General features: G+C 75.7%; 43 protein-coding genes. 21 read left to right on the top strand and 22 right to left on the bottom strand.

Annotation, left to right across the window (positions count from 1 at the left end; genetic code table 11):
- Positions 1–90: 90 nt before the first annotated feature.
- Positions 91–636 carry a DUF6643 family protein gene (locus AB0469_RS34750; protein WP_366455498.1) on the bottom strand — a complete coding sequence of 182 codons (546 nt, stop codon included), beginning with the start codon at positions 634–636 and terminating at the stop codon, positions 91–93.
- 267 nt (positions 637–903) lie between these two features.
- The gene (locus AB0469_RS34745; RefSeq protein ID WP_366455497.1) at positions 904–2,073 is read right to left on the bottom strand and encodes a glycosyltransferase; all 1,170 of its coding nucleotides are present in this window, start codon (positions 2,071–2,073) and stop codon (positions 904–906) included.
- A gap of 221 nt (positions 2,074–2,294) precedes the next feature.
- Here AB0469_RS34745 and AB0469_RS34740 point away from each other — a divergent pair, with 221 nt between their 5' ends.
- Complete coding sequence (locus tag AB0469_RS34740; RefSeq protein ID WP_366455495.1) at positions 2,295–3,095, top strand: aspartate/glutamate racemase family protein; 801 nt, start codon at positions 2,295–2,297, stop codon at positions 3,093–3,095.
- Between the two features lie 141 nt (positions 3,096–3,236).
- Here the strand turns inward: AB0469_RS34740 and AB0469_RS34735 are convergent, their stop codons facing one another.
- Positions 3,237–3,827, bottom strand: a complete 591-nt coding sequence (locus AB0469_RS34735; RefSeq protein ID WP_366455494.1) for a TetR family transcriptional regulator — start codon at positions 3,825–3,827, stop codon at positions 3,237–3,239.
- A gap of 108 nt (positions 3,828–3,935) precedes the next feature.
- Between AB0469_RS34735 and AB0469_RS34730 the strand changes: the two genes are divergently transcribed.
- The 4 genes from AB0469_RS34730 (at position 3,936) to AB0469_RS34715 (ending at position 7,993) form a co-directional block, all read left to right on the top strand.
- Positions 3,936–4,988 (top strand): NAD(P)/FAD-dependent oxidoreductase, encoded by a 1,053-nt coding sequence (locus tag AB0469_RS34730; RefSeq protein WP_366455493.1) that lies wholly within the window; start codon positions 3,936–3,938, stop codon positions 4,986–4,988.
- Positions 4,989–5,056: 68 nt separating this feature from the next.
- On the top strand, positions 5,057–5,572 hold the full coding sequence (locus AB0469_RS34725) for a hypothetical protein (RefSeq protein ID WP_366455490.1): 516 nt from the start codon (positions 5,057–5,059) through the stop codon (positions 5,570–5,572).
- A 285-nt stretch (positions 5,573–5,857) separates the two neighbouring features.
- Complete coding sequence (lnt, locus tag AB0469_RS34720) at positions 5,858–7,501, top strand: apolipoprotein N-acyltransferase (RefSeq protein WP_366455489.1); 1,644 nt, start codon at positions 5,858–5,860, stop codon at positions 7,499–7,501.
- A gap of 9 nt (positions 7,502–7,510) precedes the next feature.
- Positions 7,511–7,993: an NUDIX domain-containing protein gene (locus tag AB0469_RS34715; protein WP_366455488.1), complete on the top strand. Its 483-nt coding sequence runs from the start codon at positions 7,511–7,513 to the stop codon at positions 7,991–7,993.
- Here the strand turns inward: AB0469_RS34715 and AB0469_RS34710 are convergent.
- The gene (locus AB0469_RS34710; RefSeq protein WP_366455487.1) at positions 7,990–8,778 is read right to left on the bottom strand and encodes a trypsin-like serine protease; all 789 of its coding nucleotides are present in this window, start codon (positions 8,776–8,778) and stop codon (positions 7,990–7,992) included. The genes AB0469_RS34715 and AB0469_RS34710 overlap by 4 nt on opposite strands.
- A 257-nt stretch (positions 8,779–9,035) precedes the next feature.
- Here AB0469_RS34710 and AB0469_RS34705 point away from each other — a divergent pair, with 257 nt between their 5' ends.
- On the top strand, positions 9,036–10,322 hold the full coding sequence (locus AB0469_RS34705; RefSeq protein WP_366455486.1) for a bifunctional GNAT family N-acetyltransferase/ATP-binding protein: 1,287 nt from the start codon (positions 9,036–9,038) through the stop codon (positions 10,320–10,322).
- A 381-nt stretch (positions 10,323–10,703) separates the two neighbouring features.
- Here the strand turns inward: AB0469_RS34705 and AB0469_RS34700 are convergent, their stop codons facing one another.
- The 5 genes from AB0469_RS34700 to AB0469_RS34680 form a co-directional block, all read right to left on the bottom strand.
- Entirely contained in the window at positions 10,704–11,306 is a 603-nt protein-coding gene (locus tag AB0469_RS34700) for a hypothetical protein (RefSeq protein ID WP_366455485.1), read from the bottom strand.
- Entirely contained in the window at positions 11,303–12,931 is a 1,629-nt protein-coding gene (locus tag AB0469_RS34695; RefSeq protein ID WP_366455484.1) for a protein kinase, read from the bottom strand. Before AB0469_RS34695 ends, AB0469_RS34700 begins: the two co-directional genes overlap by 4 nt.
- A gap of 202 nt (positions 12,932–13,133) precedes the next feature.
- A complete protein-coding gene (locus AB0469_RS34690; RefSeq protein ID WP_366455483.1) occupies positions 13,134–14,387 on the bottom strand; it encodes a Tm-1-like ATP-binding domain-containing protein in 1,254 nt (417 codons plus the stop codon).
- Between the two features lie 48 nt (positions 14,388–14,435).
- Positions 14,436–14,927 (bottom strand): NUDIX domain-containing protein, encoded by a 492-nt coding sequence (locus tag AB0469_RS34685; RefSeq protein ID WP_366455482.1) that lies wholly within the window; start codon positions 14,925–14,927, stop codon positions 14,436–14,438.
- Between the two features lie 62 nt (positions 14,928–14,989).
- A complete protein-coding gene (locus tag AB0469_RS34680) occupies positions 14,990–16,027 on the bottom strand; it encodes a cation diffusion facilitator family transporter (RefSeq protein ID WP_366455480.1) in 1,038 nt (345 codons plus the stop codon).
- Positions 16,028–16,178: 151 nt separating this feature from the next.
- Here AB0469_RS34680 and AB0469_RS34675 point away from each other — a divergent pair, with 151 nt between their 5' ends.
- Genes AB0469_RS34675 through AB0469_RS34665 form a run of 3 tightly spaced genes read left to right on the top strand, consistent with a single transcriptional unit; the run spans position 16,179 to position 20,211 of the window.
- A complete protein-coding gene (locus tag AB0469_RS34675; protein WP_366455479.1) occupies positions 16,179–18,557 on the top strand; it encodes an FHA domain-containing protein in 2,379 nt (792 codons plus the stop codon).
- Entirely contained in the window at positions 18,554–19,204 is a 651-nt protein-coding gene (locus tag AB0469_RS34670) for a hypothetical protein (protein ID WP_366455478.1), read from the top strand. Before AB0469_RS34675 ends, AB0469_RS34670 begins: the two co-directional genes overlap by 4 nt.
- Complete coding sequence (locus AB0469_RS34665; protein WP_366455476.1) at positions 19,204–20,211, top strand: serine/threonine-protein kinase; 1,008 nt, start codon at positions 19,204–19,206, stop codon at positions 20,209–20,211. Before AB0469_RS34670 ends, AB0469_RS34665 begins: the two co-directional genes overlap by 1 nt.
- 48 nt (positions 20,212–20,259) lie before the next feature.
- On the opposite strand, the gene AB0469_RS34660 is transcribed toward AB0469_RS34665, so the two are convergent.
- Positions 20,260–21,525, bottom strand: coding sequence for a streptophobe family protein (locus AB0469_RS34660; protein ID WP_366455475.1), 1,266 nt, complete (start codon positions 21,523–21,525; stop codon positions 20,260–20,262).
- 333 nt (positions 21,526–21,858) lie between these two features.
- Between AB0469_RS34660 and AB0469_RS34655 the strand changes: the two genes are divergently transcribed.
- Entirely contained in the window at positions 21,859–22,953 is a 1,095-nt protein-coding gene (locus AB0469_RS34655) for a DUF6777 domain-containing protein (RefSeq protein ID WP_366455474.1), read from the top strand.
- Here AB0469_RS34655 and AB0469_RS34650 read toward each other — a convergent pair.
- A complete protein-coding gene (locus tag AB0469_RS34650; RefSeq protein ID WP_366455473.1) occupies positions 22,950–23,420 on the bottom strand; it encodes a hypothetical protein in 471 nt (156 codons plus the stop codon). The genes AB0469_RS34655 and AB0469_RS34650 overlap by 4 nt on opposite strands.
- Before the next feature lie 137 nt (positions 23,421–23,557).
- On the opposite strand from AB0469_RS34650, the gene AB0469_RS34645 reads away from it, so the two are divergent.
- Both AB0469_RS34645 and AB0469_RS34640 read left to right on the top strand, forming a co-directional pair.
- Entirely contained in the window at positions 23,558–25,630 is a 2,073-nt protein-coding gene (locus AB0469_RS34645; protein WP_366455472.1) for a SpoIIE family protein phosphatase, read from the top strand.
- Positions 25,631–25,791: 161 nt separating this feature from the next.
- Complete coding sequence (locus AB0469_RS34640; protein WP_366455471.1) at positions 25,792–28,554, top strand: phosphodiester glycosidase family protein; 2,763 nt, start codon at positions 25,792–25,794, stop codon at positions 28,552–28,554.
- Here the strand turns inward: AB0469_RS34640 and AB0469_RS34635 are convergent.
- The 3 genes from AB0469_RS34635 to AB0469_RS34625 form a co-directional block, all read right to left on the bottom strand.
- Positions 28,535–30,472: an ABC transporter permease gene (locus AB0469_RS34635; protein ID WP_366455470.1), complete on the bottom strand. Its 1,938-nt coding sequence runs from the start codon at positions 30,470–30,472 to the stop codon at positions 28,535–28,537. The two genes, AB0469_RS34640 and AB0469_RS34635, sit on opposite strands and share 20 nt — an antisense overlap.
- 140 nt (positions 30,473–30,612) lie before the next feature.
- Positions 30,613–31,431 carry a molybdate ABC transporter substrate-binding protein gene (modA, locus tag AB0469_RS34630; protein ID WP_366455469.1) on the bottom strand — a complete coding sequence of 273 codons (819 nt, stop codon included), beginning with the start codon at positions 31,429–31,431 and terminating at the stop codon, positions 30,613–30,615.
- A gap of 152 nt (positions 31,432–31,583) precedes the next feature.
- Positions 31,584–31,979, bottom strand: a complete 396-nt coding sequence (locus AB0469_RS34625; protein ID WP_042809951.1) for a molybdopterin-binding protein — start codon at positions 31,977–31,979, stop codon at positions 31,584–31,586.
- A 134-nt stretch (positions 31,980–32,113) separates the two neighbouring features.
- On the opposite strand from AB0469_RS34625, the gene AB0469_RS34620 reads away from it, so the two are divergent.
- Positions 32,114–32,524, top strand: a complete 411-nt coding sequence (locus tag AB0469_RS34620) for a S4 domain-containing protein (RefSeq protein ID WP_366455468.1) — start codon at positions 32,114–32,116, stop codon at positions 32,522–32,524.
- A 138-nt stretch (positions 32,525–32,662) separates the two neighbouring features.
- Here the strand turns inward: AB0469_RS34620 and AB0469_RS34615 are convergent, their stop codons facing one another.
- From AB0469_RS34615 to AB0469_RS34600, 4 genes are all read right to left on the bottom strand, one after another.
- A complete protein-coding gene (locus AB0469_RS34615; RefSeq protein ID WP_366455467.1) occupies positions 32,663–33,061 on the bottom strand; it encodes a PTS fructose transporter subunit IIA in 399 nt (132 codons plus the stop codon).
- On the bottom strand, positions 33,058–33,666 hold the full coding sequence (gene dhaL, locus AB0469_RS34610) for a dihydroxyacetone kinase subunit DhaL (protein WP_366455516.1): 609 nt from the start codon (positions 33,664–33,666) through the stop codon (positions 33,058–33,060). Before dhaL ends, AB0469_RS34615 begins: the two co-directional genes overlap by 4 nt.
- Positions 33,667–33,703: 37 nt before the next feature.
- Positions 33,704–34,711: a dihydroxyacetone kinase subunit DhaK gene (dhaK, locus tag AB0469_RS34605; protein WP_366455466.1), complete on the bottom strand. Its 1,008-nt coding sequence runs from the start codon at positions 34,709–34,711 to the stop codon at positions 33,704–33,706.
- Between the two features lie 108 nt (positions 34,712–34,819).
- Positions 34,820–35,284, bottom strand: coding sequence for a MarR family transcriptional regulator (locus tag AB0469_RS34600; RefSeq protein ID WP_042816696.1), 465 nt, complete (start codon positions 35,282–35,284; stop codon positions 34,820–34,822).
- 131 nt (positions 35,285–35,415) lie between these two features.
- Between AB0469_RS34600 and AB0469_RS34595 the strand changes: the two genes are divergently transcribed.
- On the top strand, positions 35,416–35,982 hold the full coding sequence (locus tag AB0469_RS34595; RefSeq protein WP_366455465.1) for a DoxX family membrane protein: 567 nt from the start codon (positions 35,416–35,418) through the stop codon (positions 35,980–35,982).
- 109 nt (positions 35,983–36,091) lie between these two features.
- Positions 36,092–37,885, top strand: a complete 1,794-nt coding sequence (locus AB0469_RS34590; RefSeq protein ID WP_366455464.1) for a glycoside hydrolase family 15 protein — start codon at positions 36,092–36,094, stop codon at positions 37,883–37,885.
- Between the two features lie 78 nt (positions 37,886–37,963).
- Here the strand turns inward: AB0469_RS34590 and AB0469_RS34585 are convergent, their stop codons facing one another.
- Complete coding sequence (locus AB0469_RS34585; protein ID WP_366455463.1) at positions 37,964–39,370, bottom strand: APC family permease; 1,407 nt, start codon at positions 39,368–39,370, stop codon at positions 37,964–37,966.
- A gap of 440 nt (positions 39,371–39,810) precedes the next feature.
- On the opposite strand from AB0469_RS34585, the gene AB0469_RS34580 reads away from it, so the two are divergent.
- Positions 39,811–41,127, top strand: coding sequence for a serine hydrolase domain-containing protein (locus AB0469_RS34580; protein ID WP_366455462.1), 1,317 nt, complete (start codon positions 39,811–39,813; stop codon positions 41,125–41,127).
- A gap of 17 nt (positions 41,128–41,144) precedes the next feature.
- Here AB0469_RS34580 and AB0469_RS34575 read toward each other — a convergent pair whose 3' ends face one another.
- Positions 41,145–43,280, bottom strand: coding sequence for a SpoIIE family protein phosphatase (locus tag AB0469_RS34575; RefSeq protein WP_366455461.1), 2,136 nt, complete (start codon positions 43,278–43,280; stop codon positions 41,145–41,147).
- Between the two features lie 4 nt (positions 43,281–43,284).
- A complete protein-coding gene (locus AB0469_RS34570) occupies positions 43,285–44,697 on the bottom strand; it encodes an MFS transporter (RefSeq protein ID WP_366455515.1) in 1,413 nt (470 codons plus the stop codon).
- Positions 44,698–44,924: 227 nt separating this feature from the next.
- Here AB0469_RS34570 and AB0469_RS34565 point away from each other — a divergent pair, with 227 nt between their 5' ends.
- Both AB0469_RS34565 and AB0469_RS34560 read left to right on the top strand, forming a co-directional pair.
- Entirely contained in the window at positions 44,925–45,878 is a 954-nt protein-coding gene (locus AB0469_RS34565) for a LysR family transcriptional regulator (protein WP_366455460.1), read from the top strand.
- 79 nt (positions 45,879–45,957) lie between these two features.
- A complete protein-coding gene (locus AB0469_RS34560; protein WP_366455459.1) occupies positions 45,958–46,686 on the top strand; it encodes a class I SAM-dependent methyltransferase in 729 nt (242 codons plus the stop codon).
- A gap of 20 nt (positions 46,687–46,706) precedes the next feature.
- Here AB0469_RS34560 and AB0469_RS34555 read toward each other — a convergent pair whose 3' ends face one another.
- A complete protein-coding gene (locus AB0469_RS34555; RefSeq protein ID WP_366455458.1) occupies positions 46,707–47,618 on the bottom strand; it encodes an alpha/beta hydrolase in 912 nt (303 codons plus the stop codon).
- Positions 47,619–47,847: 229 nt separating this feature from the next.
- On the opposite strand from AB0469_RS34555, the gene tdh reads away from it, so the two are divergent.
- From tdh to AB0469_RS34540, 3 genes are all read left to right on the top strand, one after another.
- The gene (gene tdh, locus AB0469_RS34550; protein WP_366455457.1) at positions 47,848–48,876 is read left to right on the top strand and encodes an L-threonine 3-dehydrogenase; all 1,029 of its coding nucleotides are present in this window, start codon (positions 47,848–47,850) and stop codon (positions 48,874–48,876) included.
- A 269-nt stretch (positions 48,877–49,145) separates the two neighbouring features.
- The gene (locus AB0469_RS34545) at positions 49,146–50,354 is read left to right on the top strand and encodes a glycine C-acetyltransferase (RefSeq protein WP_042809107.1); all 1,209 of its coding nucleotides are present in this window, start codon (positions 49,146–49,148) and stop codon (positions 50,352–50,354) included.
- 12 nt (positions 50,355–50,366) lie between these two features.
- On the top strand, positions 50,367–51,281 hold the full coding sequence (locus AB0469_RS34540; RefSeq protein ID WP_042809106.1) for a LysR family transcriptional regulator: 915 nt from the start codon (positions 50,367–50,369) through the stop codon (positions 51,279–51,281).
- The last annotated feature ends 228 nt before the right edge of the window (positions 51,282–51,509 follow it).

Below are 51,509 nucleotides of genomic sequence, written 5' to 3'. Positions count from 1 at the left end.
CCCGCAGCCCCAGCCGCAGCAGCAGCCGCGCCCGCTCGCGGCGGCAACCGGGTACGAGGCCATGCGTCCGGCCGCCCTGCGCCGGGTCGGTCAGTAGCCGCGGCCCTGGTACTGGCCCCCGTACGGGTCCTGGTACGCGGGGATCGCCGCGGCGGTCGGCGCGGCCGCGGGCACGGGCGCCGCCATCGGGCGCGGTGCGGCCGGGCGCATGGCCTCGTACCCGGTTGCCGCCGCGAGCGGGCGCGGCTGCTGCTGCGGCTGGGGCTGCGGGACGAACCCGGCCCGGGGCGCGAACTGCTGCTGCGGCACGTACGGGGCGGGCGCGTTCTGAAGCGGAACCGGCATGGGGGCCGGCATCGGGGCCGGTGCGGCCGGCTGCTGGTACCCGTAGCCGTACGCGGGGGCCGGCGTCGGCTGCGGCGACGCGGGCGGGAGCGCGGGCATGGAGGAGGCGAGGGCCGGGAGGTATCCACCGCTCGAGTAACCGGCACTGGGGGAATCGTAGGCGGCCGGAACGCGGATCGGGGCGATCTGCGGAGTCCCGCGTTCTGCGACGAGGGAGTCGTAGATGGGGGTGTCCGGGAAGGAGGGCGCGGAGTAGTAACCGCCGCCATAAGTGGAGCGGGGGGAGGTCATGGGAGACAAGTTAAGCCCACGACTTCACGCGGTCTATAGCCAGGTGGCGCCAACACCGCTCTGACCTGCATATTCCCAGGTCAGGGCCACAGCTTTCACTTAAGGTTCACCTGCACGATTCGCCACATGCACCCCGCCTTGTTACCACTCGTACTCGTCGGTTGGTCCATGCACACATATGCAACTGACCGTCCGTCACAACGCGGTGACCTCGGATGACGTCATGGTGACGCTCCGTCAAGGCGGACTTCCGCCGCCCGGGTGGTTTCAGGCGTCGCCGGGCCGGGCGTAGGTCCGGCCCTTCCAGGCGGCCCCGCGCCCCCGGTAGTGCTGCACGGCCGAGTCGACCGTCATGAGCAGGTACAGCAGCGCGGTGAAGGGCAGCAGCGGCGCGAGCGCCGCGGGCTGGCGGTAGTAGCGCAGCATCGGCAGGTAGGTGCCGGCCATCAGCAGCCAGGCCGCCCCGCCGGCCGCGGCGACGGCCGGACGGCCGGCCGCGAGCCCGGCGAGGAGGGCCGCGGGGGGCACCAGGTAGACCAGGACCAGCCCGGCCACCGTCCCGGCCAGCAGCAGCGGCCGGTGGCGGAGTTGGGCGTACGCGCTGCGCGACACCATCCGCCACAGGTCGGCCAGTGCCGGGTACGGCCGCACGCTGTCCACCCGTTCCGCCAGCCCGAGCCAGATCCGGCCGCCGGAGCGCCGGACCGCCCGGGCGAGCGCGACGTCGTCGATCACGGCCTGCCGGATGGAGTCGGGGATCCCGGCGCGGACGGCCGCCTCCGTCCGCAGCAGGACGCAGCCGCCGGCGGCCGCGGCGGTGCGCGAGGCGGGGCGGTTGATCCGGCGGAACGGGTACAGCTGGGCGAAGAAGTACACGAACGCCGGCACCACGAGCCGCTCCCAGACGCTCTCCACGCGCAGGCGGGCCATCTGGGAGACGAGGTCGAGGCCGCCGGTGGTCGCGGCGGCGACCAGCTCGCGGAGGCTGTCGGGCTCGTGCGCGATGTCGGCGTCGGTGAGCAGCAGGTACTCGGGGGTGTCCGCGGCGCTGCGGGTCGCGTGGGTGATGCCGTGGCGCAGGGCCCAGAGCTTGCCGGTCCAGCCGGGCGGGGGGTCGGAGGGCGTCAGCACGGTCAGGGGGAGGCCGGGCTGCTCGGCGGCGAGGCGGCGGGCCAGGGCGGCGGTCCCGTCGGTGCTGCCGTCGTCGACCAGGACGATGCCGGCCTCGCCCGGATAGTCCTGCGCGAGGAGGGACGCCAGGCTGCGCGGCAGCACCTCGGCCTCGTCCCTGGCCGGGACCACGACGGCGACGGAGGGCCAGCGGGCGGGGGCGGTGCGCGGGGGGAGGCGGGTGTCGGTGCGCCAGAACATGCCCTGGGCGAGGGTGAGCCAGAGCCAGACGGTGAGGGAGGCGCAGGCGGCGATGAGGAGGCCCATGGCGGCAGTGTCGCCGAAGGCGGCGGGGTGTGTCCCGCGTCCGGGCCGATCGCGGCCGGCGCCGTCCTGTTTCCTCCGCGGGCTCCCCAGCGGAGGGCCGCGGCCCCTCGCGGGGGAGCCGTCGCCCCTCCCTCGGATTCGGGGGTTGTTCGGGGTGTTTTGGCGTGGTTCGGGAGGTCGGGGTTCGGGTGGTGGACGGGGGCGTCGACTAAGGTGACAAGGTGAAGATCGCGCTCATGGACTCGGGAATCGGCCTCCTCGCTGCGGCCGCCGCGACGCGTCGGCTGCGGCCCGACGCCGATCTGCTGCTCTCCTCCGACCCCGACGGGATGCCCTGGGGCCCCCGTACCCCCGCCGACCTCACCGAGCGGGCCCGCGGCGTCGCCCGGGCCGCCGCCGAGCTGCGGCCCGACGCGCTGATCGTGGCCTGCAACACCGCCTCCGTGCACTCCCTGGCCACCCTGCGGGCCGATCTGGAGCCCGGCATCCCCGTCATCGGCACCGTCCCGGCGATCAAGCCCGCCGCGGCGGCCGGCCGGCGGGTGGCGATCTGGGCCACCCCCGCCACCACCGGCAGCCCCTACCAGCGCGGACTGATCCGCGACTTCGCCGCCGGCGTCGAGGTCACCGAGGTGCCCTGCCCGGGCCTCGCCGACGCCGTCGAGCACGCCGACGAGGAGGCCGTCGCCCGCACGGTGGCCGCCGCCGCCGGACTGACCCCGGCCGACGTGACGGACGTGGTCCTCGGCTGCACGCACTACGAGCTCGTCGAGGACGCCATCCGGGAGGCCCTCGCCGTGCGCACCGGCGGGGCGGACCTGCGCTACCACGGATCTGCCGAAGCCGTCGCCGTACAGGCCCTGCGCCGGATCGGCGCCGAGCCGGCCCCGGGGCTGCCCCGGACCGGCGGGCTGACCGTCCTGCACAGCGGCCGCCCGTCCGCCCTCTCCGCCGCCGCCCTGGGCTACGCCGAGGGCCGGCTCCTCGCCGGGCTCGAACAGGGCGCGGCCGTCACCCGGTAGGGCGAGAGGCCGTTCCGCGCCGGCCCGCGGGGTGCGGGCCCCGGCCGGAGGGGAGCGGCTGCCGAGCCCCCCCCGGGACGGCGGCCCGTGGCCGGGCGCCGAGCCCGGTGCGACCACCCGCCGCCCGGCCCGGAGGGGTGGCTACGGCGTCTCCTCGCCGCATACGCGGTCGAGCAGGTCGCGTGCGAAGCCGTCCAGATCGTCCAGCCCGGACGCGGCCAGGGTCTGGGGGGAGCCGGCCAGCAGGTGGGGGATCACCCCGTGCAGGGCGAGGGTCAGGGTGCGGGCGTACCCGGCGCCGGACGGCAGGCCCGCGCCGGCCAGCAGGCCGCCGTACACGGCGAAGTCGGCGGCGTCGATGGGGTCCAGCAACCCGGCCAGCCACGGCCGCCGGCCCGCCTCGGCCCGGAGCTCCTGATAGGCCAGCATGCGCGGCCGCCCCGGCCCGGCCACGTCCCGCAGCAGTCCGGCCAGCAGCGCCGCGAGGCCCGCCCGGTCCGAGGGGCCCGAACCGGCTGCCGCCAGGGCGCCGGCGAGTTCCCGGTACCGCTCCAGACAGCGTTCCGCCACGGCACGCAGGAGCGTGTCGCGGCTGGGGAAGTAGTTCTTGGCGGTGCCCGGCGGGACGCCGGCGGCGGCGTCGACGGCCCGGTGCGTCAGCCCCCGCCCGCCCGCCCCGGCCAGTACGGCCACGGCGGCGTCGCGCAGCCGGTCCCTGCGGTCCTGGTTCACATGGCCAGCATAACCACAGCCGTGGTACCACAGATGGGGTACCACGGCTGTGGTGGTTCCGCGGTGTGCCGGGTGTTGACCACGTCCGTTCGACGGCTGGAGGACCTGATGAGCAGTGGAGGAAAGGGCACCGCCCTGGTGGCGGGCGCGGGCGTCGGCGGCCTCGCGACCGCCATCGGGCTGCGCCGCGCGGGTTGGACCGTCCGGGTCCTGGAGCGCCGCACCGCACCCGAGCGCTACGGCACCGCCTTCGGGATCCACCCCACGGCCCAGGCCGCCCTCGACCGGCTCGGCCTCGGCGAGGCCCTCCGGGCGCGGGCGGTCCCCTACCGGGGTGCCCGCATCCGCCGCCCCGACGGCAGGGTGCTCGCCGCCCTCCCCCTCGAACGGGTCGAGCGCAAGGCGGGCCGTCCCGAACTCCTGGTGTCCCGCCCCCACCTGCTCGACGCGCTGCTCACGGAACTCGACCGGCTCGGTGGTGCGGACATCGCGTACGGCCGGCCGCTCACCGACCCGCACGCCCCGGACGCCGACCTCCTCGTCGGCGCCGACGGCATCAACAGCACCGTCCGCACCACCCACTTCGGTACCCGCAGCGGCGTGCGCGCCCTCGGCACCACCGCCTGGATCGGCATCGCGGGCTTCGAGACGGGGGTGTACGGGGAGACCTGGGGCGACGGCCGCTTCTTCGGCATGACCCCCGTCGAGCCGGGCCGCACCAACTGGTACGCCGCCGTCCCCGGGGCCGCCACCGCCGAGGAGGTCCGGGCCGCCTTCGCCGGCTGGCACGACCCGGTCCCGCGCGTCCTGGCCGACACCGACCCGGCCGACTGGATCCGCTACGAGATGCGCCACCTGTACCCGGCGCTCCCGGCCTTCACGGCGGGCGGCCGGACCGCGCTCGTCGGGGACGCCGCCCACGCCATGACCCCCAACCTGGGGCAGGGCGCCTGTACCGCCCTCCTCGACGCCGAGGCCCTCACCCGCGCCGTCGCCGCCCACACGGGCCCGGAGGGCCTGCCCGCCGCTCTGCGCGCGTACGACGCCGAGCGCCGGCGCAGCGCGCAGCGCGTGGCCTTCGCCTCCCGGACCCTGCACCGCTTCGTGACCGGCAGCCGCCCCGCCCTGCGCGACGCCCTGGTCCGGATCCTGCCGGGCTGACGGGGGAGTGTGCACCGGGTGGCGCAGGGGCGGTGGCGTACCCGTGGAACGTGGGTACGCTGCTGCTCATGACGGGTCACCCCCCGGGTCCCCTCTGGACGGGCCGGGCCTCCAACCGTGCGCAGTGGCTGCTCGCCGCGGCCGGTGCGGCCTGTCTCGCGCTGGGCGTCGAGCTGGCCGTCGACAACTCCTGGGCCTCCGGGTACGTTCCGCTGCTGATGTCCGTGATCGGCTGCCTGGCCGCCGGGCTGCTGATCCTCTACGGCACCCTCGCCTTCGTGTACGTGGCCGTCACCGTCGACGCCGAGGCCATGGAGGTGCGCTGCGGCCACATCGGGCTGCCGCGCCGCACGATCCGCCTCGCGGAGGTCGCCGCCGCCGAGTTCGTCCCCCGGGTCACCCCGCGGCAGTGGGGCGGCTGGGGGTACCGCTGGCGGCCGGAGAAGGGCACCGCGGTGATCGTCCGGCGCGGGGAGGGCGTGGAGCTGCGGCTCGGCGACGGCAAGCTGTTCACGGTCACCGTCGACGACGCCGAGAACGCGGTCCGCGTCATCCGCACCCACCTGCGCGCCCGCGCCCGCTGACCGGCTCCCGAACCGGAGCCGCGCCCGCCGGCCGGCTCCCGAACCTCGGAGCCGCGCCCGCCGGCCGGCCCTCCCCGAACCGGAGCCGCGTCCGCGCCGGGAACCGGAACCCGCTTCCGGGCCCGAACCGGAGCGGGGCCGGAGCACCCGCCGGGGCCGGAACCGGAGCCCGGCGCCGCACGCGCGGCCCGGCCGGAACCGCAGCCCCGGTCCCGGCCGGAGCCGGGTGCCCGGCGGGGTGCCGCCTTACCAGCCCTTGGCACAAGGCCACGTACACTCCGCCAGATGAGCAGCAGTGTCACCCGGGCCGCCGAGAGCGAGCCCTCGCAGCCCGCCGGAACAGCCGTAGCGGGCGCCCCGCGCGCAGCCGACGCCGACGCCGCCGCGGGCTCCCCGGGCGCGGGCGGCCGCCGGGCCTCCCGGCTGGCCCGCCCCGTCCTGGCCGCGCTCGCCGGGACGCTGCTCTACCTGAGCTTCCCGCCCCGCCCCCTGTGGTGGCTGGCCCCCTTCGCGCTCGCGCTGCTCGCCGGCTGCCTGTACGGCCGGCGCGCCCGGGCCGGCTTCGGGCTCGGGTTCCTCTTCGGACTCGGCTACCTGCTGCCGCTGCTCGTCTGGACCAGCGAGGGCGTCGGCCCGGTGCCGTGGCTGGCCCTCGTCACCCTGGAGTCGCTCCTCATCGGCCTCGCCGGCCTGGGCATCGCCCTCGTCAGCCGGCTGCCCGCCGCGCCCGTGTGGTCGGCCGCCGTCTGGGTGGCGGTCGAGGCACTGCGCGCCCGGGCCCCCTTCGGCGGCTTCTCCTGGGGCCGGCTCGCCTACGGGCAGGCCGACGGGATCCTGGTACCGCTCGCCGCCGCCGGCGGGACCCCGCTGCTCTCCTTCGCCGTCGCCCTGTGCGGATTCGGCCTGTACGGGGCCGCGCGCACCGCCCGCCGGCAGCCGACCCGCACCGCCGCCGCCCTCGCCGCCCTCACGGTCGCCGCCCCCGTCGGTGCGGCCCTCGCGGCCCGCCCGCTGGTCTCCGACGCAGCCGAGGACGGCACCGCCGTCGCCGCCGTCATCCAGGGCAACGTGCCCCGCGCGGGCTTCGACTTCAACGCCCAGCGCCGCCAGGTCCTCGACAACCACGCGAACCGCACCCTCCAGCTCGCCGACGACGTCAAGGCCGGCCGGGTCCCCAAGCCCGACTTCGTGCTGTGGCCGGAGAACTCCTCCGACATCGACCCCTTCACCCAGCCCGACGCCCACGCCGTCATCGACAACGCCGTCCGGACCATCGGCGCGCCCACCGCCATCGGCTCGGTCCTCGCCCCCGAGACCGGCCCGCTGCGCAACACCATGATCCTGTGGGACCCGGTCAAGGGCCCCGTCGACACCTATGACAAGCGCAAGATCCAGCCCTTCGGCGAGCGCATCCCGATGCGCTCCTTCGTGCGGCTCTTCAGCTCCGACGTCGACCGGGTCCGCCGCGACTTCGGCCCCGGCAAGGAACCCGGCGTCTTCGACATGGCCGGCAGCGGCGTCGGCATGGTCACCTGCTACGAGGCCGCCTTCGACGACGCCGTGCGCTCCACCGTCCAGGCCGGTGCCCAGGTCATCGCCGTCCCCAGCAACAACGCCACCTTCGGCCGGACCGAGATGACCTACCAGCAGCTGGCCATGGACCGGATCCGCGCCGTCGAGCACAGCCGCAGCGTCCTCGTCCCCGTCACCAGCGGCGTCAGCGCGGTCATCCGGCCCGACGGCACGGTCGTCTCGCAGACGAAGATGTTCACCGCCGACGCCCTCGTCGCCGAGGTCCCGCTGCGCTCCACCACGACGCCGGCCACCCGCCTGGGCCCGCTGCCCGAGTACGCGCTGGTCCTGGTCGCCGCCGGCGGCCTCGGCACCGTCCTCGCCCGCCGGATCCGGGCCCGCCGCACCACCCCGTAGGGTCGGCGCATGAGCACACCCGAGTTCATCCGCGAGATCCGGGCCGCCGGCGCCGGCCACCTGCTCCTCCTGCTGCCCGGGGTCACCGCCGTCGTCTTCGACGACGAGGGACGGGTGCTGCTCGGGCGGCGGGCCGACACCGGGCGCTGGTCGGTCGTCGGCGGGATCGCCGAGCCCGGGGAACAGCCCGCCGAGACGGCCGTGCGCGAGGTGTACGAGGAGACGGCGGTGCGGTGCGTCCCCGAGCGGGTCGTCCTGGTCCAGATGCTCGAACCGGTCACCTACGCCAACGGCGACGTCTGCCAGTACCAGGACATCACCTTCCGCTGCCGGGCCACCGGCGGCGAGGCCCGCGCGGCCGACGGGGAGCTGCTGGAGGTGGCCTGGTTCGCCCAGGACGCCCTGCCGCCGCTGGAACCCTTCGCCCTCAACCGGATCCGCCGCTCCCTCGGCGAGGAGCCGACCTGGTTCGAGCCCCTGCTGAACGTCTAGCGGGCCACCCCCGCCGCCTCGCAGTACAGGGCCATCGCCGCGTCGCCCACCACCGCGCTGTACGAGACCTCCGGGACATCGCCGCCGGCCAGGTACCCGCCGAGGACCCCGGCCAGCGCGCCGCCCGCCAGCCAGGGGCTGCCGCTGGTGCCGCCGCTCAGGTCGGGGCAGTCGATCCGGCGCTGGGTCGGCGAGAACAGGCTCGTCGCGTTGGAGCAGCGCAGCGGGGCGTCCAGGACGCTCGGGTAGCCCAGCACGGTCACCGTCACGTCGGCGGGCTGCGCGGCCGCCACCGGGAAGGCGCCGACCACGTCCTCCACGGCCCGGGTCTCCCCGGCGCCGGCGGGCACGACCTTCGCGAAGGCGATGTCGGCGTCGGGGTCCTTGCCGTCCGTCCAGCCCGGGGCCGCGTACACGCGGGTCAGCCGCCACAGCCCGTACGGGGCCGCGCCGTCCCGGTAGCCGGGGGCGAAGACGGTGGTGTCCGGGTGGTCCAGGCAGTGCGCGGCGGTGGCGATCAGGTCGTGGCCGAGGCTGCGCACCACCGACGCGGTGCAGAAGTGCCCGCCGTCGAGCCCGCCCGCGAACAGCGCCCCGACCCGCCCCGCCTCCGCGTCCGCCGGCGCCCCCTCGGTCACCCCGAGCGGGGACGCCGCCCCGGCCTGCGGCAGGTCCAGGCCGAGCAGGGCGCCCATGGCGGTCACCGCGAGCAGGATCCGTGACGCCCGCCGGGCACGGGCGCGGGGGCGGCCGGCGGCCTTGCGGGGGAGGATGCGTTGGATCATGCGACAGAGCCTCCCCGGGGAAACTGTGGCCCCGGCACGGAATTCCGTATGAATCAGCTGTGAATGCCTGGGCCCGGCCGGACCTGTCGGAAGCCATGAAAGGACCCCCCGGCCCGGGGCGGGGGTTCGGCGGAACGCACCGGTCTATGGACGCCGCGGAGGGTTTTCGCACCCGCTGTTGTGCACGGCGGTGCGTGAGCGCCGGGCCCGCCCGCCCCTAGCCTCGCCGCAAGAGCACGAACGAGGGGCGGTACCCGGTGAACTGGCTCATCCACGACTACCGCGAGGGCGATCTCGCGGCGGTGGTCCATCTGATCGACACGACGGCCGAACTCGGCCAGGAGTCGGTCTTCTCGCTCGCCGAGTGCATCAGCGCGCTGACCGACCGGCAGCCCTGCGTGGTCGCCGTCCACCAGGGCGTCCCCATCGGCGCGGCCCTGGCCTGCGTGACCGGCGAGCGGGCCTGGGTGATGCGCATCGCGATCGCCGCCGGATGGCGCGGGCGCGGCCTGGCCAGCGCCCTGCTGGTCGAGCTGGAGCGCCGTCTGATCGCCGCCCGCGTCGGACGGATCGCGTACGTGCTGCCCGAGGAGGACCTGCTCGGCGAGGGCCTCCTCAACGCCGGCTACACCCGCCAGCCCGCCGTCGCCTACTTCGAGAAGACCGAGCCGCTGCACGGGCCGGCGGCCGGACTCCTCGACGACCTCGGCGGCCGGTTCCTGCCGAACGACCTGTGGGCCAAGGTCGCCGGCATGGAGAAGGAGAAGGAGCTCATCGAACGCCGCGTGGTGCTCCCGCTGGCCGAACCCGAGCGGGCCGCCGCGCACGGGGTGCGCCCGCCGCGCGCCATCACCCTCTTCGGCCCGCCCGGCACCGGCAAGACCACCTTCGCCCGGGCCATCGCCTCCCGGCTGGGCTGGCCCTTCGTGGAACTGCTGCCCTCCCGGCTGGCCGACGGCGGGAACCTGGCCGCGGCCCTGCGCCACGCCTTCGCCCGGATCGCCGAGCTGGAACGGGTGCTGGTCTTCATCGACGAGGTCGAGGAGATCGCCCCCGTGCGCACCGAGCCCGCGCAGCCCGGCGGCGCCCACGGCGTGACCAACGAGCTGCTCAAGCTGATACCCGGCTTCCGGGAGGGCGACGAGCGGCTGCTGGTCTGCGCGACGAACTCCATCCGCTCGCTCGACCCGGCCTTCCTGCGGCCCGGCCGCTTCGACTACCTGATCCCGATCGGCACCCCGGACGCCGGGGCCCGCGCCGCGATCTGGTCCCGCTACACGGCCGGGCGCACCGACGTGGACGTGACGGCCCTGGTGGCGGCGACCGAGCTGTTCACGCCGGCCGACATCGAGCACGCGGCGCGGATCGCGGCGCAGGTCTCCTTCGAACGGGACCTGGAGGCCGTCGGGGCGCGCGGCGCGGCGGCCCAGCCCGGCGCGACCACGGCCGACTACCTGGCGGCGGCCGCCCAGTGCAGGCCGACGGTGACCCCCGCGATGACCGGGGAGTTCCAGGCCGACATCACCGCCCACGCGCGGTTCTGAGCCTCCCTCCCCCGGTTGCGGCGGGGGAGGGGAACGCGAAACGGCCCGCGGCCGCTCCCCAAAGCGGCCGCGGGCCTTCCGCGCGGACCCGGCATCCGAGCGGAAACGGCCGTGCTCCCCGAGGGTGTCGCCGGCGGGAACACGGCACGCAAGGGTGCCTGGGGCGTCCTGCACGCCCCGGTCGACACCTCCGAGTGAACCAGCGGTCCCGCCGCCCGCGCCTCGGCCGGACGGCCACACCTGCCCCGGCCGCAAGGAGGGGTCGCGGCGGACCCGTCGGCCGTACGGCCACCGTGGGGCACGGTCGGGCCATGGGCTCCGCGGTCTTCACGGCCCCGGGTCGGCCCCGACGGCGGCCGCGCCGTGAATCAGGCTCCCGCGCTAGCGCGGGCAGCTGTAGGTGAACTCCGTCGCCGCCGTCCGCCGGGTGGGGGAGAGCAGCTGGAGTTCCGCCCGCGCCGGGTAGGTGCCCGTGCCCCTGAAGGTCCACATCAGGTGGAGGGTCGCCTCCGTACGGCCGCTGGGCACCCGTTCCGTCAGCTCCTCCGACCGGGTGCCGTCGCTGCGGACCCAGCGGTACGTCAGGGTCCCGGGGCGCCCGTCGGTCCGTACGGAGGCCACCACGTCGGCCGCCGCGTCACAGCCCGGCCCCTGCGGCGCGGTGGTCACCGCCACCTCGCGCACCTGGACGGCCGGCCCGAACCGCTGCCAGCCCAGGTACGCGAGCACCCCGGCCAGCACCACGGCCGCGAGGGTGTACCTCCGCCAGCCGCCGCCCCGCCGCCGGGGCGGCGCGGGCGCCGGCGCGGGCCCCACGGGGAAGGGCGCGGGCAGGGCCGCCGTCACCCCCGGGCCGAAGCGCAGCACGGCGCCCTCGACCCGGTCGGGAGCGGCATCGGCCGGGGGCGGCGGGCCGCTGAACCAGTGGCTGCCGAGGACGGTGGCGCTGTAGTCCTCGTCCTGCGGGGCGTGCGGATCGCTCATCGGGGGGGCTCCAGGTCCGTGCAGCGCACCAGCGGCTGGGAGTCGGAGGCCGCGGCGCCGGCCGCGGCGGGCTTGGTGGTGACCCGGACGCCGGCGTAGCAGCCGCGACCGCGCGGGAAGGTGTGGGACCGGACGACGGTGGTGGGCGCGCCCGCCTGGACCACGACCGTGTCGGTGCCGTCGGGGACCGCGTAGACGCCCCGCGCGTCCCCCAGGAACCACTGCAGTACGACCGTCACCGGCCCACTGCCCCGGGTCGCCAGGGAGACGGTGGCGTCCGCCCGGTACACCCCGGGCTTGAGGGAGACGCCCAGCCCGGTCACCTGGAGCGTGGGCGAGGGCGTGGGGGTGGGCGTCGGCGTGGGCGACCAGCCGGTCGTCGGGGTCGGGCTCCAGGAGGGGCTGTTGCCGGTGGAGGGCCAGGCCGTGGGCGTGGGCGACCACGAGGCCGTCGGCGTCGGACCGCCCGAGGGCGACGGGGAGGCCGTGGGAGGAGCCGTCGGGGAGGCCGTGGGGGAGGGCCCGGGCGCCGACGGGCCGGCCGTCGGGGTGGAACCGGGCTCGGCCGGGCTCGTGGTGGCGAAGTCGCTCAGCGCCGAGGGCGACGGCGGGGTGCCGGCCGCGTCCGTCGTGAACACCAGCACCGCGCCCAGCACCAGGGCCAGCCCGGTCGCGAACCAGCCCCCGCGCCCCGGGGCCCAGCCCGAGCCGATGGAGGTGGTGGCCACCGCGGTGGTGCCCGCCGCCGCGCCGCCCGCCGACGGGAACAGCAGCGGCAGCAGCGCCGCCAGGGCGGCCAGCTTCCGCTGCCCGCGCTCCTCCCACTGCGGTCCGTACGCGGCCACCGCCACGGCCTCCAGCTCCGCGACGAAGGCCTCGGCGTTCTCCGGCCGCTGCTCCGGCCGCTTGGCCAGGCCCCGTCGGATCAGCGGGCGTACGGCTTCGGGGGCCTCGGTCTCCGGAACCGGCGCCTCGATGTGCTGGACGGCGAGTTCGGCGAAGTTCGCGCCGTCGTAGGGCTTGCGGCCGGTCAGGCACTCGAAGAAGGTCGCGGTGGCCGCGTACACGTCGGCCGTCGGCGAGGCCGGCTGCCCCTGCCACTGCTCGGGGGCCATGTAGGCGGGCGTACCCGCCACCCCGGGGGTGGTGCCGCGGTTCGCGGCGATCCCGAAGTCGACCAGCTTGGACGAGCCGTCCGCCGCCACCAGGACGTTCTCCGGCTTGTAGTCGCGGTGGACGACGCCCGCCCGGTGGGCGGCGGCCAGTCCGAGCAGGGAGCCCTTGAGGACCACCAGCGCGGCCTCGGCGTCCGTCCGCCCCGACTCCAGCAGCACGGAGCGCAGGGAGACCCCGTCGATGAGCTCCATGACGAGGGCGGCCCCGTCCGGCGCCTCGACGTACTCGTAGAACTGCGTCACGTACGGGGAGACCAGGCCGCCCAGCAGCCGGGCCTCTGCCCGGAACTCCCGTACGAAGGCCGGGTCCTCGCGCATCCGGTCGCTGAGGTACTTCACGGCGACCGCCGTGCCGGTGCCGTCGTGGACCGCGAGCACGACCCGGCCGCTGCCGCCCGAGCCGAGCTCGCGGACCTCGGTGTACCCGGGTACCGTCCAGCCGTTGCTCATCCCCGCCCCCCTCCGTGGCGTCACCGGCTCCACCCAGAGCCGGACCGGTCGGTTCCGACCGGCCACACGCATGGACACCATTGAGCCACGGCCGGTTCCCGACCTTCCGTCCCGTCCGGTCCTTGGACGGGCATACGGTCAACAGGGGCCGGGAAACGGCCGCGAAGCGGTCACGAACCGGCAGGAAACGGGCCGGTGGGGGTCAGGCCGCGGCCGACACCGCGCCGATCATGGCGTGCAGCCGGTCCGCCGCCGCCCGTCCGAAGGCGGGGTCGTTGATGTGGGTGTCGTAGTCGTAGAGCCGTGCGGCACTGCCCCGCAGGCCCTCGCGCAGCGCCGAGAACAGCGCCCCGTCCGCGGCCGGGTCGTGGTACGGGCCCCCCGGCGCGCCCAGTGTGGACAGCCCGCGCAAGGGTACGCAGACCGCCGTCGGCCCGGTCGCCGCCCGCAGCTTGGAGGCCACCCGCCGCCCGAGCTCCGCGCACTCGGACTCCGTCGTGCGGATCACCGTGATCGAGGGGCTGTGGACCCGCACCCGCCGGTACCGGGCCCGCTCCGGCAGGGTCTCCAGCGGCCCGAACTTCACCAGGTCCAGCGCCCCGAGGCTCACCACCTGGGGGATCCCGGCCCGCCCGGCCGCGCTGAGGCGGTCGGGGCCGGCGGTCAGGACGCCCTCGCACAGGTCGTCGGCGAGCTCGCTCAGGGTCAGGTCCAGCACGCCCGCGAAGATGCCCTGGCCGGCCAGCTTCTCCAGGGTGCGCCCGCCCGTACCGGTGGAGTGGAAGACCAGCACCTCGTAGCCGAGCTCGGTCAGCCGCTCCCGGGCGGCGTCCACGCCGGCCGTGGTCACCCCCGCCATGCTCGCGGCCACCAGCGGCCGCGCTCCCGAGCCGAGCCGCGCCGGGCGGCTGCGGTCCAGGGCGGAGCGGGCGAAGCCCTTGGCCATCCCGGCGACCGCCTCCGCCGCGTTGGCCAGCACCGGCGCGGAGACGCTGTTGATCCCGGCGATGTCCACCACGCTGTACATCATCGTGATGTCCGAGGAGCCCACGTACGGGGACACGTCCCCCGAGGCCATCGAGGAGACCATCACCTTCGGCACGCCGAGCGGCAGGGCCCGCATCGCCCGGGTGGCGACGGAGGTGCCCCCGCTGCCGCCGAGGGCGAGCACCCCGTGCAGCCGGCCCTCGGCGTGGAGTCTCAGCAGGGTCGCCTCCGCGCCCCTGGCCATCGTGGTCAGGGCCGGGCCCCGGTCGGCCGTGCGTAATCGCGAGAGTTCGGCTCCCGCGGCCCGCGCCACCTCTTCGCGCGGTATGTCCGCGGGGACCCCGGGTTCTCCCATGATCCCCGCGTCGACCAGTACCACCTCGACGCCGGCGCGCAGCAGCCTCTCGCGCAGCCAGCCGTACTCGACACCCTTGGTGTCCAGGGTTCCCACCAGCGCGACGTTCGTCATCTGTGCAATGTCCACGCAGGTGGCGTTTGCTGGCAAGTAAAGGTCAGGTCAATCCACCAGCAGCGCCAGGAGCCGCTCCAGGAACGGCACTTGAGAGGCGATCAGCTTGTTCCGGGCCAGCGGGGGACTGAACCAGGCCACCCGGTCCAGCTCGGGGAACTCGCTCTCGGTCCCGGAGTGCGGCGGCCACTCCATGGTGAAGGTCCCGGGCACCATCAGCGCGGGGTCCAGCTCGCCCTCCACCGCCCAGACGGTCACCAGCTTCCCGCTGCTCAGCCTGACCTCGCCCAGCGGCAGGTACTCGCCCTCCGGCGGCGGCAGGCCCAGCTCCTCGGTGAACTCCCGGCGGGCCGCGTCGCGCGGGGTCTCGTCCGGCCCGTACTCGCCCTTGGGGATCGCCCAGCCCCCGGCGTCCCGGCCCGCCCACAGGGGGCCGCCCATATGGCCGAGCAGCACCTCGATCCCGCCGTCCCCGCCGCCCCGGCCCCTGCGGAACAGCAGGAGGCCGGCGCTCTGCTTGTACCTCTTCGGCTGCGTCACGGTCCATACATGCCCCGCCCCGGCCCCGATCAGTGATCGGAACCGGGGCGGGGCACGGGGCGTCAGTGTGCGTGGGGGCCCTGGCGGTGGACCGGGCCGTGCGCGTCCGCGCAGTGCGGGTCGGCGGCGTCCGGCCCCTCACCCGCCCGGCCGACCGAGAGCAGCTCGTCCTGGGCGTGGTCCACCTGGAGGGTGGTGTGGGTGATGCCGTACTCCTTCGCCAGCAGCGCCTCCAGATCGCGCCGCACGGCGTGGCAGTCGCCCTCCTCCTCCACGAGCACGTGCGCCGACAGGGCCGCTTGCCCCGAGGTGATCGTCCAGATGTGCAGGTCGTGGACCTCCGTCACCGGCGGGTGCCCGACGAGCCGGTCGCCGACCGCGTCCGGGTCCAGGTGCGCCGGAGCGGCCTCCAGGAAGATCCGGCCGGACTCGCGGACCAGCCCGTACCCGGCCTTCACCATCAGGACCACCACCACCAGCGAGGCGATCGCGTCGGCCTGCACGAAACCGGTGGTGAGCACGATCAGACCGGCCACGGCCGTCCCGATGAAGGCGAACAGGTCGTTCAGGATGTGCTGGTAGGCGCCCTCCACCGCGAGCGAGGAGCGGTTCGCCCGGGAGATGCACCAGGCCGCGGCCACGTTCACGACGATCCCGGCCAGCGCCGTCACCAGCACCAGCCCGCCCTCCACCGCAGGCGGGTCGAGCAGCCGCCGCACGGCCTCGTACGCCAGCCAGACCGCCAGCAGCAGCAGGGTCAGGCCGTTGGCCTGGGCGGAGAGTATCTCCGCGCGCTTGAGCCCGAACGTGAACCCGCCGCGCGCCGGGCGCGCCGCCAGCCGCATCGCGATCAGCGCGAGGACGATGGAGACGGCGTCCGTCAGCATGTGCGCGGCGTCGGAGATCAGGGCCAGCGAGTGGGCCACCACGCCGACGACCACCTCGACGGCCATGAAGCCGCCGATCAGGGCGAGCGCGATCGCCAGCCAGCGGCGGTCGGCGTCCGGGTCCACGCCGTGGCTGTGCCCCGCGTGCCCGTGGCCGTGGGAGTGGCCGTGGGAGTGATCGTGATCGTGGTCGTGGCTGTCGCGCCCGGTCATGGCGTCCCCCGTCTGTTCGGTTCCGACGCGTGAAGTGAAGCGCACCCCGGCGCAGAGGGCAAAGGCTGCAACGGGGACCGTTGTCATTACCCATAAGACCCGCTTGACCTGCGCTTATGCCGGGACGGACGGATCGTGCGAAAATCTGGTCATGGTCCAGCGCCCCGGTGTGCCGACCGCGCCCGCACTCGTCCTGGAAACCGCCCGAGGCTCCACGGAAATGAGCCCCGGCAGGACCTACCACGTCGGACGCGACCCCCTCTGCGAGATCTGCCTCGACGACGCCCGCGTCTCCTGGCACCACGCCGTCCTGCGCCCCGACGGGGACCACTGGACGGTCGAGGACGAGAACAGCACCAACGGAACCTGGGCCCCCGACGGCCACCGCGTCCGCGCGGAGAGCGTCGGCCCGGGCACCGAGCTGCGCTTCGGCAACGCCGTCGACGGCCCCCGGGCCGTCCTCGTCGGCCGCACGCCGCCCCCCGCCCCCGCGGCCCGCCCCTCCTCCGTCACCAACCCGGCCATGACCGGCACCTTCCGCCGCCCCACCAGCGTCCGGCAGCTGCCCGCGCGGACCGCCCTGCGCATCGGCCGGGACCCCGCCAACGACCTGGTCATCGACAACCTCGTCGTCTCCCGCCGGCACGCCGAGCTGCGCGCCCTCGCCGACGGCACCTACGAGATCGTCGACCTCGGCAGCCACAACGGCACCTACCTCAACGGCGCCCCCGTCACCCGGTCCGTGATCGCCGAGGGCGACATCGTCGGCATCGGCCACTCGGCCTTCTGCCTCGTCGGCGACCAGCTCCAGGAGTACACCGACACCGGCGAGGTCTCCCTCGACGTCCAGGACCTCGCGGTCACCGTCGACCACGGCCGCAAGACCCTCATGGAGGGGGTCAGCTTCCCCGTGGGCGCCAAATGCCTGCTCGCCGTCGTGGGCCCCAGCGGCGCCGGCAAGTCCACCCTCCTCGGCGCCCTCACGGGCCTGCGCCCCGCCGACACCGGCAGCGTCCTCTACGACGGCCGCGACCTCTACCGCGACTACGCCGAGCTGCGCAGCCGCATCGGCCTCGTCCCCCAGGACGACATCCTGCACGCCCAGCTCACCGTCCGCCGCGCCCTCGTGTACGCCGCCGAACTGCGCTTCCCGCAGGACACCAGCCGGGCCGAACGCGAGGCCCGCGTCGACGAGGTGATCCGCGAACTCGGCCTCGTCCAGCGGGCCGACCAGCCCATCCACAGCCTCTCCGGCGGCCAGCGCAAGCGGGTCTCCGTCGCCCTCGAACTGCTCACCAAGCCCTCGCTGCTCTTCCTCGACGAACCCACCTCCGGCCTCGACCCCGGCATGGACCGCTCGGTGATGAACATGCTGCGCGGCCTCGCCGACGACGGCCGCACCGTCATCGTCGTCACCCACAGCGTGCTCAGCCTCGACGTCTGCGACCGGCTGCTGTTCCTGGCCCCCGGAGGGCGCGTCGCCTACTTCGGCCCGCCCCAGGAGGCCCTCGGCTTCTTCGGCTTCGCGGAGTGGCCCGAGGCCTTCGAGGTCTTCGAGAACGACCGGGAGCGCGACTGGGCGGGGGCCTTCCGGGGCTCGCCCGCCCACCGGCGCTACGTCGATCTCACCGCCCGCGGGCCCGGCCCCGCGGCGGAGGCCGCACGCAGGGCCGCCGCCGCCCCGCCGGCGCCGCCGCCCAAGGCGCAGAGCTGGAGCGCCCAGCTGTCCACCCTGGTCCGCCGGTACGCCGCCGTGCTCGGCGCCGACCGCACCTTCCTCGTCATCATGGTCGCGCTGCCGTTCATGATGGGCGTCATGGCCCGCGCACTCGCCGGGAGCACCCTCACCGCCGAGACCGTGCTCAACGCCCTGCTCATCCTCACCATCGGCGGGGTGCTCACCGGCGCCGCCAACGCGGTCCGCGAACTGGTCAAGGAACGCGTCATCTACCAGCGGGAACGCGCCGTCGGGCTGTCGCGCACCGCCTACCTGATGTCGAAGGTGGTGGTGCTCGGCACCATCACCATCGCCCAGGCCGTCGTGCTGACCCTGATCGCCCTCGCCGGAGTGAACCTCAACGCCCCGCAGGGCAAGGGCGTGCTGATGCCTCCGCTGCTGGAGATCACCATCGCCGTCGCCCTGCTGTCCTTCACCGCCATGATGCTCGGCCTGCTGATCTCCGCCCTGGTCCGCAAGGAGGAGGTCACCATGCCGCTTCTGGTCCTCCTGGCCATCATCCAGGTCGTCTTCTGCGGCAGTCTGCTGAAGCTCTACGGCGTCCCCTTCCTCGAACAGGTGGCGTGGCTGGCGCCCTCCCGGTGGGCGATGGGCGCGATGGGCGCCACCCTCCAGCTCGGCAGGATCATGCCGGGCAAGATCACCCAGGACCCGCTCTTCCACCACGAGGCCCGGGTCTGGCTGTTCTGCATCGCCGTGATGATCGTCCAGGCCGTGGTCTTCGGCCTGGTGGTGGCCCGGCTGCTGCGCATGCAGGAGCCGGCCGTCATGAGGAAGCAGCCGCGGCGATGACCTTCCCCGAACCGATCCCGGACTTCCACCCGACCCACGTCGTGCCGCAGGAGGGGCTGCCCGCCTGGGAGGCCCCCGACGTGACCCGGCCGACCGCGCCCCTGGACCCGTTCCTGCCCGTGCAGCTGCTCACCCGGCGCGGCGAGTGGACGGAGATCCTCTGCGCCAACGGCTGGTCCGCCTGGGTCGACGGACGGCTGCTGGTGGCGGTGCCGCAGCCGCCGCCCACGGCGGGCCGGCCCCTCGCGCGGACCGAGGACCCCGGGCCGCTGCTCGGCCGCGCCGCCGAGGCCCTGGAACGCTACCGGCGGGCCGTGCGCGACCAGGCCGGGGGCGGGGCCGCCGGCGAGGACTTCGGGCGGGCCGTACGGGGACTGCGGGTCGGGATCGTGATCGACGGGGAGTCCGCGTGGCTCTACGACGAGACCTCGCGCCGGTGGATGTACGCCGACGGGAGCCGCCTGGCGACCTACGCGGTGGTCTCGGGGCCGGGTGCCTCGTCCGCGGCGGAGCCGGAGCCGGAGCCGGAGGCGCCCCCGGCGCCGCCGCCGGCGGAGGCCGAGACCGCGGCGGGTTCCCCCGTACCGCCCGAGCCGGGGCACGAGCCGACCCGCGTCGTCGACGCGCCCGGGGACGGAGGGCGCTGATGGGGGCCGCCGACTCCCTGGGCGGCCGGCCCTCCGGGCTGCTGGGCAAGAAGATCGCCGGGTACCTCGTGGAGAGCGAGATCGGGCGCGGCGGGATGGCGGTCGTCTACCGGGCCCGCGACCTGCGGCTGGACCGGACGGTGGCGCTGAAGCTGCTGGCCCCCGAACTCGCCCGCAACGACACCTTCCGCAAGCGCTTCGCCCACGAGTCGAAGGCGGCGGCGGCCATCGACCACCCGCACATCGTGCCCGTCTTCGAGGCGGGGGAGACCGAAGGGCTCCTCTACATCGCCATGCGCTTCGTCGCCGGGCAGGACCTGCGGGCCCTGCTCGACCGGACGGGTCCGCTGCCGGTGGACACGGTCGCCCGGATCGCCGGCCAGGTCGCCTCCGCGCTCGACGCGGCCCACGACCACGACCTCGTCCACCGGGACGTCAAGCCCGGCAACATCCTCGTCGCGGACGGCACGGACAGCGAACACCCCGAGCACGTCTACCTGACGGACTTCGGGCTGACGAAGAAGTCGCTGTCGCTGACCGGGTTCACCAGCGTCGGGCAGTTCGTCGGGACCCTGGACTACGTGGCTCCGGAGCAGATCGCCGGGAAGCCGGTGGACGGCCGCTGCGACGTGTACAGCCTGGGGTGCGTGGTCCACGAGATGCTCACCGGCGGGCCGCCGTTCCAGCGCGACGACGACATGGCCCTGCTGTGGGCCCACCAGTTCGACCCGCCGCCCGCGCCGTCCTCCCGGCGGCCGTACCTGACGGCGGCGGTGGACGAGGTGCTGGCCCGGGCCCTGGCGAAGTCGCCGGAGGACCGCTGGGGGAGCTGCCTGGAGTTCACCGGGGCCCTGCGGCGGGCGGGAGCGGCACCGGCCGCCGCCCCGGTGGCCGGTGCCGTCTCCGGAGCCGTGGCGGACGACGGGGTCCTCGCGCGGGCCGCCGGACCGCCGCCCCCGCCTCCGCCGCCCCGGTGGGCGCTTCCGGTGTTCCGCGGCCGGGCCTGACCCGGCGCGGCCTGACCCACCGGCAGCGGGCCGGTGCCGGAGGGGTGGTTACGGGGTCCGGCGGGCGGGGGCGGGTTCGTCCACGCGGCCGGGGTGGTGCAGGGGGCGGGCCAGGAGGGCGCCGAGGAAGCCGGCCACCGCGCCCCAGAGCAGGCCGAGGCCGGTCGTGCGCCACAGCGAGGCGGTCAGCTCGACCGTGCCGCCGAGCCCGGAGTCGTCCCCGATGCCCAGCAGCGAGAGCCCGAACCGGGCCTGGATCCGGCACAGCAGACAGACCGCCAGGGTGGCCAGCGCGAGCGCCACCGCCAGGTGCAGGGCGTGCTGCCAGGGCCGCACCCCCGCCGGGGAGCGCACGGCGGCCAGCACGCCCGTGGCGAGCAGGGCGACGACGGCCACCGCGACCAGCCACCAGGCCCGGCCGTCGTGCTCGGCCAGCGAGGACACGTCGAGGGTGGACAGGTCGGGGCCGCGCAGCACCTGGTCCAGCAGCTGCGGCACCGGCAGGCCGAACGGGCCCTCGACGCGGCCCTGCCAGGCCCCTCCGAAGCCCAGGGTCAGGCCGATCCAGACGAGGTTGGGCAGGCCGAGGAGGAGCACGGCCAGGGTCCGCGCGGCGTGCCCCTGCGTGGCGGCCGCCACCAGGCCGACCACCAGGCCGAGGACCACGTACCCGACGAGCAGCACGGCGGTGGCGAAGGCGGCCGGACGCACCGCGGTGTGGAAGCGGAGCAGGCCGCCCGGCAGCGGCGCCCGGCGGGAGACGAGCAGGGCGATCAGCAACAGGCCCAGGATCCACAGCAGTCCGAACAGGAGGGTGGCGGGCAGGTCCGCCCGGAAGCCCACCGTCGGGCTGGAGTCGAGGAGGTTGCCCAGGTCCTCCAGCGGGGAGCCGTTGCCCAGCACGTGGAAGGTGTGGTCGGCGAGGAGCGCGAAGAGGGTGAGCAGGACCAGCCAGAGCAGCGCCGACCGCGCTCCCCGGGCGAGCAGTTCGCGGGGGCCGGCCACCGCGCGGTGCCGCAGCGGGCGCAGGAACAGGTACCCGGTGGCCAGCGCGCCGGCCAGGCTCACCGACAGCGGGAGCACCGACAGGCTCGCGTCGGCGCCGCCCAGCAGTCCGGCGTCGCCCGTGACGCCGATGTCGCCGCCGGCCGCCATCACGACGACGGCCGCGACCACATGGGGGAACGCCCCGCCCGGCAGATCGGCGGCCCCGGCGCAGGCGAGGCCGGCCGCGGCCACCACGGTCATCACCGCGAAGCCCGCCACGACGGCGGCGAGGGCGTCGCGCCACGCCTTCGGGGAAGTGCTGTTCACCCTGCAACCGTGGCATCCCCGGCTTGCGGCCACCACTCGGACCACGCACACAATGGGCGGCAGGAGTGTCAGAAATACGGACAACTCCGGTTTTTTTCATTCGGTGCTTGGGAGGAAGGGCCCGTGACCACTCAGCCGTCCGGTGGGCAGCCGCCGCCGTTCTCCTCGCAGCCGCCGGGGTCGTCGCAGCCGCCGGGGTCGGAGCGTCCCACCGGCCCCCCTTCCGGCCCCCTCTCGGGCGGGGACCGGGGGTCCACGCCCCCGCCGCCCGCGCCGCCCGGAGGATCCTCGGGCGGTGGCGGGGAGCCGCCCGGGCGGCCCTGGTGGCGGTCCGTGCCCCGGCTGGCCGCCGCGGCCGTGGCGGTGGCGGCCGTCGCCGCCCTGGCCGTGGTGCTGACCCGGCCCGGCGGGTCCTCCGGGCAGGCCGGGGGCGAGCTGTTCCTCCAGCCGGCCGCGGCCTCCGGGCCGGACCCCTTCACGGAGTCCACCGCCGCCCGGCAGGCCACCCCGCCGCCGCAGAGCGCGGCGCCCAGCACGGCCACGGCCACGGCCACCGCCACGGCGGGGGCGGCCACCCGCAGCGTCAGCGGCTCCGCGCCCGGCCTCTACGGCGGCACGAAGGACGTCGCCAGCTGCGACGTGGAGAAGCAGATCGCGGCGCTGTCGGCGGACCCCGCCAAGAACGCCGCCTTCGCCGGCGCCCTGGGCATCGAAGCGGGCGCCGTACCCGGGTACCTGCGCGGGCTCACCTCCCTGCAGCTGCGCCTCGACACCCGCGTCACCAACCACGGTTACAGCAACGGCGCCGCCTACCCCTTCCAGGCGGTGCTCCAGGCCGGCACGGCCGTGCTCGTGGACGACCGGGGGATGCCGAGGGTGCGCTGCGCCTGCGGCAACCCGCTGGGCCCGCCGGTGCCGCTGCAGGCCAACCCGAAGCGGTCCGGGGCGCCGTGGGGCGCCTACGAGCCGGCGAAGGTGGTGGCCGTGGCGCCGGCGGACGCCACCGTGAGCGGTTTCGTCATCTACGACCACCAGTACCACCGCTGGCTCGAACGCGGACGCGGCGCCAGCCCCAAGCCCGACAAGCCCGTCCCGCCCCCGCCGACGCCGACCCCGGTGCCCACGACCCCGCCCGCCTCGCCCTCGGCCCCCTCGCCGAAGCCGTCCCCGTCCGCCGCGACGCACACCGCGACCCCGGCCGGGACGGCGACCGCGACGGCCGGGCCCACGGGCCCGGCGACGGAGACCGCCACCGCGGCCCCCTCGGCGGCCACTCCGCAGGCGCCCTCCGAGACCGCCACGGAGCCCTACCCGCCGGAGGACACCGGCACCCCCGCCGCCCCGCCCACCACGGCCCCCGCCCCGCCGCCCACCACGGCCCCCGCCCCCGCCGCCACGACGGCCTACCCCCAGGAGAACCCCTACTAGCCCGTGGGCCCGGGCCCGCCCGGCACCGGCGTGGAGCCGGGCGGGTCCGCGCACACCGTCCCGGTCTCGTAGACGGTGCCGATGGCGTCCGGTTCGGGCAGCGCGGTCGGCGGCTCCGACGGGAGCGCGGAGGGCTCGGCCGGGATGGCGACCTCCACCGCCGCGCAGTAGGCGGTGTCCGGGCGGATGCCCGCGTCCAGCCTCTTGACGACGGTCTTCCCCACGCCGGGGATCTCGTCGGCCAGGATCACCCGCAGCGTCTCCCCGCCGCCCTGGGGCCGCAGGACGAGCACGTTGCTCTTGTCGTGGGGCTCGGTGTCGAGGAACGAGACCGTCACGTAAGGGGCGTTCAGCTTCAGGCTCACCAGTCTCGACATCGCCGACGAGGGCGTGGCCGGCCCCACGGCCAGTCCGCACGCCAGCACCGACCCGACCGAGGCCCGGTACGTCCAGCTCAGGTGCCTCATGGGTGATTCCCTTCGCAGGCAGAGGGGACGCTCCGATCGTCTGCCCCGGCGCCGGCCCCGGCAAATCGCCGGCCCGCCCGCCGGGCGGGGGAGCCGGGCGTGCTGCCGGGGGCGGGGAAGAGTGAGACCCTGGCTGCATGGACCAGCGGGGACCGACCCCGGCGGTCGACTGGCCCGCGCGGCCCGACCTGAGCCTCGCGCTCAACCGCATGGGCACCTTCGACTGGGACCTCGACAGCGGCCGCCTGCACCTGGACGCCACCGCCCTCGAGGTCCTCGACCTGCCCCCGGAACAGTTCGACGGAACCCCCGCGGGGCTGCGCACCCGGATCGTCCCCGGCGACGAGGCGCGCCTGGACCACCGCGTCCAGCAGGCCCTGCGCGACGGCCGCAGCCACTACGGCGCCTACTTCCGCACCTTCCGCCAGGCCGGCGGCACCTCCTGGACCCACCTCCAGGGCCATGTCGTGCGCGACCGGGCCGGCCGCCCGTACCGGATCATCGGGATCCTCCGCGACGCCGACCAGGACCCCGCCGAGCCCGGCGCGGCGGGGGAGCGCGACGAGGGCCGGCGCCGGATGACCGGGGTCGTCGAGCGGACCGCCGCGATCCTCGCCCACGCCCGCACCGTCAACGACGTCACCGACATCCTCAAAGACCCCGAGGGCCTCGGCCATCTCGGTGCCGTCAGCGTCATGCTGGGCATCGTCGACGGCGGCCGGATCCACCTGGTCGCGGAGGGGCAGCTCGGCGCGTACGTCCCCGAGATCGAGTACACCCGCATCGACGCGCAGCTGCCGATGAGCGAGGCGGTCCGTACCCTCCAGGCCGTCTACCTCTCCTCACGGGACGAGTTCCGGCGCCGCTACCCGCAGCTGTGGCCGTACATCGAGCCGCTGTCCGTGCGCAGCGGCGTCTACCTGCCCCTCATCGCCCAGGGCCGGCCCATCGGCGCGCTCGGGCTGCTCTACGCCCGCGACGGCGACTTCACCGCCGAGGAGCGCAACCTGCTGGTCGCGCTCGGCAGCGGCATCGCGCAGAGCCTGCAGCGGGCCATCCTCTTCGAGCAGGAGCACGACCTCGCCGAGGGCCTCCAGCGGGCCATGCTGCCGCGCCACATCCCGGAGGTGGCCGGCGCCCGGATCGCCGTACGGTACCGGGCGGCCCGGATCGGGCGGGACATCGGCGGCGACTGGTACGACGTCGTCCCGCTCGCCGGCGGCCGCGTCGGGGTGATGATCGGCGACGTCGAGGGCCACGACACGGACGCGGCGGCCGTCATGGGCCAGCTGCGCATCGTGCTGCGCGCGTACGTCATGGAGGGCCACACCCCCGGGACGGTCATGGCCCGGGCCTCCGCCTTCCTGCGCGACCTCGCCACCGAGCGCTTCGCCACCTGCACCTACGCCGAGGTGGACCTGAACACCGGGATGCTGCACCTGGTCCGGGCCGGCCACCTCGATCCGGTGGTCCGGCGCGGGGACGGCACCTGCCACCGCGTCCAGGTGGCGGGCGGGCTCCCGCTGGGACTGCCCCCGCGCGACCCGCCCGACGCCGGCTGCGGCTATCCCGTCACCAGCATGGAGCTGCACCCGGGGGACACCCTGCTGCTCTGCACCGACGGCCTGGTCGAACGGCCCGGCGGGGACGTCGAGACCGGCCTGCGGGAGTTCATGGAAGCGGCCTGCGAAGGCCCGGCCGACGTCGAGGAACTCGCCGACGTGCTGTGCGACCTCGTCGGGGACGCGGGCGGCGGGGACGACATGGCCCTCCTCGTCCTGCGCCGGCGCGGCACCCCCGCCCCGCCCGACGGCGGCCCGCTGCGCCAGCACCTGGCCCCGGGGGACCCGGACGGCCCCGCCCTGGCCCGGCACCTGATCCGTGCGGCGGCCGCCGCCTGGGGCGCCCGCGAACGGGCCGACGAGATCGAACTGGCCGCCGACGAGCTGATGACCAACGCCCTCGTGCACACCGACGGCGGCGGGCAGGTCGGCATGCGGCTGACCGCGCAGGGCCGGATCCGGATCGAGGTCGAGGACTCCAGCAGCGCCCTGCCGCACCGCCGCGAGGCGGACGACTGGGCGGTGTCGGGCCGGGGCCTGATGCTGGTGGACCGCCTCGCGGACGGCTGGGGCGTGGAGCCCCGGGGGAGCGGGAAGTGCGTCTGGTGCGAGTTCGCCGTCCCGGAGGCGGGCCCCCCGGCGGGGTGAGGTGCGCCGGACCGGGAGCCGGGCGGGCCCGGGGCCACGCGGTGCTGAGGAGCCGTCAGCGGCCGCACGGCGGTTCTGCGGGTGCGAACGGATGAACCTGCCGGTCCACGCGGTGCGGCTCGGAACCGATGGTCGTACAGTATGGCGATCCTGCCGGGGTGATGAGTTTCCGTCCGCTGCTGCCCGCCCTGCTGAGCGCCGCCCTCCTGGCCCCCGGTTCCGCGTACGCCGCGGCCGGCGGCACCGGCGAGGGCATCGAGACCGCCCGGACCGGCCGGCAGCTCGCCCCCGGGATCCGCCTGGAGTCGTACGACCGGCTGGAGGCCGACCGCTGGCTGCGGATCGACGAGCTGGTGGCCGACCTCGACCCGCGCGGCGGCGTACGGGCCGAGTACCTGGGCACCGGCGGCGCCGCCGGCCCGGTCACCCTCGCCGAGGCCGTCGCCCGCCACCGGGCCGGGCCCGGACGGCGCGTGGTCGCCGCCGTCAACGGCGACTTCTTCGACATCCGCTCCACCGGCGCCCCCCTCGGCCCCGGCATCGGCGCCGGCCGGCTCCTGCACTCCGCCTCGCCCGGGCCCGGCGGCGGCGCGGCCGTCGGCTTCGGCCCGGACGGAGCGGGCCGCCTGCTGCGCCTGGGCCTCGACGGGACGGTGACCCTGCCCGGCGGGAAGGTCCACCCCCTGGCCGGATACAACGCCGCCAAGCCGCCCGCGGAGGGCTTCGCCGCCTACACCGCCGACTGGGGCGGCAAGCGGCTCCCGGCCCTGGGGCCCGGGCCGGCCGTGGTGCTGCGCGACGGGCGGGTGGCCTCCACCGGTCCCGCCCCGGCGGCGCGGCCCGCCCCCGGCACCGTCCTGCTGACCGCCCGCGGCACCGCCCGGGCGGCCGCGCTCGCCGCGCTGCGCCCGGGGGACGCGGTGGAGGTCACCGCCCGGCCGCTGCCCGCGACCGGTCCGGCCCCCGTGACGGCGCTCGGCGGGCGCGGGACCCTGGTCGCCGCCGGAACCCCGGTCGGCCACGACGGCGAGGCCAACGACGCGGCCGCCCCGCGCACCGCCGTCGGGCTCTCACGGGACGGCCGGCGGCTGACCCTGGTCACCGTCGACGGCCGCCAGCGCGACAGCGGCGGGCTCACCCTCACCCGGCTCGGCGCGCTCATGCACCGGCTCGGCGCCTACGAGGCCCTCAACCTCGACGGCGGAGGCTCCTCCACCCTGCTCGCCACCCACCCCGGGGCGGGCGCCCCCACCCTGGAGAACTCCCCGTCCGACGGCCGGCCGCGCCCCGTGCCCAACGGCCTCGTCCTGACCGCCCCGGCGGGCCCCGGCACGCCCGCCGGGTTCCGGGTCGAGCCCGCGGGAGGCGCCACCCGGCTCTTCCCGGGACTGACCCGCACCCTCACCGCCACCGCCTACGACACCGCGCTCGCCCCGGCCGCCGCGACCCCGCGCTGGAGCGCCGACCGCGGCCGGATCGGCCCCGACGGCGTCTACCGCGCCGACCGCCCGGGCCAGGCCACGGTCCGGGCCTCGGCCGCGGGACGGACCGGCGGGGGCGGGTCGAGGGGCCGGGCCGGCGCGACCGCGCCGGGAGCGGAGGCGGGGATGGGCGCCTCCGGCGGCGGGGCGCCCGCGGGGACGGGCACGGGCGCGCCCGAGGGCGCCGTGCGGCTCGACGTGCTCGGGCCGCTCGCCGGGATCCGGGCCGTGCCCGCCCGGATCGGCCTCGAAGGGCGCGGGCGGAGCGCCGGGTTCAGCCTGCGCGGGTACGACGCCCAGGGCGCCGCCGCACCCGTCGAACCCCGGGACCTGACCCTGAGCTACGACCGCACCCGCTGGCGGGTCGCCGAGGACGGCCGGGGCGGCTTCACCGTCACGGCCCTCGCCGCCCAGGCCGCCGGGCGGCTGTCCGCCACCGTCAGGACCACCGGCGCCACCGCCGAACTCGCCCTCGGCGCAGGCTCGGCGGCCGCCCCCGTGACGGGCTTCGAGGACGCGGCCGCCTGGACCGGACCCGGCGCCGCCCCCGCCGAGGGACACCCGGGCCCGGGGCTGGCCCTGGAGGCGCGCGCCGGCGCGGCCGCGGTCCCGCCCCGCCCGCTCCCCGTACCGGAGTTGACCCGGGCCCTGTCCCTGTGGGTCGGCGGGGACGCCTCGGGGGCCCGGCCCGCCGTGGAGCTGGCCGGGGCCGACGGGGTGCCCGTGACCCTGCGCGGGCCCGCCGTCGACTGGACCGGCTGGCGGGAGGTCCGGCTGCCGGTCCCGGCCGCCGCCGAACAGCCCCTGCGCGTCACCCGCCTCTCGGCGGCCCCCGGCGCCCGCCCCGGCCGGCTGCTGCTGGACACCCTGACCGCGACGCTCCCGCCCACCGGACCCGCCGTCCCCGCCGCCGCCCGGCCCGACCCGGTGGTGGCGACCGCCGCCCAGGTCCGGGCGCGGCCCTGGCGGTTCGCCGCGGGCGGGGGACCGGCCGGGGACGGCGCCGAACTGGCGCTGACCGGCACGGAGAAGGCGCCCTTCCTGCACCGCGGGGTGCGCTTCGTCCCGCTCGACACCCGCCGCCGCACCCTCGACCGCGGCGCCGGCCTGGCCCGGATGCGGGCCCTGCGCCAGGCCCTGGACACCGCCGCCCGGGAGCCGGGCACGGCCGCGCTGGCCGTCGTCCTGCCCTACACGCCGGACACCCTGGACGCCAAGGAGTCCGCCCTGCTGGCACTGCGCCTCGCGGAGTTCCGCCGTACGACCGGGAAGAGGGCCGCGGTCCTCACCCTCGGCGCGCCCCGCTTCACCGCCGCACGGGACGAGGGCGTGCTGACCGTCGCGGCGCCCCGCGGCGGCCGGACCCTGTTCGGAGCCGACGCCTTCGCCGCGCCCGGCCGCGACTGGCTGTCCGTGGCACCGCCTACAGGCGCACGAGGGTGACCTCGGTGGCCTTCACGCTCGTCCAGACCGCGGCGCCGTCGGCCACCCCCAGTTCGGCGGCCGCCTCCGGGGTGATCTCCGCGACCAGGTCGGGGGCCTCGGCCGAGCCGACGAGCACCCGCAGCCGGCTGCCGACCGCGGTGACCTCCCGCACGGTGCCGGGCCAGACGTTGCGGGGGCTGCCTCCGGGCCGCTCCCGGTGCACCGACACGGCCTCCGGGGCGATGATCGCGAGGGCCCGGTCCCCCTCCGGGAGCGCCTCGGCCACCACCAGCCGCCCGCCGCCCGCCAGCGCGAGCCCCTCGGCGGAGGCCGTGCCCGGCCAGGCGTTGCGGCCCAGCATCCGGGCCACCCACGGCGACCGCGGATGCCGGGTGACCTCGGAGGGCGGCGCGTCCTGGAGGGTCCGGCCGTCGGCCAGGACGAGGACCCGGTCGGCCAGCGACACCGCCTCGACGGGGTCGTGCGTGACGATCAGGCACACCCCGCCGAAGCCCGCGAGGTGGCTGCGCAGGGTGTGCCGCACGTGCGCCCGGGTGGTCTGGTCGAGGGCGGCGAGGGGTTCGTCGAGCAGCAGCAGCCGGGGACGGGCGGCCAGCGCCCGGGCCAGGGCCACGCGCTGCGCCTGCCCGCCGGACAGCTGACCGGGCCGCCGCTGGGCGAGGTGCCCGACGCCGAGCCGGTCCAGCCAGGCCTGCGCCTCCCGGCGGGCCTCGGCGCGCGGCACCCGGCGGGCGCGCAGTCCGTACGCGGTGTTGGCGAGGGCGCTCAGGTGCGGGAACAGCGCCCCGTCCTGCGGGACCCAGGCCACCTGGCGGCGGTGCGGGGGCAGGGCGGTGACGTCGGTGTCGCCGAGCCGCAGCGCGGCGTGGGCGCGGGGGGTCAGGCCGAGCAGGGCGCGCAGGAGCGTGGTCTTGCCCGCGCCGTTCTCGCCCACCACGGCGATGGTGGTGCCCGGACCGGCGTCGAGGGTCAGCCGGTTGAAGCCGGTGACCTCGGCGTGCAGGGGCCAGCGGCCGTCGTCGGGGGCGGCCGGCCCGGCGTCGTCCCGCGGGCCGCCGTCCCGTTCGGCGGGGGGCTCCTCGGCCGCCGCGGGAAGGCTCCGGGGCGCCGTGCGGACGGCCGGGGTGCCGGTCCAGCGGCCGCGCAGGGCGATGAGGACGCCCATGGCGATGGCGAGCAGCAGCAGCGACACCGAGGTGGCCGCCTCGGGGCGGTCCTGGAGCAGCAGGTAGACCTGGAGCGGCAGGGTCTGGGTGGTGCCGGGCAGGTTACCGGCGAAGGTGATGGTCGCCCCGAACTCGCCCAGCGCCCGCGCCCAGGTCAGGGCCGCGCCCGCGATCAGGCCGGGGGCCACCATGGGCAGGGTCACCGTGAAGAACACCCGGACCGGCGGGGCGCCGAGGGAGGCGGCGGTCTCCTCGTAGCTCTGCTTGAGTCCGCCGAGGGCCCCCTCCAGGCTGATCACCAGGAAGGGCATGGCGACGAACGTGGCCGCGACGACGGCGCCCGAGGTGTGGAAGGGCAGCGTGATGCCGAAGGTCTCCTCCAGCCAGGGCCCGAGCAGCCCGCGCCGCCCGAAGCCCAGCAGCAGCGCGACACCGCCGACGGTCGGCGGCAGCACCATCGGCAGCAGCACCAGCGAGCGGACGAAGGCCTTGCCCCTGAACTCGACCCGGGCCAGCAGCCAGGCGAGCGGCACCCCGAGCAGCAGGGACAGGCCCAGCGCCCAGGCGGAGACCAGCAGCGACAGCCGCAGGGCCTCGACCACACCGGGGCTGGTGAGGTGTTCGGCGAGGTCGCCCCACTGGGTGCGGGTCAGGATGCCGATCAGCGGCAGCAGCAGGAACGCGACGGCCAGCAGCGCGGGGAGCGCCAGCGTCACGGGGGGCCGGGTACGGGTGCGGAGTCTGCTCATGGGGTTCCTGCTCGGGAGCTGCTGCGGCGGGCGGGAGGGGGGCGTAGGGAGCCTACGGCGGCGGGGTGCCGGCGTTCGGGGGCATGCCGAAGGGGGCTGCCCGTCCCCCCGGACCGGGCAGCCCCCCGGGGGCCGTGGTGCTACGGCTTCTGGAAACCGGCGTCCTGGAGGATCTTCTGCGCCTCCGGGGTGCTCAGCCAGGCCACGAACGCGGCCGCGGCCTCGGAGTTCTTGGACTGCTTGAGCGTGGCGGCCGGGTAGGAGGCGACCGCGTTCTGGTCGTCCGGGATGTCGACGGTGACGACCTTGTCGCCGGACTTGGCCGAGTCCGTCTTGTAGACGAGGCCGGCGTCGGCCTCGCCCAGCTCGACCTTGCTCAGGACGGCGCGGACGTTGGGCTCCTGGGAGACCGGCTTCACCTCGATCTTCTGGGCGTCGAGGATCTGCTTGCTGTAGCGGCCGACCGGGACCTCGGGCGCCGCGAGAACGACCTTGATCTTGGAGTCGGCGAGGTCCTTGAGCTCGTCGATCTTGAACGGGTTGTCCTTGCCGGCGGCGATGACCAGGCGGTTCTTCGCGATGATCGTCGGGTCGTTGGTCTCGCCCCTGAGGCCGTCCATCGTCTTGGTGTCGGCGGTGACCAGCGCGTCGGCGGGGGAGCCCTGCTTGACCTGGGCGGCGAGCTCCTGCGAGCCGGCGAAGGAGAACTTCACCTTGGTGCCCGGGTGGGACTTCTCGTAGGCCTCGCCGGCCGTCTTGAAGACGTCGGTGAGGGAGGACGCGGCGAGCACGGTGAGCTCGGCGGCCTTCGTACCGGCGGAGGCGGGGGCCGAGGCGGACGGGCCGCCGGCGGCGTCGGCCTTCTTGTCGTCGTTGCCGCCGCAGGCGGACAGCGGGACGAGCAGGGCGGCGGTCAGTGCGGCGGCGGCCGCGCGGCGGCCGTTCAGGATCGCGTGCACGGGAGGGGGCTCCTCGGATCGGGTCGGCGGCCGGCCGGGTGCCGGGCCGCGCGGGGTGACCCGCGCCGTGACGGGCGGAGCGGGTGGGGACGGGCGGGTGCGCACGGGACGCGCGGTGAGCGGGGGCGGCCGGACGCCGCGCCGGACCGGGATCAGGTGCGGTCGATGTGCACGCTGGTCGACTTCACGCGGGCGGTGGCCTGCATGCCGACCTCCAGTCCGAGTTCCTCGACGGCCTCGCGGGTCAGCAGGGAGACGAGGCGGTGGGGACCCGCCTGGATCTCGACCTGGGCGGCCACGTCGCCGAGCGTGACGGCCGTGACGATGCCGGGGAAGGCGTTGCGCGCCGAGGTGTACGGCTCCCCGTCCTCGGTGTGGGCGCCCTGCCCCACCTCGACGGAGAAGGCCGCGAGGTCACGGCCGTTGATCAGGCGACGGCCCGCCTCGTCGCGATGGGTCGCGACCCGGCCGGCGTCGGCCCAGCGGCGCGCGGTGTCCGGGCTGACGCCCAGGAGACGCGCCGCCTGTCCGATGGTGTAGGACTGCATGGGCGACAAGTTAGGGGCATTCCGAGCGCATGTGCAATTCGTTTGGCGCGTTCTCTATCGCAGATGCCATGGTCCTTGTGGTATCCGCCAAAAAGCCTTCCGTTTCCGGGCCGCCGGATCGATAGGCTCGGGGCATGGCTGACACGAAGAGCACGGGAGCGGCCGGTCCGGCTCCGCTGGAGGCGGGTACCGCGCGGGTGGACGCCTGGATCTGGTCGGTACGGCTCACCAAGACCCGGTCCGTCGCGGCGACCGCCTGCCGGGCGGGGCACGTGAAGGTCAACGGGGAGCGGGCGAAGCCGGCCCAGCAGGTGCGGGCGGGCGACGAGGTCCGGCTGTTCCACGCGGGACGGGAGCGCGTGGTGGTGGTACGCAGGCCCGTGACGAAGCGGGTGGGGCCGCCGGTGGCGGTGGAGTGCTTCGTCGACAACAGTCCGCCGGTGCCGACGGCGGTGGAGGCCGCGGCGGTCGGCCTCCGGGAACGGGGTGCCGGGCGGCCGACCAAGCGCGAGCGGCGCGAGTTCGACAGCCTGCGGGGGCGCTGACCCGCGGCGACGGGGGCGGGTGCGGTGCACCGCCGCGCGGGCGGGTGCGGTGCACCGCCGCGCGGTGCACCCCGATCCCGCCCCGGCGCCGGGCGCCCGGATCCCGGATCCCGGACGCCGGGCGTCGGACGCCGGGCGTCAGCGCTTGCGGTAGCCGTAGGCCTCCGTGGCGGCCACGGCCACGGCCTCCAGCGGGGCGCCCGTCGAGGCCGCCACGACCGCCGCCACCGCGCCCTCCAGGAACGGCGCGTCCAGGAGGCGGGAGTCCGGCGGGAGGTCGCCGTCCTCCAGGAGTGCCTTGACCGTCAGGACCGCGCTGCCGAGGTCCGCCAGCAGCGCGACCCCGGCTCCCCGGTCCACCGACGCCGCCGCCGCGAGGACGAGCTCCGCGCTCGTGCCGAGGCCGCCGTCGGGCCGTCCGCCGGCGGGGGCCACCAGGGCCGCCGCGCCGCCCGCCGCCAGGGCCCGGGCCAGCTGCGCCACCGATTCCGCGACCTGGGCGCTGTGCGACACCAGGACGATGCCCACCGCGTTCACCGGACCCCCTCGGCCGTGTCCGCCAGGGCCGCCAGGAGGAGCGCCGAGGAGGTGGCGCCCGGGTCCTGGTGGCCGATGCTGCGTTCGCCGAGGTAGCTGGCGCGGCCCTTGCGGGCCAGTATCGGCACCGTCGCCAGGGCGCCGGCCTCCGCCGCGTCCCGGGCCGCCGGGTAGGACGTGCCCAGTGCGGCCACCCCGGGGACCAGGGCGTCCAGCATCGTCTTGTCGCCCGGCGCCGCCCCGCCCAGCCGGGCCACCGCGTCCACCCCCGCCTGCAGGGCCTGTTGCAGGGCGGCGTCCGAGACCTCGGGGTCCTCGCCGAGCTCCTTGCCCGTGCGGCGCAGCAGCGTCCCGTACAGGGGGCCGGAGGCGCCGCCGACCGTGGAGATCAGGGTGCGGCCCGCCAGTTGGAGCAGTGCGCCGGGCCCGGCCGCCGGATCGGCCCCCGCCAGCCCGGCGCGGACGGCCGTGAAGCCCCGCAGCAGGTTGGCGCCGTGGTCGGCGTCGCCAATGGGGGAGTCGAGCTCGGTCAGCCGGTCCGCTTCCCGTTCCACCGCCGCCGTGGCGGCCTCCAGCCAGCGCCGGAAGAACTCCGCGTCGCGCACCGCAATCCCTTCGTCCATGACCGTGTGCCCCGCTTCCTCAGCGGCCCCAGCGCAGCGCCGGGGTCTGCACCGGCGCGTCCCAGAGCCTCAGCAGTTCGTCGTCGGCCCGGCACAGCGTCACCGAACAGCCCGCCATGTCGAGGGAGGTGACGTAGTTCCCGACCAGGCTGCGGGCCACCGGGACGCCGCGCGCCTCCAGGATCCGCGCGACCTCCGCGTGGAACCCGTACAGCTCCAGCAACGGGGTCGCGCCCATCCCGTTGACCAGGGCCAGGACGGGGCCGGCCGCCGGGCCGCCCGTCTCCGCGAGGCCGTCCAGTACGGCGCCCACGGCCACCTCCGCGATCTCCCGCGAGGTCATCATGGCCCGCCGCTCGCGCCCCGGTTCGCCGTGGATGCCGATCCCCAGCTCCAGCTCCCCGTCGGGGAGCTCGAAGGTGGGGCTGCCCTTGGCGGGGGTGGTGCAGGCGCTGAGGGCGACGCCGAAGCTGCGCGAGCTCTCGTTGACCTGCCGGGCGAGGGCCGCGACCCGCTCCAGCGGCGCCCCCTCCTCCGCGGCCGCCCCGGCGATCTTCTCCACGAACAGGGTGGCGCCCGTACCGCGGCGCCCGGCCGTGTAGAGGCTGTCCGTGACGGCGACGTCGTCGTTGACGAGCACGCGCTCCACCCGCAGGCCGTCCTCCTCGGCGAGTTCGGCCGCCATCTGGAAGTTGAGCACGTCGCCGGTGTAGTTCTTGACGACGAACAGGACGCCCTGTCCGGAGTCCACGCTGCCCGCCGCGTGGAGCATCTGCTCCGGGACGGGGGAGGTGAACACCTCTCCGGGGCAGGCCGCCGAGAGCATCCCGTGCCCCACGAACCCGCCGTGCAGGGGCTCGTGTCCCGAGCCGCCGCCGGAGACCAGGCCGACCCGGCCGCCGGTCTTCGCGCCGCGCCGTACGACCACCCGCCGCTCCACGTCCACGTCGAGGTCGGGATGCGCGGCCGCCATCCCGCGCAGCGCGTCGGCGACTACGGTGTCCGCGGAGTTGATGAGCATCCTCAAAGCTGCCTCCCAGGTGGCGCGGCCGTCCGGCCCCGTTCGCGGCCGGGTTTCGAAGTCAACCACGACCGGCTGCCGGATCAGGGGAGGAACGGCCAAGAGGACGGGAGGTCAGCCGCCCTGCTCCCGCAGCCGGCGGCTGACCTCGCCGAGGCCGTCGGCCAGCGCGTCCAGCTGGGCGGGGGTGAGCACGTCGACGAGGGCCTCCCGGACGGCCGTCACGTGGCCGGGCGCGGCCGCCTCCAGCCGGGCCCGGCCGGCGTCGGTGAGGACGGCGAAGACACCGCGCACGTCGGAGGGGCAGCTGCGGCGCCGGACCAGGCCGGCCTTCTCCATCTGGGTGACCTGGTAGGTCAGACCGCTCTTGGAGTTGATCAGCCCGTTGGCGAGTTCCGTCATCCGCAGTTCGCCGTCGGGCGCCGCGGCGAGCCGCACGAGGATCTCGTACTGGGGGTGGGAGAGTCCGGAGTCGTCCTTCAGCTGCTGGTCGAGATGCCGGTTCACCAGGGCGGAAGCGGCCAGGAAGCCCCTCCAGGCCCGCATCTCGCGCTCGTCCAGCCATCTCGTTCCGTCCATGGCGCCAGGGTACACGAGTTGTTCGAATTTGAATCAGTGGTTAGTCTCGGCGTCGGCGGTTCGAATTTGAACAACCTGCTCCGTGCACGACGAACGACTCCTCGGGCCGCCCCGACCGGAAGGAATCCCCCATGACCAGCGCCTCCGCCACCGCGACGAAGGCCCCGGCCACGGCACCGGCCGTATCCGCCACCCCCGCCCCCTCCACCGCCTCCTACGACACCGGCCTGCTGCTCCTGCGCGTCGTCCTCGGCCTGACCGTGGCCGCCCACGGCGTCCAGAAGCTCTTCGGGTGGTTCGGCGGCGGCGGGATCAGCGGCACCGGCCGGTTCTTCACCTCCGTCGGCTACCCGGCGGGCGACACCATGGCCGCCCTCGCCGGCCTGACCGAGACCCTGGGCGGCCTCGGGCTCGCCGCGGGCCTGCTCACCCCGCTCGCCGGCGCCGCCGTCACCGGCACGATGATCAACGCCCTCGCCGTCCACGGCGCAGGGGCCTTCTTCGCCCCCAAGGGCATGGAGTACGAACTGCTCCTCGCGGCGGCCGCGGCCGCCCTCACCCTGACCGGCCCCGGCCGCTACGCCCTGGACCGCGCCCTGCCGCTCCCCGCTCTGCGCACCCACCGCCTGTCGCTCGGCGCGTCCGCCCTGGCCCTCGGCGTGGTCCTCGCCGGAGCCACCCTCCTCGTGCGCGGCTGACCCCTCGCCCCGCGCGACCGGCCCCGACGGGCCACTTCGCCCTCCGGCCCCCCGGGGCCGGAGGGCGACACCCTGATTGGCCCGGGGAAATCGGGGGAACAGCGGATAAATGACACAACCCATCGAAGACTACGCACTCATCGGCGACCTCATGACCAGCGCACTGGTGGGCCGCGACGGGTCCATCGACTGGCTGTGCCTGCCCCGCTTCGACTCCGCCGCCTGCTTCGCGGCCCTCCTCGGCGACCGGGAGAACGGCCACTGGACGATCGCCCCGGCCGCGGCCGCCGAGGGCGAGCGGTGCACCCGCAGGGCCTACGCCGACGGTTCGCTGGTCCTCGAGTCCTACTGGGAGACCGGCGACGGCACCGTCAAGGTCACCGACTTCATGCCGCAGCGCGACACCGCCCCCGACGTCATGCGCGTCGTCGAGGGGATCTCCGGCCGGGTCACCGTCCGCAGCACCCTGCGCCTGCGCTTCGACTACGGCCACGTCGTCCCCTGGGTCCGGCGCAGCGAGGGCGACCGGGTCGCCGTCGCCGGGCCCGACTCGGTCTGGTTCCGCAGCGAGCCCCCCGTCCACACCTGGGGCGTGGACCGCAGCACCCGCTCCGAGTTCACCGTCGGCCCCGGCGAGAAGGTCGCCTTCGTCCTGTCCTGGCACCCCTCGCACGAACCGCGCCCCCCGCGCGTCGACCCGTACGAGGCACTGGAGCAGAGCCTCGCCGACTGGCGGGACTGGTCCGCCCAGTGCCGCTACCAGGGCCCCTACGAGGAGGCCGTCACCCGCTCCCTGATCACCCTCAAGGCCCTGACCTACGCCCCCACCGGCGGGATCGCCGCCGCCGCCACCACCTCCCTGCCGGAGGAGCTCGGCGGCGTCCGCAACTGGGACTACCGCTACTGCTGGCTGCGCGACTCCACCCTGACCCTCGGCGCGCTCCTGACCACCGGCTTCCTCGACGAGGCCCGGGCCTGGCGCGGCTGGCTGCTGCGCGCCGTCGCGGGCGACCCGGCCGACCTCCAGATCATGTACGGGATCGCAGGCGAGCGCCGCATCCCCGAGGCGGAGCTGCCGTGGCTGCGCGGGTACGCCGACTCCGCGCCCGTGCGCGTCGGCAACGCCGCCGTGGACCAGCTCCAGCTGGACGTCTACGGCGAGGTCCTCGACTCCCTGTACCTGGCCCGCTCCACCGGCCTGGCCTCGGAGCGGCACGCCTGGCAGATCCAGCTGGCCCTGCTCGACTTCCTGGAGCGCAACTGGCACCGGCCCGACGAGGGCCTGTGGGAGGTGCGCGGCCCCCGCCGCCACTTCACCCACTCCAAGGTGATGGCCTGGGTCGCCGCCGACCGCGCCGTACGCACCCTGGAGGCCGCCCCCCACATGCCGGGCGACATCGAGCGCTGGCGGACCATGCGCGACGAGGTCCACCGCGACGTCTGCGAGCACGGCTACGACCCCGAACGGGGCACCTTCACCCAGTACTACGGCTCCCGCGAACTGGACGCGGCGACGCTCCTCATCCCCCGCGTCGGCTTCCTGCCGCCCGACGACCCGCGCGTGATCGGCACCGTCGACGCCGTCCGGGCGGAGCTGGGCCACGACGGCCTAGTCCGCCGCTACAGCACCGAAGGCCCCTCGGTCGACGGACTGCCCGGCGACGAAGGGGCCTTCCTGGCCTGCTCGTTCTGGCTGGCGGACGCCCTGTACCTGACCGGCCGGCCCAAGGAGGCCCGCGAGCTCTTCGAACGCCTGCTGGCCGTGCGCAACGACGTCGGCCTGCTGGCCGAGGAGTACGACCCGTCGAGAGGGCGCCAGCTCGGCAACTTCCCCCAGGCCTTCAGCCACATCGGCCTGGTGAACACCGCCCTCACCCTCGGAGCGGCCGACGGCCGCCCCTGACCGGCGGGAGCGGGAACGCCCGTGGGGCCGCCGCGGCGTGCGGCGGCCCCACGGGCCCGGGAGGGACGGGCCGGGCGGCTACGCCCCGGCCGGCTCCTCGGTGTCCGGAATGCTGACCAGCCAGCGCGTGTCCTTGCGCGGCCGCAGGTACAGGGCCCAGTACAGGGTGGCGACGGCGGTGATGCCGCCGGTCCACAGCAGGTACTGGGTCTCCTGCTGGGTCAGGATGTACGCCAGGACGGCGATCAGCGCGATCGGCACGGCCGGCCACAGCGGCATCCGCCAGGCGGCGGCCTCGCGGTGCGCCCCGCGCCGGCTGAACAGCGCGGCCACCGCGACCAGCAGGTACATGCCGGTCACCGACACGCCGGTCACCCCGTACAGGGTGTCCAGGTTGACGAAGCACATCGCCGCGCCCGGCAGGCCGACCAGCAGGGTGGCCACCCACGGGGAGCCGAAGCGGCCCAGGCGGGACAGGCCGCGGTTGACCGGCTCGGGCCAGGCCTTGTCGCGGGCGGAGGCGAAGAGCACCCGGGAGTTCTGGATGACCATGACGATGCCGGCGTTGACGATGGCCAGGGCCACGCAGAGGCTGACGAAGGTGCCGACGGCCGAGTTCGACCAGGCGGTCACCATCGCGCCGAGGTCCCCGGAGGCCAGCGCGTCCAGGTCCGGGGCGCCCATGGTGATCGCGACGACGGGCACCAGGATGACGGCGGTGGAGATGGCCAGCGTCGCGAGCACGGTCCGCGGGACGTTGCGGCGCGGCTTCTCCAGCTCCTCCGAGAGGTACACGGCCGTCGAGAAGCCCTGGGTGATGAACAGCGCGATCGCCAGGCCGGAGACCACCATCATCGCCGTCACCGTGGAGGTGCCGCCGCCCTCGGCGGCCACCGTGCCGTGCACCAGCGCGCCGGCGCCCCGCTCGCTGTGCGCGAAGCCCAGCACGGCGACCAGCGCCGCCGCGACCACCTCGAGGACCAGGAAGATGCCCGTGATCCAGGCGTTGGCCCGCAGGTCCAGCAGACCGGCGAGGGTCGCGAGCAGCATCACCGCGCCGCCGGCGACCGGGGCCGGTATGTGCACCACCGGGGCGAGGTAGTCGGCGGTCCCCATGGCGATCACGGGAGGCACGATCATCACCACGAGCAGGGACAGCACGAACACCAGCCAGCCGGCGAGGCGGCCCGCCAGCGTGGAGACCATGGCGTACTCGCCGCCCGCGCTCGGGATGAGCGTGCCCAGCTCCGAGTAGCAGAACGCGACGCCGATGCAGAGCAGCGAGCCGATCGCGATGGTGAGCGCGGTCCAGGTGCCGAGACTGGAGAAGAGATCGGGAACGACGACGAACAGGGTCGAGGCGGGCGTCACGCACGACAGCGTGAGCAGGGTCCCGCCGACGACGCCGATGGAGCGCTTGAGCTTCTGGGGGGTGGGCCCGGTGGCGGGGGCGAGCGCCTGGGGCGCGCTGATCGTTTCAGTCATCGGTGCGGGATTCCGATCGGCAGGTGCGAAGAAGGGGGTGCCGGTGCCGCTATCGCCTCCGGGGCGGTGGTGGGCACTTCCGTTTGTGTGGCTCCGGTGGCCGTTATGGAAGCTCGACGACATCCGCAGGTCAAGAGCTGTCCACCTGCGGATTCCATCGTGCCGATGGTTCCGTTTCCGCCGATCCGGGTGTTAAGGCCGCGTAAACACTGGCCGGTGCGACATACGGGAACCGAAGGGAGATCCAATGAATTTCCCTCCGCTTTGCCCGATGTCAAGGGGTCCCGCGGGTGGAGGTGTGTCTGGTCCTGAGGGCGTATGCGTCAAGCGCCGGGATCGTCCGCCCGAAGGACGAGGAACGTGCCTGCGGCCGACAGAATCGAGTCCACAAGATCATTTGGCGGCCCCCGGCCGGCCGCCCGGACCCGGGGGAGACCCGCGTGGAGCTCGCACAGCAGGACCGCAACCGACGCTTACGGGGAGCGGCGGCCGCAGCCGCCGTCGTCCTGGCCCTCCTCGCCGGGGCCGCTCCGGCACAGGCCGCGGCCGCGCCCCCCGCCGGGCCCGCCGCGGCCGCCGACGCCCTCGACCGCGCCGCCCTCACCCGGGCGCTGGACGCCGTGCACGAGGCCGGGGTCTACGGCGCGTACGCCTCCGTCCGCGACGGCCGCACCCACTGGAGCGGGGCCACCGGCCTCGCCGACCGGGACACCGGCCGGCCCACCGCCCCCGGGATGCGCCACCGGGTCGGCAGCGTCACCAAGTCCTTCACCGCCGTCGCCGTGCTCCAGCAGAGCGCCAGGGGCCGCATCGGGCTCGACCGGCCCGTCGCCGACTACGTCCCCGACCTGCTGCCGGGGGAGCGCGGCCGCAAGGTCACCGTGCGCATGCTGATGAACCACACCAGCGGGATCGCCGACTACATCGGCGGGGCCTTCCCGTCCCTCATGCAGAACTCCACGGCGAGCCTGGACGAGTTCCGCCACCGCACCCTCACCCCCGGCCGGCTCATCGCCCTGGGGACGGTTCAGCCGCAGCTGTTCGAGCCGGGCTCCGACTGGTCGTACTCGAACACCAACTACGTGCTGCTGGGCGAGGTGCTGCGCAAGGCCACCGGAGAGGACCCCGAGAAGGTCATCACCCGGGACGTGATCCGCCGGGCCGGGCTGCGGGACACCTACTTCCCAGGCACCACGGAGCGGATCAAGGGCCCCCACGCCGGGATGTACGAGAACTGGTACGGGCTGATCGACCCGCCGCGCGACTACGCCGACTACAACATGACCTGGGGCGGAACGGCCGGGGCGCTGGTCTCCACCACCGACGACCTCACCGCCTTCTACCGGGCCCTCTTCCAGGGCCGGCTGCTGCCCGCCGAGCAGGTGCGCCAGATGCGCACCACCGTGCCGGTCAAGGACCCCGGCGGCACCGTCGTCATGCGCTACGGCCTGGGCCTGCTCTCCCTGGACACGCCCTGCGGCCCGGTCTGGGGCCACGACGGGGCCGTCTTCGGCGCCGGCACCTCCGCCATGACCACCGCCGACGGCGCTCGCCAGTACGCCGTCGGGTACAACCTGATGAAGTACCAGCGCTTCGACGCCGGGGGGAAGCCGGTCCCGCACCCCGCCGACGCGGCCCTGGGCGCCTTCGCGCTCCGCGCCCTGTGCCCGGCCTCCGACGGCGCCCGCTCGGCCGCCGCCCCGAAGCCGCTTCCCGAGCCCCTGGACTCCCTCCCCGTCAAGGGGCTCACCCGGTAGCCGCGCCCGGCCCGGACTCAGGCATCCGCGCGGGACGCCAGGAGCAGCGCGATGTCGTCCGGCCGGTCGGCCCGTTCGTCCGCCTCCGCCACCAGCCGGTCCGCCGTCTCCGTCAGCGGGGCCGGGCGGGCGGCGGCGGCCAGGACGGACCGCAGCCGCTCCACGCCCTCGTCGATGTCCGCGCCCGGCACCTCCACCAGCCCGTCGGTGTACAGGGCCAGCACCGCGCCCGGCTCCAGCAGCAGCTCCGTCTCCGGGTACGAGGCCCCCGGGTCGACCCCCAGGACCACCCCGCCCGCCAGGTCCAGCACCTCGGTACGGCCGTCGGCGTGGCGCAGCAGCGGCTGCGGATGCCCGGCGCGGGCGGCCACGGCGCGGCCGGACGCCGGGTCGAGCAGGACGTAGCAGCAGCTGGCGAACTGGCCCGGGTCCAGGTCGATCAGGAGCTGGTTGGTGCCCCGCACCACCTGCTCCGGACTGTTCCCGCTGAGCGCGAACGCCCGTACGGCGCTGCGCAGCTGGCCCATGGTCGCGGCGGCCGCCACCCCGTGGCCCTGGACGTCACCGATGACCAGGGCCAGCCGGTCCGGGCCCGTCTCGACGACGTCGTACCAGTCGCCGCCGACGTCCATCCCGGCCGAGCCGGGCAGGTACCGGCCCACCGTGGCCACCCGCCCCGTCACCGGCAGCCGGTGCGGCAGCAGCGCCGCCTGGAGCCCCCGGGCCAGCGCAGCCTCGCTGTCGTAGCGCCGCGCCCGCGCCAGGGCCTGCGCGATCAGCCCGGCCAGCGCGGTGAGCACCGTGCGCTCCTCCCGGCTGAACCCGCGCGGCGCGTCGAAGCCGAGGATGCAGGAGCCCACGGGGCGGCCCGAGGCGATCAGCGGCAGGAAGGCGCGGGCGCCGACGTCGGCGTCCAGCGGGATCCCCGGATAGGCCGACGCCAGGTGCTGCATCGACTCGAAGAACAGCGGCCGCCCCGAGGTCAGCGTCTCCACGCCCGGCAGCCGCGCGTCCAGGGAGACCCCGTCGAACCGGTCCAGGAACCCCCGCGGGAATCCCGTCTCCCAGGCGAGGTACAGGTGGCGCTCGTCCAAGAGGTAGATCGCCAGCTGCCGGCCGCCGAACGCGGGCAGCAGCTCCTCGGTGACCACCGCCGAGACCTGCCGGGCCGTCATCGCCTCGGTCAGCGCGATCGCCAGGGCCACCGGCCGGTACAGGGCCGAGGCCCGGGAGGCCGCCGCCGCACCGGATCCCGGGCCCGCCCGGGCCGCCGCACCGGGCGCGTACACGGGCCGCCCGCCCGCCTCCAGGGTCACCGTCAGCCCCGAGGGCGCCGGGTAGAGCCCCACCGACACCGCCGCCGGATCGGCGTCCTTCCCCCGCCGGGCCTCGAAGCAGACCGCCTCCCCCGACAGGTACGCCCCCCGGAAGTGGTCCTCGAACGCGGGGTGCCCCAGCCACGGCAGGGCCTCCCACAGCCCGCGCCCCGCCAGCCGCGCCGCCGGCATCCCGGACAGCTCCCCGGCGGCGGCGTTGGCGAAGCCGATGACGCCCTGCCGGTCCACGGACAGCACCCCCACGGGCAGCCGGTCCGCGGCCTCGCCGGCGCTCCCGCCGGCCTGGGGCCACGGCACGCCCAGCGGGTCCCGGTCCCAGTGCACCGGATCCCCGGCGGCCGCCAGCTCGGCCAGGTCCCGCCCCAGCCGGTCGGCGGCCTCCCGCATCCGCCGCCGGTCGTCGGCGTCGACCGGAACCCCGGGGGTCGCCGGCCGCACCACCAGCAGCACCCCGAACCGCCGCCCCCCTGCGGCCACCGGCTCGTACAGCGACCCGAACGGGAACGGCAGCCCCGCCATCAGCTGCGGGAAGCGCCGCACCGCGGTCTCCCCGTCCGGCAGGTGCACCGCCTGGCCGCTGCGGAACGCCTCCGCCACCGGGTACGGGCGGTTCACCTGGATCCGCCACCAGGGCCGGAACAGCACCCCCGGCAGGCCCGTCACCGCCGCCATCCGCAGCAGCCCCTCGGTATCCGAGCGCAGGTAGACCCCGCCCGCACAGCCCCCGACGGCCCGCACGGCACCCACCGCCGCCCGCGCGAGCACCCGGCCCGCGGCGTCGGACGCCGGGCCGTCGCCGTCCGGTCTCGCCGTCACACAGTCAGGATGCTCCCTGGCCCCCGGCCGCTGCACTCCGGCGCCCCCCGCGCTCCCGGAAACCGGACACCACCGCCGCCGACGCGACCAGCAGCGCCGCCGCCACCGTGCGCAGCGCCACCCCCATGGCGTCCGTGAAGGCCGCCGCCTGCGCCGGGTCCGCCGCCGGGTTCCCGTGGAACCGGGAGGCCAGCACCGTGCCGACCACCGCCACGCCCAGCGCCGCCCCGATCTCCCGGGCGGCCGTGTTGAGCCCCGAACCCAGCCCCGCCTGGTGCGGCGGCAGGGCCGTGACCACCGTCATGGTCAGCGAGGGCGCGCACAGCCCCGTCCCCACGGACAGCACCAGCAGATAGCCGGCGTACACCGCGTACGGGGTCCCCGCGTCGACCGTGGACACCAGCAGCAGGCCCCCCGCGATCAGCACGAGCCCGAGGCCCACCGGCAGCCGGGGCCCGGTCCGCTGCTGGAGGCGGGCGCCGAAGCGCGGCACCAGCGCCATGCCGACGGTCAGCGGGACGATCGCGAAACCGGTCTGGGCGGGCGAGAAGCCCTTCGCGTACTGGAGGTACTGGGCGTTGACGAAGAACAGGGAGAAGAGCCCGAAGAACGCGGCGCCGATGCCCAGCGTCCCGGCGCGCAGCCGGCGGGAGGCGAAGATCCGCGGATCCAGCAGCGGGCGGGCGGCGCGCAGGGCGCGGAGGACGAACCCGGCCAGCAGGGCCGCCCCGGCCGCGAAGGCCGTCAGGACCCGGCCCGAGGCCCAGCCGTACGAGGGTCCCTCGATGATCCCGTAGACGACGGAGCACAGCGCCGCCGCCAGGACCAGGGCGCCGAGCGGGTCGACGGCCGCGTCCGGACGCGAGGGCGTGCGCGGCACCGCGCGGGCCACCGCGAGGGCGAGCAGCGCGGCCAGCGGGACGACCGCCCAGAACAGCGCCCGCCAGGTGAGGAACTCCGCCGCCAGACCGCCGCCGACGTTGCCCGCCAGGCCCCCGAGGCCGGCGGAGAGCGTCCAGGTGGCCAGCGCCTGGGGGCGCCGCTCGGGCGGGGTCAGGCGGACCAGGACGGACATGGTCGCAGGCATGATCAGGGCGGCTCCCGCCCCGCACAGCCCGCGTCCGGCGATCAGCACCGCCGGGTCCCCGGCGAGCGCGCTGAGCACCGCGCCCGCGGCGAACAGCCCGAGCCCGGCCAGCAGGGCGCCCTTGCGGCCGTAGCGGTCGCCGAGGGCCCCGGCCGGGATCAGCAGGGCGGCGAAGACGATCACGTAGGCGTCGACGGCCCAGAGCAGCTCGCCGGGGCTCGGGTGCAGGGTGGAGGCGGCCAGCTGCGGGATCAGCAGGTTGACCGCGGCCACCATGCCCTGCGCGACGAGCACGCAGGCGTACAGCGCGAGCAGGGCGGCACGGGACAGCCCCGGGGCGGCCGGGCCGCCGGGCCGGGCGCCGCCGGTATCGGAGGGTGAGGGTGAAGACGGGGCTGCGGCGCCGGGTTCGGGCGCGGCCGGTGTGCGGGCATGGCGGAGCACGGCTCCTCCTGGGAGTCGGTCGACGGTGATGGAGTCCGGGGGAGATCAACCCCCGCCGAACCACCGTAGAGTTGGCGCGACCTGCTTTCCAGTGCAACTTCCGCAAGGGATGAATGCGTGTGACGCAATCCGGATCCGTCGGGCTGGACCTGAACCTGCTCGTCGCCCTCGACGTCCTGCTCGAGGAATCGAGCGTCTCCGGCGCCGCCGCCCGCCTCCACCTCTCCGAACCCGCCATGAGCCGCACCCTCGGCCGGATCCGCAAGGCCCTCGGCGACCCCGTCCTCGTCCGGGCCGGCCGGACCATGGTCCCCACCCCCCACGCCCTCTCCCTCCAGGGCGAGGTCCGCTCCGTGGTCGAACGGGCCAGGGCCCTGTTCCTCACCGGCGGCGAGGTCGACCTCCGGACCCTGGAACGCACCTTCACCGTCATGGCCCACGACTCCTTCGCCGCCACCTTCGGCGCCACCCTCTTCCAGCGGATCGGCCGCGAGGCCCCCCGGGTGCGGCTGCGGTTCCTGTCGGAGAGCCACATCGACGTGCCGGCCCTGCGCGAGGGGGTCGCGGACCTGGAACTCGGGGTCATCGACAGCCGTTCCCCCGAGGTCCGCAGCGAGCACCTCGTCGACGAGCGCATGCTGGGCGTCGTCCGGGCCGGCCATCCGCTGCTGCGCGGCCGCCTCACCGCGCGCCGCTTCGCCGCCGGAGAGCACCTGAACGTCTCCCGGCGCGGCAGGCTGGAGGGGCCGGTGGACACCGCCCTCGCCGAACAGGGACTCTCCCGGCGGGTCGTGGGCAGCATCGGCTCCACGCCGGCCTCCCTCTTCGTCCTGCGCGAGACCGACCTCATCGGCCTCATCCCCACCCGAACCACCAGCCAGGCCGAAGCCCTCGGCCTGGTCACCTTTGAGGTCCCCCTGGAGCTCCCGCCGCTCCCCTTCGGCCTCGCCTGGCACCCCCGCCACGACGCCGACCCCGCGCACGCCTGGCTGCGCGCCTGCGCCCGCGAACTCGTCGCCGGCGCAGCGCCCACGGCCCCGCCCGGCCCCGTCCGCCGCACGGACTGACCCGAACGCCTCCCTCGTACGGGGGACGCACCCGCCGCACCCGCCGCCCCCCGCGCCCCCGCCGGGGAGGCATGCCGGCATGCACGACGACACCTCCAGCCACCCCGCGCCCCGGGCCGCCTTCACCGCGGCCGACGCCTTCACCCTCCGCACCGCCCTCGACGCCCTCGGCGGGGTCCGCGACCTCGACACCCTCGACGTGGCCTGCGGACACGGCGGCACCGCCGCGCTGCTCGCGAGCGGCGGCGCCCGCCGGACCGTCGGCGTCGACAGCTGCCCGCACCGCGTCCGCCGGGCCCGCGAGCGGCAGGCCGACGGCCGGGACGGGCACCCGGCCCCCGTCGAGTACGTCGTCGCCGACGCCGCGGACATGCCCCAGCTCGGCCCCTTCGACCTGGCCACCGCCGTCTACCTGTTCAGCCACGCCCCCGACCGCGCCGCCCTGCACGCCATGTTCCGCGGCATCCGCGCCAACCTGCGCCCCGGCGGCCGACTGCTCTCCCTCGTCCGCAACCCCGGCGCCTACCCGCGCGTCGACTGGTCCCCGTACGGGATGCGCATCCTCGACCGGGTGCCGGACGGCGACGCGCCCCTGCTCAAGGCCCAGTTCCTGACCGAGCCCCCGCTCCACTTCGAGTACCGGGAATGGGCGCACGCCGACTTCGCCGAGGCCGCCGTCGACGCCGGCTTCTCGACCGTCGCCTGGCAGCCCAGCCGCACCCCGCCCGCCGACACCGCGCGCGACGAGGCCTACTGGACGGCCTACCGCGCCGCACCCGTCAGCTCCCTGCTGACCTGCACGGCGTAGGAGGCCCCCGTGGCCCGGGGCTACTCCTCGTCGGCCGTCGCCCGGACCAGCTCCACGATCCGGTCCCTCGCCGCCCGCCCCTCCGGCACCGGCAGCAGCGGGTACCCGTGCGGCAGACCCGGCTCCTCGTGCCACTCCACCTCCGCACCGGCCGCCCGCGCCCGGCGCAGCAGCTCCCGGCTGTCGGTGGTCAGCACGTCCCGGGTCCCGGTGAACACCGTCAGCGGCGCCAGCCCCGCGAAGGACCCGTGCAGCGGGCTCACCCTCGGGTCGTCCGCCGTCAGCGTCCCCGCGTACAGCCGCCCCGCCTCCGCCAGCCCCGGCCGGGCCAGCACCGGATCCGCCGCCTCGATCGCCGCCTGCCCGGGATGGCTCATGCTCACGTCCAGCCAAGGCGAGATCAGCACGATCCGGGACGGCTGCGCCCCGGTCCGCTCCCGCAGCCGCTGCGCGGCCGCCAGCGCCATCCCGGCCCCGGCCGAGTCCCCGATCAGCACCGTCCCGCCCGCGCCGCCGCTCTCGATCAGGCCGCTCAGCAGGTCCGCCGCGACCGGCACGGTCCGGTCGGCGGTCCCGCGCGGCGCCAGCACGTACGCCGGCACGACCACCCGGGCGCGGGCCTGCGTGACCAGGGTCCGGATCAGCGACCAGTGCGGCCGCACCAGCTCGTTGATGTACGCCCCGCCGTGCACGTACAGCACCCGCGCCACCGGCTCCTCCCCGAGCGGGGAGACGTCGTACACGGGCCACGCGCCGACGAAGGTCCGCGACACCTCGGCGACCCGCCCCAGCGAACGCGGCGGCAGGTGCGAGGCGGGCCTGCGGGCCGCCTGCGCCACCGTCGCCCGTACCGCCTCCGCGGTGGCGAACCGTCTTCGCCGGCCCGTCGCGACCAGTGCGGCCGACAGCGCCCTGCTGCGCAGACTCGGCACGCCCCTCACCTCCCCTTTCACCCCGGCCCCGGACCGCACGGGCGATCCCGGTCCGGGCCCTACCCCGTTCCAGGGAGGAGCATAGGCGTGAAGCTGCGCTGTCGACCCGCTTAAGAAAGTCTCGATGGACTGATCACCGCGCCGATCGGCAGATTGGTGCCCGTCACCACGCCGCTCGCGCACCAGCGGGCCCGGCGGCCCCACCTTCCGCACGCCTGGAGCCACCCCCATGAAGGCACTCGTCAAGCACAAAGCCGAACCCGGGCTGTGGCTCATGGACGTCCCCGAGCCGGAATACGGCCCCGGCGACGTGCTGATCAAGGTGCTGCGCACCGGTATCTGCGGCACCGACCTCCACATCCGCGCCTGGGACGGCTGGGCGCAGGGCGCGGTCAAGACCCCGCTCGTCCTCGGCCACGAGTTCGTCGGTGAGGTCGCCGCGCTCGGCTCCGACGTCCGCGACATCGAGGTCGGCGCCCTGGTCAGCGGCGAGGGCCACCTGGTGTGCGGCAAGTGCCGCAACTGCCTGGCCGGCCGCCGCCACCTGTGCCGCTCCACCATCGGGCTCGGCGTCGGCCGCGACGGGGCCTTCGCCGAGTACGTCGTCCTGCCCGCGCAGAACGTCTGGGTCCACCGCACGCCCGTCGACCTGGACGTGGCCGCCATCTTCGACCCCTTCGGCAACGCCGTGCACACCGCGCTGTCCTTCCCGCTGGTCGGCGAGGACGTGCTGATCACCGGCGCCGGCCCGATCGGCATCATGGCCGCCGCCGTCGCCAAGCACGCCGGCGCGCGCAACGTGGTCATCACCGACGTCAGCCCCGAGCGCCTGGAGATCGCCCGCAAGGCGGGCGCCACGCTCGCGGTGAACGTCGCCGAGTCCTCCATCGCCGAGGCGCAGACGCGCCTGGGCCTGCGCGAGGGCTTCGACGTCGGCCTGGAGATGTCCGGCCGCGCCGAGGCGATGCGCGACATGATCGACAACATGACGCACGGCGGCAGGATCGCGATGCTGGGCCTGCCGGCCCAGGAGTTCCCGGTCGACTGGGCCAAGGTGGTCACCTCGATGATCACCATCAAGGGCATCTACGGCCGCGAGATGTTCGAGACCTGGTACGCGATGACCGTGCTGCTGGAGGGCGGCCTCGACCTGACCCCGGTCATCACCGGCCGCTACTCGCACACCGACTTCCAGGCCGCCTTCGACGAGGCCTCCACGGCCCGCAGCGGCAAGATCATCCTGGACTGGACGAAGTAGCCCCCGGCGGCGGGCGGCCCGCACCGGCCACCGGCCGGCGCCCGCCCGCCCCTCGGGCCGGGCCCGGACGTCCGGCAGGACCCGCCCCCGCCCCGACCGGCCGCCGCCGGTCGTCCGTCAGCCCGTCCGCGTGTCGCGGCCGCGACCGCCGGGCAGCCACAAGACCATCTCCCCCGGGCCGGGCCCCGCACACCCTCCCCCCTCCGCGGGGCCCGGCCCCCTCCTCCCGTCCGCCCGCCGGACGGCACACCGCACAAGGAGAACCGACCATGTTCGAGTCCGTCCGCGAGGACCTCCGCGCCACCCTCGCCGAGATCCGCGCCGCCGGCCTGCACAAGCCCGAGCGCGTCATCGGCACCCCGCAGAGCGCCGCCGTCGCGGTGACCGCGGGCGGCGCCCCCGGCGAGGTCCTGAACTTCTGCGCCAACAACTACCTCGGCCTGGCCGACCACCCCGAGGTCGTCGCCGCCGCGAAGGACGCCCTGGACCGCTGGGGCTACGGCATGGCCTCGGTCCGCTTCATCTGCGGCACCCAGGAGGTGCACAAGGAGCTCGAGGCGCGCCTGTCGGCCTTCCTCGGCCAGGAGGACACGATCCTCTACTCCTCCTGCTTCGACGCCAACGGCGGCGTCTTCGAGACCCTCCTCGGCGCCGAGGACGCGGTGATCTCCGACGCCCTCAACCACGCCTCCATCATCGACGGCATCCGCCTCTCCAAGGCCCGCCGCTTCCGCTACGCCAACCGCGACATGGCGGACCTGGAAGCCCAGCTCAAGACCGCCACCGAGGGCGGGGCCCGCCGCAAGCTCATCGTCACCGACGGCGTCTTCTCCATGGACGGCTACGTCGCCCCGCTCACCGAGATCTGCGACCTCGCCGACCGCTACGACGCCATGGTCATGGTCGACGACTCCCACGCCGTCGGCTTCGTCGGCCCCGGCGGCCGCGGCACCCCCGAGCTGCACGGCGTCATGGACCGGATCGACATCATCACCGGCACCCTCGGCAAGGCCCTCGGCGGCGCCTCCGGCGGCTACGTCGCCGCCCGCGCCGAGATCGTCGAGCTGCTCCGCCAGCGCTCGCGCCCGTACCTCTTCTCCAACTCCCTCGCCCCGGTCATCGCCGCCGCCTCCCTCAAGGTCCTCGACCTGCTGGAGTCCGCCGGCGACCTGCGCGACCAGCTCGCGGCCAACACCAAGCTCTTCCGCACGAAGATGACCGAGGCGGGCTTCGAGATCCTGCCCGGCGACCACGCCATCGCCCCCGTCATGATCGGCGACGCCGCCGAGGCGGCCCGGATGGCGGAGCTCCTCCTGGAGCGCGGGGTGTACGTGATCGGCTTCTCGTACCCCGTGGTCCCGATGGGCCAGGCCCGCATCCGCGTCCAGCTCTCAGCGGCCCACTCCACGGCCGACGTGGAGCGCGCGGTGGCCGCCTTCGTGGACGCCCGCGCGGCGCTTTCCGCTGCTCAGGGCTGACATCATGGAGGGGTGATCGACCCCCGCCGGCTGCGCATCCTGCGGGCCGTGGCGGACCACCGTACGGTGACCGCCGCGGCCGCAGCCCTGTACCTCACCCCCTCCGCCGTCTCCCAGCAGCTCGCCGCGCTGGAGCAGGAGACCGGCCACACGCTGCTCACCCGCAGCGGCCGCGGGGTACGGCTCACCGCGGCCGGGGAGATCCTGCTGGCCCACGCCCACGAGGTGCTCGCCCAGCTGGAGCGCGCCGAGGCGGAACTCGCCGCGTACGCGGGCGGAGCGGCCGGCGAGGTCACCGTCGCCGCCTTCGCGACCGGCATCGCCGAGGTGCTGGCCCCCGCCCTGGCCCGCCTCGCGCGGGAGCACCCGGGGATCCGGCTCCGCGTCCGGGACGCCGAGGGCGACCAGAGCCTGTTGCAGCTGCTCGACGGGGAGGCCGACCTGGCCCTCGCGGTCGAGTACCGGGGCGCGCCGGGCGCCGACGACGGCCGCCTGTCGGTCATCCCGCTGTACGCGGAGCCCTTCGACGCGGTCCTGCCGACGGGACACCCCCTCGCCGACCTCCCCGCCGTCGCCCTGGCGGACCTCTCCGACGCGGAATGGGTGGGGCAGTACCCGGGCAACCCGTGTCATGACGTGACCCTGCTGGCCTGCGAACTGGCTGGCTTCCAGCCCCGTTTCGTGCACTCCTCCGACGACTTCCGCGCGGTGACCGCCCTGGTCGGCGCGGGGGCCGGGGTGGCCCTGGTCCCGCGCTCGGCGCTGCGGGGCATGGACCTCAAGGAGGTCTGCGTCCGCCCGGTCTCGGGCCCGTCCGCCACCCGCCGCGTCTTCGCCGCCACCCGCCGCGGCGCCGAGTCCCACCCCCTGATCGCCCCGGTCCTGGCGGCTCTGTCCCGGGAGGGGGAACGGGTGCCGGGGTGCTAGGGGCACGCCACCGCCCCCGCGAGGGGCCGGGGGCCGGGCGGTGGTTGCCCACCCGCCTCGCGGCGGCACCGAACGGACGCGGAACGGGGACCGCGGAGCGGCACCGGGGTGGGCGGGACCTCGGCGGGGCGGCACGGGGAGGGCTTGGGGGTTTCCCGTCAGTCTCATCGTCCTTCCGCGTCGGGACGGCCTGTCAAGGGCGCTCCCTTCGGTCGCGTCGCTGCGCGA

It is taken from the genome of Streptomyces sp. NPDC093801, from assembly GCF_040701585.1.
Lineage (GTDB): Bacteria > Actinomycetota > Actinomycetes > Streptomycetales > Streptomycetaceae > Streptomyces.
Note: the sequence above shows the minus strand (reverse complement) of the source record. Positions and strands in the feature narration are given on the sequence as shown.

Coding starts and splice junctions, on each gene's coding strand:
- AB0469_RS34650 (WP_366455473.1), bottom strand. CDS start 23,420: ATGAGGCACCTGAGCTGGACGTACCGGGCCTCGGTCGGGTCGGTGCTG.
- AB0469_RS34590 (WP_366455464.1), top strand. CDS start 36,092: ATGACACAACCCATCGAAGACTACGCACTCATCGGCGACCTCATGACC.
- AB0469_RS34625 (WP_042809951.1), bottom strand. CDS start 31,979: ATGCAGTCCTACACCATCGGACAGGCGGCGCGTCTCCTGGGCGTCAGC.
- AB0469_RS34710 (WP_366455487.1), bottom strand. CDS start 8,778: ATGATCCAACGCATCCTCCCCCGCAAGGCCGCCGGCCGCCCCCGCGCC.
- AB0469_RS34565 (WP_366455460.1), top strand. CDS start 44,925: ATGCGTGTGACGCAATCCGGATCCGTCGGGCTGGACCTGAACCTGCTC.
- AB0469_RS34725 (WP_366455490.1), top strand. CDS start 5,057: ATGACGGGTCACCCCCCGGGTCCCCTCTGGACGGGCCGGGCCTCCAAC.
- AB0469_RS34675 (WP_366455479.1), top strand. CDS start 16,179: ATGGTCCAGCGCCCCGGTGTGCCGACCGCGCCCGCACTCGTCCTGGAA.
- AB0469_RS34585 (WP_366455463.1), bottom strand. CDS start 39,370: ATGACTGAAACGATCAGCGCGCCCCAGGCGCTCGCCCCCGCCACCGGG.
- tdh (WP_366455457.1), top strand. CDS start 47,848: ATGAAGGCACTCGTCAAGCACAAAGCCGAACCCGGGCTGTGGCTCATG.
- AB0469_RS34620 (WP_366455468.1), top strand. CDS start 32,114: ATGGCTGACACGAAGAGCACGGGAGCGGCCGGTCCGGCTCCGCTGGAG.
- AB0469_RS34560 (WP_366455459.1), top strand. CDS start 45,958: ATGCACGACGACACCTCCAGCCACCCCGCGCCCCGGGCCGCCTTCACC.
- AB0469_RS34645 (WP_366455472.1), top strand. CDS start 23,558: ATGGACCAGCGGGGACCGACCCCGGCGGTCGACTGGCCCGCGCGGCCC.
- AB0469_RS34745 (WP_366455497.1), bottom strand. CDS start 2,073: ATGGGCCTCCTCATCGCCGCCTGCGCCTCCCTCACCGTCTGGCTCTGG.
- AB0469_RS34690 (WP_366455483.1), bottom strand. CDS start 14,387: ATGACGAACGTCGCGCTGGTGGGAACCCTGGACACCAAGGGTGTCGAG.
- AB0469_RS34730 (WP_366455493.1), top strand. CDS start 3,936: ATGAGCAGTGGAGGAAAGGGCACCGCCCTGGTGGCGGGCGCGGGCGTC.
- AB0469_RS34665 (WP_366455476.1), top strand. CDS start 19,204: ATGGGGGCCGCCGACTCCCTGGGCGGCCGGCCCTCCGGGCTGCTGGGC.
- AB0469_RS34635 (WP_366455470.1), bottom strand. CDS start 30,472: ATGAGCAGACTCCGCACCCGTACCCGGCCCCCCGTGACGCTGGCGCTC.
- lnt (WP_366455489.1), top strand. CDS start 5,858: ATGAGCAGCAGTGTCACCCGGGCCGCCGAGAGCGAGCCCTCGCAGCCC.
- AB0469_RS34640 (WP_366455471.1), top strand. CDS start 25,792: ATGAGTTTCCGTCCGCTGCTGCCCGCCCTGCTGAGCGCCGCCCTCCTG.
- AB0469_RS34680 (WP_366455480.1), bottom strand. CDS start 16,027: ATGACCGGGCGCGACAGCCACGACCACGATCACGATCACTCCCACGGC.
- AB0469_RS34750 (WP_366455498.1), bottom strand. CDS start 636: ATGACCTCCCCCCGCTCCACTTATGGCGGCGGTTACTACTCCGCGCCC.
- AB0469_RS34670 (WP_366455478.1), top strand. CDS start 18,554: ATGACCTTCCCCGAACCGATCCCGGACTTCCACCCGACCCACGTCGTG.
- AB0469_RS34715 (WP_366455488.1), top strand. CDS start 7,511: ATGAGCACACCCGAGTTCATCCGCGAGATCCGGGCCGCCGGCGCCGGC.
- AB0469_RS34695 (WP_366455484.1), bottom strand. CDS start 12,931: ATGAGCAACGGCTGGACGGTACCCGGGTACACCGAGGTCCGCGAGCTC.
- AB0469_RS34600 (WP_042816696.1), bottom strand. CDS start 35,284: ATGGACGGAACGAGATGGCTGGACGAGCGCGAGATGCGGGCCTGGAGG.
- AB0469_RS34700 (WP_366455485.1), bottom strand. CDS start 11,306: ATGAGCGATCCGCACGCCCCGCAGGACGAGGACTACAGCGCCACCGTC.
- AB0469_RS34595 (WP_366455465.1), top strand. CDS start 35,416: ATGACCAGCGCCTCCGCCACCGCGACGAAGGCCCCGGCCACGGCACCG.
- AB0469_RS34545 (WP_042809107.1), top strand. CDS start 49,146: ATGTTCGAGTCCGTCCGCGAGGACCTCCGCGCCACCCTCGCCGAGATC.